Origin of the sequence: Variovorax sp. YR216 (assembly GCF_900107745.1) — a bacterium.
GTDB lineage: Bacteria > Pseudomonadota > Gammaproteobacteria > Burkholderiales > Burkholderiaceae_C > Variovorax.
In genome coordinates, this window is record NZ_FNRO01000005.1 from 171,504 (window position 1) to 229,174 (window position 57,671).

Consider the following 57,671-nt stretch of genomic DNA (forward strand, 5'->3'; position numbering starts at 1 on the left):
CTGGACGTTCTCGCGCGCCTCGCCCTTGGTGAAGATGCGCTCCTCGATCTTCTCCAGTTCGACCTCGAACGCATCGATGACCGGGAAGTAGCGGTCGACCACCGCGTCCATCAGCGCATAGAGAACGAAGCCGGGGCCGTTCTTCAGCAGTTCCGGCTCGCGCTCGCAGCGGGCGCGGACTTCGGTGAAGCCGTGCTCGCTGCGGTTGCGCACCGACACCACGTAGTTCTGGCCGACGAAGACGTCGACCTCGCCGATGCCGAGTGTCGGCTGCCCGTCGCTCCCGCGCTCCAGCAGGTGCATGACCACGAAAAGCGAATCGCCGTATTCCTCCACCTTCGGCCGCTGGTGGCCGTGCTGCGCGTCCTCGACCGCGAGCGGGTGCAGCGCGAATTCCTGCCGCACCTCTTCCAGCTCTTCAGGCGTCGCGTCGTGCAATGCCACCCACACGAAGCAGCCCGGGAGCTGGAGGTATTCGCTGATGCTCGAGACTGGAATGTCGGCCAGCTTGTTGCCGTTTTCGTAGACCACGCAGTTGACGAGCATGCGGTTCACCCCGGGAGACAAAGACGACCCATCTTGCCATGGGCCGCCTTGGCCGGCAGGCGATCAGAGCTGGCTCATGCCGCCGTCCACGATGATTTCGGTGCCGACGATGAAGGCCGACTCCGGCGCCGCGAGGTGCAGCACGGTCGATGCGAGCTCTTCCGGCGTGCCGAAGCGGCCGAGCGGGACTTGCGCCTGAATCTGCGCGGTGACGGCTTCCAGCGCGTTCGCATCGAAGCCGAGCTTGGCGTGCAGCGGCGTGCGGATCGGCCCCGGGCTCACGACATTGACCCGCGCGCCGCGCGGCAACAGCTCGGCCGACAGCGTCTTCGCCAGCGAGACGACCGCCGCCTTGCTCGCCGCATAGACCGCGCTGCTGGGCATTCCGATGTGGGCGTTGATCGAGCCGTTGATCACGATCGACGCACCCTGCGCGAGCACCGGTGTCAGGGCCTGCACCTGGAAGAACACGCCCTTGACGTTGATGTCGAAGGTTTCGTCCCAGAGAGCTTCGGTCACATCGGACAGCCCTGCGAACTTCGCGATGCCGGCATTGAGGAATGCCGCGTCGAGCTTCAGGCCGCGGCCCGAGATCGCAGTGGCCAGTTCCTTCGCGGCGCCGGGCGCAGCGGCGTCGTTGCGCACGGCGACGGCGCGCGGGCCGAGCTCGGCTTGTGCCTTGTCGAGCGCGGCAGCATCGCGCCCGGTGATGACGACGCGCGCGCCTTCCGCGATGAAGGCCTTGGCTGCGGCGAGGCCGATGCCGCTCGTGCCGCCGGTGACGAGGACTGTCTTGTCTTGAAAGCGTTCCATGATGTTTTCCATTCGGTTCCGTTGGGTTGCGGTGCAATCACCGTGGATGAATGGTCGGCTTCCGGGCGGTTTTTGACGTACCGGCTTCGCGATGGACATGTTCGAAAAGATCGAACGTTTTCGCCCGACATGCCATCATCGCGCCGAACTCGCCGGAGGGATCCGAACATGCTGTCCAACGATGAACTCGCGCTGCTGGAGGCGATCCGCGAGAGCGGGAGTCTTTCGCGCGCGGCCGCACGGCTGGGCAAGGCGCCCTCGACCGTCTCCCATGCAGCCCGTCAGCTCGAGGAGAAATTCGACGCGCTGCTGTTCGACCGTCGGCGCTACCGCCTGCAACTCACCCCCGCGGGGCAGTTGCTCGCGCACGAAGCGGCCCGACTGGCGCTCGACGTCTCGCGGCTGTCGCAGCGCGTACGGCAGGTCGCCAGCGGCTGGGAAGACCGGCTCTGGATCGTGACCGACGAGGTCATCGAGTTCGAGACGCTACTGCCGGTCATCGCCGCCTTCGATGCGCTCGATTCCGGCGTGCCGCTGCGCGTGACACACGAAGTACTCCGTGGCACCTGGGAAGCCCTGCGCGACGGCCGTGCCGATCTGCTGGTCGGCGCGACCAACGAGCCGCCGTCCTACCAGGGCGTGCGCTGGTTCGAGCTCGGCGTCATGGAATGGGTCTTCGCGGTGTCGCCCCGTCATCCGCTCGCCAAGGCGAAGGAGCCGCTCGGCCGAGACTTGACCGCGAGCCACCGCGCGGTCGTCGTGGCCGACTCCTCGCGCAGCACCGCCGGCAGCGCGTACGGCGTCCAGGGTGGGCAGGCCACGCTGGCAGTCCCGACGATGCGCGCCAAGATCCTCGCTCAGCGCGAAGGCCTGGGCGTCGGCTGGGTGCCGAGGCAACGCGCCGCTTCGCTGCTCGCGCGCGGCGAACTGGTGGAGAAGAAGACCGCCAATCCGCGCGAGCCCAACACGCTCTATGTCGCCTGGCGCGGCGAGCAGGAGGGTCAGGAGGGCCGCGCGCTCCAGTGGTGGCTCGACCAGCTCAGGCAGCCCCGGCTTGCGAAGCGGCTGGTGCAGGGCCTGGACCCGTTCGCGCGCTGAGCCGCGTGGTCAGGACTTCGTTGCGTCCAGCTTGCGCTGCATCGTCTGCAGCCACGGCCCGATGACGTCCACCGGCAGCGGAAACACGATGGTCGAGTTCTTGTCGGCGGCAATCACGGTGAGCGTCTCGAGATAACGCAGTTGCAGCGCCTGGGGCTGCCGCCCCAGGATCTCGGCCGCCTCGGCGAGCTTGACGGAGGCCTGCAGCTCGCCTTCGGCATGGATCACCTTGGCGCGCCGTTCGCGCTCCGCTTCCGCCTGCCGCGCGATCGCGCGGACCATGGTCTCGTTGAGGTCGACATGCTTGATCTCGACATTCGTGACCTTGATGCCCCACTGGAAGGTCTGCGCCTCCAGCGTCTTCTGGATGTCGAGGTTGAGCCGTTCGCGCTCCGCGAGCAGGCCGTCGAGGTCGTGCTTGCCGAGCACGGCGCGCAGCGTGGTCTGCGCGAGCTGGCTGGTGGCTTCGAAATACTTCTCGACCTGGATGATCGCCTTCTCGGGATCGATCACGCGGAAGTAGAGCACCGCGTTCACCTTCACCGAGACGTTGTCGCGCGTGATGAGGTCCTGGCTCGGGATGTCGAGCACCATCACGCGAAGCCCCACGCGCACCATCTGCTGGATTCCGGGGATGAGGATCACGAGCCCCGGCCCCTTGACCTTCCAGAAGCGGCCGAGCTGGAACACCACGCCGCGTTCGTACTCGCGCAGGATGCGCAGGGACGCGGCGGCCAGCATCGCCAGCAGCACGACGAAGAAGGCGACGAGCACGAGGCTGAAGTTGATGAACATGGTGGTTGCCCCGCTTCAGGCCCCGGCGGGGCTTTGCTGACTCTCCTCGTCGGTCACGTGCAGGGCGAGGCCCTGGACCTGCGTGACGCGGATGCGCCGTCCGGGCCGCAGGGCCTCGGAGCCACGCACCTTCCAGTAGTCGCCCTGGATCTGCGCCCAGCCTTCGCCGTCGGCAAACTCGACCAACTCGCCGGTCGCGCCGACCAGTGTCGAGACGCCGACCGCCAGCGGCCGTCGTCGCGACTTGGCCGCGACGCCGCCGACGATGAGGATGAAAGCGGCCGATCCCACCGCCAGCAGCCCGATGAGCCACAGCGGCACGCCGAAGCCCGGCGCCTCGTTGTCGATCAGCAGCACCGCACCGATGCAGAAGGCCACGACGCCGCCGACGCCGAGCACGCCGAAGGTCGGCAGGAAGGCCTCGGCAATCAGGAACGCCACGCCGAGAAAGATGAGCCCCAGCCCCGCGTAGTTGACCGGCAGCATCTGCAGCCCGAAGAGCGCGAGCATCAGGCTGATCGCACCCGCCACGCCGGGCAGCACGAAGCCCGGGTTCGAGAACTCGAACAGCAGGCCGTAGACGCCGATCATCAGGAGGATGAGCGCCAGGCTCGGCTCGGTGATCACCGATAGCAGCCGGGTGCGCCAGTCCGCATCGACGACCAGCAACTCGGCGCGCTGCGTGGCGAGCTTCACCTTGCCGTTGATGGTGCGCACCTCGCGCCCGTTGGCCTGCATGAGCAGGTCGGACACATCGCGCGCCACGAAGTCGATGACGTTCTTCTCCTTCGCCTCCTGCGCTGACAGGCTCACGGATTCGCGCACTGCCTTTTCTCCCCACTCCGCGTTGCGCTCGCGCAGTTGCGCGAGGCTGCGGATGTAGGCGGAGGCATCGGCAAGGCGCTTGGCGGTCATCGCGTCGCCTTCGGGCTCGCCCTTGCCCGACGACTCGGGCTTGGCGGCCGGCGCGGCCGGATTGGGCATGCTGATCGCGACCGGCGTCGCCGCGCCGAGATTGGAGGCGGGCGCCATGGCCGCGATGTGGCTCGCGTAGAGGATGTAGGTGCCGGCGCTCGCGGCGCGCGCCCCGTTGGGCGCGACGAAGGTCGCCACCGGCACCGGCGACGCGAGGATGTCCTTGATGATGCTGCGCATCGAGGCATCGAGCCCGCCGGGCGTGTCGATCTGGATCACTGCGAGGCGCGCGTCCGCCTTGTCCGCCTGCTTGAGTCCGCGCCGTATGTAGTCGACAGATGCGGGGCCGATGGCGCCGTCGAGCTCCATCAGGACCACCGTTCCGGGCTTCGCGGCGGCGGCCGGTGCAGCGGGCACGGCTTGGGCATTCGCCGCTCCTGCCGCGAAGGCGGAGAGGACCAGTCCCGTCAACCATGCTCTGGCGGACCTCATTGTTTCATTCTAGGGAGCCACGGGGGTGCTGTCACATCGCGCCGCAGCAGAGCGTGCGAAACAAACACCCTGAGCGCGGGATGCGTATGCCCGGCACCGCGTTGACACCCGCAAGGCACCGGATTTGAATTCAGCGCGGATGATTCATCCCGGGAGCATCGACATGCGCAAGACAGCTTTGGCAGCAGCGGTGTGCGTCGCCCTTTTGAGCCTGCCCGCCTGGCCCGCGGGCGGCGGAGGTGGGGGTGGCGGCGGAGGCGGAGGTGGTGGCGACAGCGTCGAAACGAAGCCCGTCGACCCCAACTACGCTGCAGCCCAGGCCGCCATCAAGGCCGAGCAGTGGAAGGAAGCCATCGGTCGCCTCACCCTGGTGATCCAGGCCGACCCGAACAATGCCGATGCGTGGAACCTGCTTGGCTTCTCGTACCGGCACATCGGCGACATGGACAACTCCTTCAAGCACTACGAACGCGCCCTGCAGATCAACCCGAAGCACCGGGACGCCCACGAGTACATCGGCGAGGCCTACCTGCAGGTGCGCCGCCTGGCGGATGCCGAGGCGCACCTCAAGGCGCTCAACAAGCTCTGCTGGCTGCCCTGCGAGCAATACACCGAGCTCAAGGAAAAGATTGCGGACTACAAGAAGAAATGACCCCCCAGCCTCGCCCACTTCGTGTGGCTCGGACACCCCCCTGCCGGGGGGCACAGCCAGCGGCCCGGCGAAGCCGGTTCCGCGGCTGTCCACGAACGGGCGGGCGCTGCGCGCCGCCCTAAACTGGTTTCTCGGGGCCGGCGCAGCAGGCCCGTTGGTGAAGCACCGCGGAACCGGCTCCGCCGGGCCGCTGGTGCTGCCCCCGGTCGGGGGTGGAGAGCGACACGCAGTGCGCGAGCCTGGGGGCGAGCTCAATCAATGCTGATGTTCGCGGTCTTGGCGACTTCGGCCCACTTCACGCGATTGGCGTGAACCGTCTGCTTGAACTGCGCCGGCGACTCGATGCGGATCGTGTTGCCCTGGCTTTCGAACTTCTCGCGGATCTCCGGCTGCTCGAGCACCGACTGGATCGCCGCGTTGAGCTTCTCGACGATGCGCGGATCGGTGCCCTTGGGCGCGAAGACGCCGAACCAGATCGAGCTGTCGAAGCCCTGGGTGCCAGGAATGCCGCTCGACGCGATGGTCGGCACTTCCTTGACCGCCGCCACCGGCGTCGCGGTCGTCACGCCCAGCAGGCGCACCTTGCCCGCCTTGTACTGCGGCAGCACCGTCTGGACCTGGTTCATGATGCAGCAGGTCTCGCCGCGCACGACCGAGGTGATCGCTTCCGGGCCGCCCTTGTAGGGCACGTGCACCATGTCGAGCCCGAGGCGCGAATTGAACTCCGCGAAGGCCATGTGCGTGCCGGCGCCGTTGCCGGTGGACGCGTAGTTGTACTTGCCGGGGTTCGCCTTCACCACGTCGACGAATTCCTTGAGCGTCTTCACGTTGATCACGTCCGAGTTGATCGTGAGCACGTTCGACACGTCGAGCACCGGAGCGACCGGCACGAAGTCGGCTTCCACGTCGAAGGGCAGCTTCTTGTAGAGCGCCGCATTGCTCCCGTGCGTGGCCGCGGTGCCGAAGGAGAGCGTGTAGCCGTCGGGCTTGGCGTGCGCGACATATTCGCTGGCGATGTTGCCGGCCGCCCCGGCCCGGTAGTCGATCACCACCGGCTGTCCGAGCTTGCGCTGCAGTGGCTCCTGGATCGTGCGCGCGACCACGTCGACGCCCGAGCCAGCCGGGAAGCCCATGATCAGCATGATCGGCTGATGCGGCCAGTCGGCCTGCGCGAAGGCGGCTGGCGCCACCGAGGAAATCGCCAGCGCGGCGAGTGCGAGGAAGCGGCGGGCGCGGCCGGAAGAGGGAGCGGTCATGGGCGTTCTTTCGATCGAGGCATCAGCGCGCGATTGTGGCGCGTCGCTCATTGGAATACCTTCGTGCTTCGCACTGCGGTGCGAGCCCCCTTCGGAACGGCCGGGCGGCGGCTCATGCCCGATCCGATCGGAGCTTATGCCCCCGGAGGCGGTCCGGCGCGCGCCGGCGGGCTTCTCCCGATAATCCCGGGATCATGGTACGTCCCACCCAATTGATTCATCCGCAGCGCGAACCGGCGCGCCCGTATCCCGCTGCGACCGTGCTCCTGCTGCGCGACACACCCGAAGGCGTCGAAGTGCTCATGACCCGCCGATCGGCCAGCGCCAGCTTCGCGCCGGGCGCCTACGTCTTCCCGGGCGGGCGCATCGACGAGGGCGACGCGACCGCGCGTGCCATTGCCACGCGCCGCGGCACGCAAAGCGACGAGCAGCTCACGCAGGCCATCGCCGCGATCCGCGAGAGCTTCGAGGAACTGGGCGTGCTGCTGGCCCACCACCCGGACGGCCGGCCGGTGACTGCCGATGAATTCGCCACCATGGACCGCAGCACCGCCGCGACCACGGTCGCCTTCGCCGAACAGTGCGCGCAGCGCGGCCTGCGGCTGTCCACCGACCAGGTCTTCACGCTCGCGCACTGGATCACCGATCGCGACCTGCCCAAGCGCTTCGACGTGCCCTTCCTCGTGGCGCGCATGCCCGAGGGCCAGACGCCGACCGCCGACGAGGCCGAGCAGTTCGAGCCGTGCTGGGTGCGCCCCGCCGACGCGCTGGCACGGCACAAGGCCGGCACCTTCTTCATGATCTTCCCGACGCTGCGCACGCTGGAGCGGCTCGCCGCCTACCAGACGGTGGATGCGGTGCTCGACGCCTGCGCCAACCGCGAGGGCGGCGAAGGTCCGCTGTGGACCAGTTGCCCGCGCGCCGGCCTGCTTCGCGGGGAGGACGCGCGATTCATGGAACACGAATCGGCTTTCGGTGAACTCGCGCTGGTCAGCCCCGACGGCCAGATCGTTCACACGCTCGACTGGCAGAGCGACAAGCCCGTGCCGCTGCTGAAGAACGTGCAGCGCCTGACGGCACCCAACCCGGGCGCGATGACCGGCCCGGGCACCAACAGCTACATCGTGGGCGACGCGTCCACCGGCTACCTCGTGATCGACCCGGGCCCGAACGACGCCGGGCACATCGACCGACTCTGGCGCGCGACCGATGGCGACATCCGCGTGATCGTCTGTACGCATTCGCACGCTGATCATTCGCCCGGCGCTGCGCCGCTGAAGGCGCTGTGCAAGACGCCGCCGCCGATCCTCGGACTGGCGTCCGCATCCACTGCGCGCTCGTCCGCGCGATTCACGCCCGACCGCGAACTGGCGGATGGCGAACGGGTCGTACTCGGATCGGGAACGCACACGCACACCCTGCGCGCGGTCCACACGCCGGGCCACGCGGCCAACCACCTGTGTCTGGTGCTGGAGGAAGACGGCCTGCTCTTCTCCGGCGACCATGTGCTCAACGGCAGCACCACCGTCATCGATCCGCCGGACGGCAACATGAACGCCTACCTCGACTCGCTCGACAAGCTCGACGCTGCCTGCGAGCAGGGCGGCATCGACTTCATCCTGCCCGCGCACGGCTACGTGCTCGGGCATGCGCGCATCGCGCTCGCCAACCTGAAGGCGCACCGGCTCAAGCGCGAGGCCAGGATCGCCGCCGCAATGCGCAAGCTGCCCGAAGGCACGCCGGAAGACTGGCTGCCGCTCGCCTACGACGACGTGCCGCAGCGCATGTGGCCGGTGGCGGCCCGTTCGCTGGCGGCGCACGTCGAGCGCATCCGCCAGACCTCGCAGTCGTGAGGCACATGCAGTGACAGATTCGGAAGAAGGCATTCGTCTCGCCAAGCGCGTGGCGGCGCTCGCCGGTTGCTCGCGGCGCGAAGCCGAGCTGCTGATCGAGAACGGCGCAGTCCGCGTCGACGGCGAACCCGCCCTGCTGCCGCAGATGCGCGTGCTGCCGCACCAGCGTGTCGAGATCGAACCTGGCGCGCGGCCCGCGCCGGTGGTGCCGGTCACCCTGCTGCTGCACAAGCCCGCCGGCATGCCGACCGACAACGCGCATCGGCTGCTGGTGCCCGCGAACCACCACGACCCCGAACGCGCCGGCCTGCGCTTCCTGCCGCGTCACATCGCCGGACAGCGCTGCATGACGCCGCTGGAAACCGGCGCCAGCGGGCTGATCGTCTTCACGCAGGAATGGCGCATCGAACGCCGATTGCACGAGGATGCCGCGATCATCGAGCACGAAATCATGGTGGATGTGGAAGGCGCGGTCGGCCCAGAGAGCCTCGTGCACTTCGACCGCTCGCCCGCGCGCGTCAGCGTCGGTCAGCGCGGCGAAGGCCACACCGGCCTGCGCTTCGCGATCAAGGGCCCGCACCCCGGCCAGATCGCCAACCTGTGCACCCAGGCCGGGCTGCGCATCCAGTCGATGAAGCGCATCCGCATCGGGCGCATTCCTCTGGCGGGGCTGTTGCCGCAGCAGTGGCGCTACCTGCTCCCTCACGAACGTTTCTGAATATTCTGAGTTTGGACGCACTTTCGGCTCCATAGAATGGTCAAAAAACCTCAGGGGGAAACCATTGGCCGAAGCAGCGTCAACTGCGGCCGCGCGCGCGCCGTCCGTCAGCGATGGGCGTGTGGAGCACGTCGATCCAGGCTCGATCGAGCCTCTGCGTCGGGCTTCAGCATCTGCGCAGCCGAACCTTCAGCACGAAGCGGAGCAATGCATCGCCGCGTTGAGGGTCGCATTGGCCCGGACCACGCCGGGCAATCCTGCGATCCAGGGTTGGCGCTCCTATTCGCAATGCGACGAAGACGGGATCATCCGCGAGTGTCTCCGTCGTATCGCGAGCGCTACTCCGCTTTCGCGCACATTCATCGAAGTCGGCTGTGCCGACGGCCTCGAAAACAATACGCACCAACTGGCGCTGGAAGGGCTTGCCGGTTGCTGGATCGATGGTGACGCAGCGAAGATCAAGTTCATCGAGTCACAGCTCGGAAGCCTCCAGACTCCGATGCTGCAGGTCCTCCATGCATTCCTGACGCTCGATTCCATCGACAACGTCGTCCAGGATGCCAGAGCCTTCCTTGGCACCGATGACGTCGATTTCCTTTCGCTGGACATTGACGGCAACGACACACATTTGATGCGGGCTGCGCTGCAATGGGTGCGTCCCAAGCTGCTGTGCGTCGAATACAACGCCAAGTTTCCACCGCCGTGCCGACTCGAAATGGACTACGACGCCGACCACCGCTGGTCGGGCGACGACTATTTCGGAGCATCCCTCCAGTCCTGGGTGGATTGCCTGGAGGGGTATCAGTTGGTCAGCTGCGGCCTCAGCGGAGCCAATGCCTTTTTTGTCCGGCGAGATCTCGCCCATTGCTTTCCAACCCATGAGGCGCAAGCGCTGTATCAGCCCCCGCGATATTGGCTCGTCGGGCATGGAGGCGGACACCGCAGCAGCCTCCGCTGGCTGAAGAGCGCAGTGATGCGGCAATGCCTCGAACGTCCCTGGATCATCGAAGCCCGCGCGCCGAATCTCCCGCACTTCCAATTCGAGATCCACCGCAAGCTGGACCAATACATCTCCGGCGACCTGGCACGCGACCATGTCTGGGAGCCGTTCGAGACCGAGGTCTTTCGCCGACTCTGCAGTCCCGGTGATTTTCTGCTGGACATCGGCGCCAACATTGGCTGGTACTCGGTCGTCGCCTCGAAGCTGATCGGCGAGCGCGGACGTCTCATGTGCTTCGAACCGGACCCGCTCAACCATACGCTGCTTCGCCGCAACCTCGGTCGTAACGCGGCGGTTCCTCTTGCCGAACTACGCTCCGAAGCGGTCGGCGAAACCAATGGAACCGCACGGCTTTATCTTTCGGATACGAATCTCGGCGACCATCGGGTCTTCGACGACGGCACATCGCGCTCGTTCCTCGATGTCCCTATCGGCAATCTCGACACCATTCTCGGTGGAGAACAGCGTCTTCCTGACATCGTCAAGTCGGACACGCAAGGCTCGGAAGCGCGGATGCTCGCAGGTGCGCGCCACCTCCTCGATGCCGGCTGGCGGCCCGTGATGCTGCTCGAGTTCTGGCCTTTCGGCCTTCAGCATGCCGGCGATGAACCCAGGGCGGTTCCGGATCGACTCGAGCAGTTGGGCTATCTGATGTACGAGGTCTCGGAAGCCAATCCGAGATTGGTCACGCTCACCCGTTGTCGACTGCAGGCGCGACTTTCCTCCGACATCGATCCGGCGTCCGGCGGATTCATCAACATCCTCGCGATTCCCGGCAACAGCCCCCGCCACGTGCGGATCGCCGACCTCATCGACTGATCGAACCTCGAGAGACCGGCCGCCTACTGGTCTCCCGCAAGCGCCACGTCGCCGACAGCACGTGCGGGCTCTGCACCCATTCGACTATCCGTTGCGCCACCACGGGCGCCGCATTGCAACCTAGGGAGAAACGGCACATGCCAACAGCCTCGTCATACCATTCAACGACAGCCCGCCTCGAACCGCCGGTCGCGCGCCCGCAAGCGGTTTCGGGAGCACAGCCATGAGCGACATCACTGCACAAGGCTTGAAGCCTCGCCTGCGACGCGCGATACGCCGCGTCGGTCGTTGGCCGTTCGTGGGTCGGTTCGCCCGAATCGGCGTGGCCATCATCCGGGGCCCGCAACTACTTGATGCCTGCGCGCAGTTGACGCAGGCGCACGTACACCTCGCCGACGCACAGGCGCAGTTGTACGAGCGGCAAGCGCAATTGTTCGTGGACAACGAGCGCTTTGCGGCCTTTTTCCATCATGAGTTCCCCAAGATTCTCGAAGCGCTGTCCGATATCAATCACCGGCAATCCAGGAGCGCCGCGGAGCAGGAATCCCTCGCGCAATCTGTTCCCGTGGCACTGCGCGCCATTCGACGAGACATCCATGAAGTCAACGCGAAACAGGACCAGAAAACCTCCGAGTTGTCGAACGCGGCCAGCTATCTGTTCGGGCGGGTGGAGTTCGTTCGACGCGAACTGCTGTATGAGGTCCGCTATGGCGCCTCGGCGCAACACCGCGCAGGCGAAAAGCTCGAAGCAACCACCCAGATACTGGCCCCGGAAAAGCTGAAGGACGCGAGGAGAAAGGGCCTCAGGCTCAATCTTGGCTGCGGGCATGTTCCGCTCGATGGCTACCTCAATGTCGATCGGCGCGCACTCCCAGGCGTGGATCTCGTTGCGGAAATCGACAACCTGCCATTCCAGGACGGGGAAATTTCGGAAATCCACTCCGCCCATGTCCTCGAGCACTTTCCACAAGAACAACTACGTCGATCGCTGTTGCCCTATTGGCAGGGTCTGCTGCGGACTGGTGGAACGCTGCGCGCCGTGGTGCCGGACGCAGAGGCGATGATGGACCACTATTCGCGCGGCGAATATCCATACCAGTCGCTTCGAGAAGTCACTTTTGGTGGCCAAGACTATGAGGGCGACTTCCACTTCAACATGTTCACCCCTGCGTCGCTGACCGAACTGTTGGAAGAAGCGGGATTCAAGAATGTGCGCGTGGTTGAACGCGGTCGCCGGAACGGCGAATGCTACGAATTCGAGATCGTGGCCACGAAACAGGCGGATTCGCCATGAATTCACCGAGCATCGCGTCATCCCCGCACCGTCCCTCCATATCGATCGTCATCAACACCCTGAACCGAGCCTCCAACCTGCAGGCCACCTTGGAGAGCTTTCGCTGGCTCCGCTATGCCGGGGCGTTCGAAGTCATCGTTGTCAACGGACCCTCGACCGACAATTCGGAGGAAGTCATCGAGCGATGGAGCGGGTCGATACGCGCTGCGCGCTGCCCCGTCGCCAACCTGTCCGTGTCCAGAAACATAGGAATCTGCATGGCGCGCGGGCAGATCGTCGCGTTCATCGACGATGACGCCATACCCGAACCGGAGTGGCTCGAACAGTTGGCGTCGGCCTACGACAACCCGATGGTCGGCGCGGCCGGTGGCTTCGTGTTCGACCATACCGGCTACTCGTTCCAGTATCGGTACTGCCTGGTGGACCGGTTCGGCAATGCCGACCTGACGCCTTCGGGCGCAATGCCTGACCTCTGCTTTCCCAAGAGCTACCGCTTTCCGCATCTGCTCGGCGCCAACTCTTCGTTCCGAACCGAAGCCCTCATTGAAATCGGCGGGTTCGACGAGGAGTATGAGTATTTCCTCGACGAGACGGACGTCTGCCTGCGCATGGTGGATGCGGGCTATCTGATCGCACAGTTGCCCAACGCCTATGTTCACCACAAATTTGCCCCCAGCAGTCTGAGAGGCGCCAACCGTGTTGCGCGCAATCGCTACCCGATCATCAAGAACAAGGTCTATTTCTCGCTCAAGCATGGGCGGGAGTTCCATTCAATGGAACGGGTGCTCAAGGAGCAAGCCGACTTCATCCAGCACCAACGCGACGAAATGACGTGGGCCGCGTCCAATGGGCTGATATCGCAAGGCGAACACGAAGCCTTTCAGACGGACATCGATCGTGCGCTCACCGTGGGCCTGCAGCGAGGCATGGAAGGCGCCAAGCCCGACATGATGCTCACGGCCGCGAAGCGTCAGCAATGGGCGGGGGATTTCCGTCGGTTCCATCCCCTGCGCGAGACGGACTCGTCGACCCTCGTCCTGATTTCCAAGGACTTTCCACCGGGCCACGGGGGCGGGATCGCGACTTTTACCAAGGATCTCGCCGAGGCCTACGCCGCGCGCGGCAACATCGTTCACGTCATCACGCAAAGCCCGGACGTCAATCGCGTCGATTTCGAAAACGGCGTCTGGATCCATCGCCTCGTTCCGAGACAAATGGAGCGCCCACCGGCTGCGGTCGCGCTGCAACTGCCACAACACATCTGGGATTGGTCAGCGGTGGCGCACGAGGAGACAGCCCGTATCGCAAGCCACCGCCGCGTTGATGTCGTGGAAGCGCCGATCTGGGATTGCGAAGGAATTGCCTTCCTGCTGGATCGTCGCTGGGCGCTCACGACCAGCCTTCAGACGACACTCCATTTCTGGCTCGAATCCCACCCCGAGCACAGAAATGACGCAACTTGGATGGCCGCCTTCGGAACGCCCATGCTCCGTGCGGAGCGAGCGTTGATGCTTGGGTCGGATGCCGTGCGATCCATCAGCGACGCCATCCGGTCCGCCATCGAGGCGGCGTATGACATGCGCTTTCAGCCCGACACACTCAAGGTGCTCCCCTTGGGCCTTGCACGTCAGACACCCAGCGCAGAATCACCGACGGATGGCGTCTGTACGGTGCTTTTCGTAGGCCGTCTCGAACACCGGAAGGGCATCGATGTGCTCCTGCGGGCAATCCCACGAGTCCTGGAACGCGCGCCCGATGTGCGATTCCGGATCCTCGGCGACAACACGATCACGGAACCGGACGGCTACAACCCTTCGCAAGAGTTCGAGAAGAGTGACGAGGGCCGGCGATGGAAGGAAAAGGTCGCCTTCGAAGGCCGGGTGACTGACAAGCAATTGCGCAGCGCCTACGCCGGCTGCGACATCTTCGTCGCCCCGAGTCGGTTCGAATCCTTCGGATTGGTGTTCCTCGAAGCGATGCGCGAGTCAAAGCCCGTCATTGGATGCGCCATCGGCGGCATGCCGGAGATCATCCGACACCAGCAAACCGGACTCTTGATCAAGCCCGGAGATGCGGACGAACTGGTCGCGGCGTTGCTCGAACTCATCCGCTCACCGGAGTCCAGAAATCGACTCGGGCAGGCCGGACGTCGCGTCTTCGAGGAGCGATTCACCGCCGCGCGAATGGCAGAGGTCAGTGTCGATCTGTACCGGTTGGCGCAAGCAAACTTCCGGAAATCCGGCGAATGAGGATCTCGTACATCAACAGCGTGTGTGTCCGTCATGACGCCATCTCCAATGCCATTCGCGACGAACTCGGCTTCCTGAATGACGCGGGCTGCAGGGACGTACATCTCTATGCGCAGGCCTGCGACTATTCCGAGCTGCCGCACACCCGCGTCGACCGGGTCTCAGACATCGCGCTGAGTCCGCATTTTCAAGCGAGTGACATCGTCGTCTTCCATTTCGGCGTGTACTACCCGCTGTTCGACCTGCTTCCGGCCAGCCCCAAGAACTCGAAACGGATTGTCGTTTTCCACAACATCACACCGAAGGAGTTCGTTCCTTCCCGTGACCACTGGCTGATCGAGAAGTCCTTCGTCCAGTTGGACAACATCCGGTGGGCGGATCGCGTGGTCTGCGACAGCACCAGCAATCTGCGCGTTCTCGAAGATCGCGGCATCACGACGGACGCGGTGGTGGTGCCGCTGGCACTCCACTCAGCGCTGGCCGCGCCCGAGACCAAACCCAGCTTCGGCGACGACCAGATCCGCATCGCGTTCGTCGGCCGCTTCACTCGCGCCAAGGGACCTCATGATCTTCTTGTCGCCATCGAGCGCGTCCTGTCACAAGAACAAAGTGATTCTGCTTTGCCAAGACGGGTCCGTCTCGATCTCGTCGGCAATCTTCAGTTCTCGGACCCATCGCTGCTTGTTCAGCTGGATCACGACATCAGTCGGCTACGCGCATCCATCCCGCAACTCGAAATCCATTTGCAGGGAAATGCGTCGGATCACGTCAAGCATTCGATCCTCGGGTCCGCGGACATCTTCGTGCTGCCCACCTACCATGAGGGTTTCTGCGTTCCCATCATTGAGGCCATCGCGAGCGGCTGCAGCGTCATCGCCTACGGAAACTCGAATGTTCCGGCCATCTGCGGCGGTCTGGCTCGACTGGTGCAGACGGCTGACATCGACGCATTGGCCGGCGCTGTGGCATCCGGCATGGCGCAGGTTCGCGCGCATGACTGGCGTCAGGGCGAAGCATCGGGGTATCGCCGGTATCTGCACAACGCGAGAACGCACGTGGCGCAGTTCGCGCCAGTGGTTGTGGCGCGCCGATTCCTAGATGCCCTGTCGTTGGCATGAGACCGGATCGAAAAATAGTGTGAAGCACGCCTATAAGCCGGATTCTGTGCATCGGCGCTCTTTCGAGACGCCGATGTGACCGCCATTACTCTGGGCCGCCTGTCACCAGACGGCTCGGTGCCACCTACCCGCCAGCTCTGCGGAACCACATCGACGCTGGCCTACTTGGTGTTGCTGCGCGCAGAGATTGCCCGTTTCACCCGACCGGAGTTGCCCCCGCTCGACTCGTCTCTGTTGCTCTGATCCTCACCTCGCGGTGGAGAGCCGTTAGCTCCTGCGCTGTCCTGTGCAGTCCGGACGTTCCTCCAGTGCGCTCTTTCGAGACATGCACCAGCGGCGGTCCGGCGTGCTTCACACGGGGATTATCGCCACAATGGCGCTCCCGTTCACTCATCGCTCAAGCCCGGGGCAAGCAACCATGAAAGCAGAAAACATCCTGCAGACCATCGGCAACACGCCGCACATCCGCGTCCAGCGCCTGTTCGGCAACGCGACCCAGCAGGTCTGGATCAAGTCCGAGCGTGCCAACCCTGGCGGCTCGATCAAGGACCGCATCGCCCTGTCGATGGTCGAAGATGCCGAGCGCTCGGGCGCGCTCAGGCCCGGCGGCACGATCGTCGAGCCGACCTCGGGCAACACCGGCATCGGCCTGGCGATGGTCGCGGCGGTCAAGGGCTACAAGCTCATCCTCGTGATGCCCGACAGCATGTCGGTCGAGCGCCGCCGCCTCATGCTCGCCTACGGCGCGACCTTCGACCTCACACCGCGCGAAAAGGGCATGAAAGGCTCCATCGCCCGCGCCGAGGAGATCGTCGCCGGCACGCCCGGCGCCTGGATGCCGCAGCAGTTCAACAACCCGGCCAACGTGGCGGTGCACGAGCGCACCACGGCCGAGGAGATCGCGGCCGACTTCCCCGAGGGCGTCGACGTGCTGATCACCGGCGTCGGCACCGGCGGCCACATCACCGGCTGCGCGCGGATCCTCAAGAAGAAGTGGCCGAAGCTCAAGGTCTTCGCGGTCGAGCCGGTCGCCTCGCCGGTGATCTCTGGCGGCCAGCCCTCGCCGCACCCGATCCAGGGCATCGGCGCGGGATTCATTCCGAAGAACCTCGACACCTCGCTGCTCGACGGCGTGATTCAGGTCGATGCCGAACCGGCGCGCGAGATGGCGCGGCGCTGCGCACGCGAGGAAGGCATCCTGGTCGGCATCTCGTCGGGCGCCACGCTGACCGCGATCGCGCAGAAGCTGCCCTCACTGGCGCCGGATGCGGTGGTCCTGGGTTTCAACTACGACACCGGCGAGCGCTACCTCTCTGTGGACGGCTTCCTTCCAGCATAAGAAACGGGCTCGCCGCGGGAGCGAGCCTTATGATTCGCACCCTGCTTGATAACCACAAGCCCACGACATGCTGCGAATTTCTGAAATCAAACTGCCGCTCGACCATGACGAAGCGGCCCTCTCTCACGCCGTCAACGCCCTGCTGGGCACGCCGCCCGGCGCGGTGAGCGCGATCAAGGTCTACAAGCGCAGCTTCGATGCGCGCAAGGTGCAACTGCTGCAGGTCTATATCCTCGATGTGGCCTTCGCGGACCCGGCGCTCGAAGCGCAGTTGCTCGCCCGGTTCGCCGAGAACCCCCGCGTGGCGCCGACGCCCGACATGGCGTGGCACCCGCCCGCCCAGGCCCCCGCCGGGCTCGCACTGCGTCCGGTGGTGGTCGGCTTCGGCCCCTGCGGCATCTTCGCCGCGCTCGCGCTTGCGCAGATGGGCTTCAAGCCGATCGTGCTGGAGCGCGGCAAGACGGTGCGCGAGCGCACGAAGGACACCTGGGGCCTCTGGCGCAAGGGCGTGCTGAACCCCGAGTCGAACGTGCAGTTCGGCGAAGGCGGCGCCGGCACCTTTTCCGACGGCAAGCTCTACAGCCAGATCAAGGACCCGCGCTTCCTCGGCCGCAAGGTGATGGAGGAGTTCGTCAAGGCCGGCGCGCCGCCGGAGATCCTCTACGTCGCGCATCCGCACATCGGCACCTTCAAGCTGGTGAAGGTGGTCGAGAACATCCGCGAGCAGATCATCGAACTCGGCGGCGAGATCCGCTTCGAACAGCGCGTGACCGACGTGCTGGTCGAGGACGGACCGGACGGCAAACACTTGCGCGGCCTGACGGTGCTCGACCAGCGCACCGGCCAGACCAGCGAACTGCGCGCCGACCAGGTGGTGATGGCGCTCGGCCACAGCTCCCGCGACACCTTCGCGATGCTGCACGAGCGCGGCGTCGACATCGAGGCCAAGCCCTTCTCGATCGGCTTTCGCGTGGAGCATCCGCAGGGCCTGATCGACCGTGCGCGCTGGGGCCGACATGCCGGGCATCCGCTGCTGGGCGCGGCCGACTACAAGCTGGTGCATCACGCGAGCAACGGGCGATCGGTCTACAGCTTCTGCATGTGCCCCGGCGGCACCGTCGTCGCGGCGACGAGCGAGCCGGGCCGTGTCGTGACCAACGGCATGAGCCAGTACTCGCGCAACGAGCGCAATGCCAACGCCGGCATCGTGGTGGGCATCGAGCCGAGCGACTACCCGGGCTGGGAAGACGGCCGTACCGGTTCGCCGCTCGCGGGCATCGAGTTGCAGCGGTCGCTGGAATCGAACGCCTACGTGCTCGGCGGCAGCAACTACCGCGCGCCGGGGCAGCTGGTGGGCGACTTCATTGCGGGCAAGCCGTCGACTGCGCTCGGCAGCGTCGAGCCGTCCTACAAGCCGGGCGTGACGCTCGGCGATCTGCACGCCGCACTGCCCACCTACGCGATCGAAGCGATGCGCGAAGCCTTCCCGGCCTTCGGCCGCAAGATCAAGGACTTCGACCTGCACGACGCGGTGCTGACCGGCGTCGAGACGCGCACCTCGTCGCCGATCCGGATCGGGCGCGGCGACGACTTCCAGAGCCTCAACCTGCGTGGCCTCTACCCGGCCGGTGAAGGCGCGGGGTATGCGGGCGGGATTCTGTCGGCGGGCGTCGACGGTCTGAAGGTGGCCGAAGCGGTGGCGCGGACCATCGCCGCGCAAGCCGCCTGAACGAAAAAAGCCGCCCGAAGGCGGCTTTGGCTTTGTCGAGCGGGCCCTTTGATCAGGCCTGCTGCGAAGCTTGCAGCGCAGCAATGCGCTGTTCGATCGGCGGGTGCGTCGCGAACAGGCTGCCCAGCTTGCCGGTGATACCCATCGCCTCGACCGACTTCGGCAGCTCGCCCGCAGGCAGGCCACCGAGGCGGGCCAGTGCGTTCACCATCGGCTGCTTGCGGCCCATGAGCTGCGCGGAGCCTGCGTCGGCACGGAACTCCCGCTGGCGCGAGAACCAGGCGACGACGATCGCGGCGGCGAAGCCGAGCACGATGTCCAGCACGATCGTGGTCACGAAGTAGCCGATGCCGGGACCCGAGGAACGGTCGTCGCCGCGGCGCAGGAAGCTGTCGACCGCATAGCCGATCACGCGCGAGAGGAACACGACGAAGGTGTTCATCACGCCCTGGATCAGCGTCATCGTGACCATGTCGCCGTTGGCGACGTGCGCGATTTCGTGGCCGATCACGGCCTCGACTTCCTCGCGGGTCATGTTCTGCAGCAGGCCGGTGGAGACCGCGACCAGCGACGAATTCTTGAACGCACCGGTGGCGAAGGCATTGGGCTCGCCTTCGAAGATGCCGACCTCCGGCATGCCGATGCCGGCCTTGTCGGCAAACTTCTTGACCGTCTGAACGATCCAGGCCTCATCGGGCGACTGCGGATCGTTGATGATGCGAACGCCCGCCGACCACTTGGCCATCGGCTTGCTGATCAGGAGCGAGATGATCGCGCCGCCGAAGCCCATGACGAGCGCAAAGCCCAGCAGCGCGCCAAGGTTCAGCCCATTGGCGGTGAGGAAGCGATTGACGCCAAGCAGGCTCGCGACGATGCCGAGCACCGCCACGACCAGGACGTTGGTCAGCACAAACAGAAGGATGCGTTTCAAGTTGATTTCTCCGTGAGGCAAACGTGGCACAGATGGGGGCCGGACCGGCCCGCTTCAAGCTGCGCCGCCGTCGCAGGGACTGGGGGTTGGACTTCGTTCTGCGTCCCTGCGTGGACGAAAGACTTCCGAATCATCATAGAAGGAAAAGTTCTCGTTTTGAACGCACCAGCCTGGCACACCGAGCACCGGCAACGGGGTGAAAGGCTTGGTCGCCAGATGCGCAGGGTGGAGCGAAGCGGCAATGGTCGCATCGTCCAAAGCGCCCGATGTCATTTCCCCCGGCGCGATGAGGACATGGGCGGTTGCCGCCTTGCGCGGCACGGTCAGCTTCTCGAGCAAGGCATGGCCGAAGACGAGCAATCGCGCCTCGCGCCACAACGGTCGATGCGTGACGAAAAGGCCTCGCCAATCGCGGGCGCGCAAGACATCCCACAGCGGCTTGGGCGCATCGAGCACGGCGCCGTTCTCGTCGAACAGCGTCAGCGCATCGCGCAGCGGCCCGCGCGTGGCGCCGATTCCGTCACGCGCGATCTCGGCGGCCTGCAGTTCGTTGAGTCGCCGCTTGCTTTCGGGATAGTGCAGCCAGACCAACCCATTGAAGAAGTCGTGCAGGTTGTCGCGCGTGGGGACGCACGCGGTTCGATGGATGAAGGCTTCGTAGGCCTCGCCCGGCGGCGCGCTGTCCCCGGGCACGAACCGCAGCGGGCCCGAAGCCAGCGCGATGGATGCCGATTCACCCGAGAGCGCTTCGCTGACGCTGGTACCCTGCGCCACCTTCGCAGCGACGTTCGACACGCGCGCAGCGTAGGTCGCCATCCAGGGCGCGCTCGTATCGAAGCCCCAGACGTCGGCGGATGCGCTCACGACCGCATGGGGCCGACGTACTGCACCTTGTTGGGCGTCTTCTCGGGTGTCAGCAGGAACAGCTCGGGATGCTTCTTGAACAGCTTCGGCGAGCTCGCGCTCTTGCCCAGGAGCTTGGCGGCGCGCAGCCGTTCGGCAGCCAGATTGAGTTCGACCTTGTTGCCCGTCGCCAATTCGACCACCGCGTCGAGGATGCGAACCACCTCGTCGGGCAGATCCGGAACACTTGGCGCGGGTGGCGGAGCGACCTTGGCCCGTCGGGTGCGCTTGGCCGGCACGGCCTTCTTCGGAACCTGGTGATGCAGGAGATCGACGAAGCTGTCGTAGATCGCCACGGTGTCATCGCCCGTCTTGCCCTGCTGGCCGATGCCGCAGACACGGCAGCCCTTCTCGCGCAGCCTGATCACCAGCGGCGCGAAGTCCGAATCCGACGACACCAGCACCACCACATCCGGCCGCTCGGCGATCACGAGGTCCATGGCATCGACCGCCATCGCGATGTCGGTGCTGTTCTTGCCGGCGGAGATGTTGACCATCGGCCGCACCGAGAGGCGCTTGAAGAGACCGTGCTGCTTGAGCGCCGTCTCCACGTTGCAGTACGCCCGCCGCACATGGATGCTGCCGTATTCGGCCTTCGTGAGTTGCACGGCCTGCTCGATCACGTCAGCCGATACGTTGTCGGCGTCGATCAGCAGGGCCACGCACAGCGGGGCGTTCACACCATTCTCCAGCCGACGGTTTCACCGCCGCGCAGCGGCTTCAGCGTTGCATCGCCGTAGGGCACGGTCTCGGGCACGGTCCAGTTTTCGCGGCGCAGGGTGACGGTGCCCTTGTTGCGCGGCAGGCCGTAGAAGTCCGCACCATGAAAGCTCGCGAATCCTTCGAGCTTGTCGAGCGCGCCGGCCTTGTCGAAGGCTTCGGCGTACAGCTCCAGCGCGGTGAGGCCGGTGTAGCAGCCCGCGCAGCCGAGCGCATGCTCCTTGAGGTGCGCGGGATGCGGCGCGCTGTCGGTGCCGAGGAAAAAGCGATCACTGCCGCTGGTGGCCGCTTCGACCAGCGCGACGCGATGCGTCTCGCGCTTGAGCACCGGCAGGCAGTAGTAGTGCGGCCGGATGCCGCCGGTGAAGATCGCGTTGCGGTTGTAGAGCAGATGGTGCGCGGTGATCGTCGCGGCGGTGAAGCGGCTCGCGTCGCGCACGTAGTGCGCGCCTTCCATCGTCGTGAGGTGTTCGAACACCACCTTGAGTTCGGGAAAGTCGCGGCGCAGCGGAATCATGACGCGGTCGATGAACACCGCTTCGCGGTCGAAGAGGTCGACCGCCGGATCGGTCACCTCGCCGTGCACCAGCAGCAGCAAGCCGTGCTTCTGCATCGCTTCGAGCGTCGCGTAGGTCTTGCGGATGTCGGTGACGCCGGCATCGCTGTTGGTCGTCGCGCCGGCGGGGTAGAGCTTGAGGGCACGCACGCCGGCGTCGGCAGCGCGCTGGATCTCGTCGGGCGGCAGGTTGTCGGTGAGGTAGAGCGACATCACCGGCTCGAAATCCGTGCCGGCAGGCACCGCGGCGCGGATGCGCTCGCGGTACGCCACGGCCTGCTCGGCGGTGGTCACCGGCGGACGCAGGTTCGGCATGATCAGCGCGCGGCCGAACTGGCGTGCGGAATGCGGGACCACGGCTTCGAGCGCGGCGCCATCGCGCACATGCAGGTGCCAGTCGTCGGGGCGGGTGATGGTGAGGGTGTCGACGGGGCTGTTCATGGGGCCGGATTGTCCCATCGCGCCGCCCCGGCGCCTGGAAACAAATGTTCAGTCGTTCGACGCGAAGACGCGGCTCAGCACCGAGCGACGCCGGGGCGCGGGCGCGGCCGTGATCTGCGCCGCCTTGAACTGCGCGTAGGCGGCGCGCTCCGCGTGCAGCACGGCTTCGAGCGCTTCGAGGCTGGGACGGTCGTACGCCCACATGCCGCTGACCGCGAAGTGCGCTTCCTTGCCGCGAAGCGGCTTCGGCGCGACCTGGACGTTCCGCGCGCCGATGCTCTGCAGCAGGTCCGCGCGGGCTTGCGCCAGATAGGCCTGCCGGCCCTCGAAGCCGTCGATGTCGCGGCCCAGCATGATCTCGATGCCACTGATCGCCTCGTAGGTGGTGGCCACGAAGTTGACCACTTCCGCGATGACGAGCTTCGCGATGCGTCTGGCCAGGAAGTCCGCCTGATTGGTCGCCTCGAAATCGCCCAGCAGGATCTCGTCGCCTGTAGCCGCAAGCACGACCGTTCGTACGATTCCCACGCTGGCAGCACCGTCCAGCACCTCGATCGGCGTGCCGAGCACGTACGCATCCGACCCAGGGCTCCTCATCGTCAGGTTTTCGAAGCTCATGCCTGCGATGCTACTGGAGAGGCGCCTCGGACCCTGGCGAGGATGAAATCGATGAAGGTGCGCGTGGCCCGCGTGTGCTGCCGGTTGGGCATGTAGAGCATGTACATCTGCGTGCCGAAGATGCTGAGCCGCCAGTCGTCGAGCGTGGTCAGCACATCGCCGCGCCGCACGTCGTCGTTCATGAGGTAGTCGGGCACGAGGCCGATGCCGAGCCCCGCAAGGATCGCTTGCCGCAGGAAAAGGAAGTTCTCCGAGATCAGCGTCGGCTCCAGCACCACTTCGCGTCGTTCCTCGCCCTGGTAGGCCGCGACGCGCAGCTGGCGCCCGATGACCGCGGCAGTGACCACCGGCGCGGACTGCAGTTCGTCGAGTTGCATCGGCAAGCCGTGCTGCGCCGCGTATTCGCGCGACGCGCAAGCGACGTAGCGCACCGGGCCGAGATCGCGCGCGACGAGGTTCTGTGGCGGCTCCGGGATCACGCGGATCGCGATGTCGACTTCGTCGCGCAGCAGGTCCTCGATGCGGTTCTCGAACAGCACGTCGAGCACGATGCCCGGGTACTGGCGCTTGAAGTCGATCAGCCATTCGGACATCACGATCTGCCCGTAGCCGCTCGGCACGCTCAGGCGGACCCGGCCGAGCAGGCTCTGCCCGAGGGTGGTGACCGACTCGCGTGCCGCCGCGAGCTCGCTCTGGATGGCAAGACCGTGCTGGTACAGCCGCAGCCCGATCTCGGTCGGCTCCGCGCGGCGCGTGGTGCGGCGCACGAGCTGGGCGCCCACCGAACGCTCCAGCTGGTTCAGGTGGTAGCTCACGTTCGCACGGGTCATCTTGAGCCGGCGCGCGGCCTCGCTGAGGTTGCCGGCGTCCAGGATTTCGACGAGGAGAGTGAGCGATTGCAGATCCATGCAAGCCCGATTCTGTCAAAAATTCTTTGACAGTCTGTCAATCGCGAATGCAATTGTCAAAGGCGCCCGCGAGCCCAAGAATCCGAGGTTCACCCTCAAGGAACCGTTCTGGTTCGCGCCCTCGGAGACACACTGCATGGCTTCCCCCGCTTCTTCCACGCCCTCATCCACGTCTTCTCCCGTCAGCTTCCGCCGCGATGGCGATGTGTTCGTCGTCACCATCGACAACCCGCCGGTCAACGCGCTCGGCGTCGACGTCCGCCGCGGCCTCGTCGCCGCGATCGAAGCCGCAGAGGCCGATGTCAACGCGGCCGCAGTGCTGATCGTGGGCGCGGGCCGCAACTTCATCGCCGGAGCCGACATCCGCGAATTCGGCAAGACGCCGCAGCCGCCGTCGCTGCCCGAGGTCTGCAAGCGCATCGAGGACTGCAACAAGCCGGTGGTGGCCGCGATCCACGGCGCGGCGCTCGGCGGCGGGCTGGAGATCGCCCTTTCCGCCCACTACCGCCTCGCGGTGCCCTCGGCCAAGCTGGGCCTGCCCGAAGTGGCTCTCGGCCTGATCCCCGGCTCCGGCGGCACGCAGCGCACGCCGCGCCTGATCGGCGTGAAGCCCGCGATCGAGCTGATGCTGAGCGGCCGCCATGCGGGCGCCAAGGAAGCCCTCTCGCTCGGCCTGATCGACCGCGCAGGCGTTGGCGCCGATGCCTTCGCAGAAGGCCTCGCCTACGCGAAGGAACTCATCGCCGCCAAGGCCCCCGTGCGCCGCACGCGCGACGCGCAGGCACTGGCCGATGCCACCGCGAGCCGCGCCGCGCTCGACGCCGCACGCGCCGACACCGCGAAGAAGAGCCGCGGCCTGTTCTCGCCGATGAAAATCGTCGAAGCGGTCGAGGCCGCGCTGACCCTGCCCTTCGATGAAGGCATGGCGCTGGAGCGCAAGCTGTTCCTGCAATGCATCGACAGTCCGCAGCGCGCCGGACTCATCCATGCGTTCTTCGCCGAACGCGAAGTGCTGAAAGCACCCGAGACCAAGGCCGCCAAGCCGCGCCCGCTCGATTCGGCCGGCATCGTCGGCGGCGGCACCATGGGCGCGGGCATCGCGGTGTCGATGCTCGACGCGGGCATCCCGGTCACCATGATCGAGCGCGACGACACGCAGCTCGCGCGCGGCCGCGCCAATGTGGAGAAGGTCTACGACGGCCTGATCCAGAAGGGCCGCATGACGCCCGAAGCCAAGGCCGCCGTGATGGCGCGCTTCACCGGCTCGACCTCGTACGACGCACTGGCGAAGGTCGACATCGTGGTCGAAGCAGTGTTCGAGGAGATGGGCGTCAAGAAGGCCGTCTTCGCCGAGCTCGATCGCGTGTGCAAACCCGGCGCCGTGATCGCCACCAATACCTCGTACCTCGACATCGACGAGATCGCCGCGAGCATCTCGCGCCCGCAGGACGTGGTGGGCCTGCACTTCTTCTCGCCGGCCAACATCATGAAGCTGCTGGAGATCGTGGTGCCCGCGAAGGTCAGCGCCGACGTGGTCGCCACCGGCTTCGAGCTCGCGAAGAAGCTCAAGAAGGTGCCGGTGCGCGCCGGCGTGTGCGACGGCTTCATCGGCAACCGCATCCTCGCGGTCTATCGCCAGGCGGCCGACCACATGATGGAAGACGGCGCCTCGCCCTACCAGATCGACCAGGCGGTGCGCGACTTCGGCTACCCGATGGGGCCGTTCCAGGTGTCCGATCTCGCCGGCGGCGACATCGGCTGGGCCACGCGCAAGCGCAAGGCCGCGACGCGGGATCCGAAGGCGCGCTACGTGCAAGTGGCCGACCGCATCTGCGAGCGCGGCTGGTTCGGCCAGAAGACGCAGCGCGGCTACTACCTGTACCCCGAAGGCGCGCGCACCGGCCAGCCCGACCCCGAGGTCCTCGCGATCATCGATGCCGAACGCGAGCGCGCGGGCATCACGCCACGCAGCTTCACTGACGAGGAAATCATGCGCCGCTACATGGCCGCGATGATCAACGAAGGCGCGAACGTGGTGCACCAGCGCATCGCGCTGCGCCCGCTCGACGTGGACGTGACCTTCCTCTACGGCTACGGCTTCCCGCGCCATCGCGGCGGCCCGATGAAGTACGCCGACACGGTGGGCCTGGCCAAGGTGCTCGCCGACATCCGTGAATTCGAGAAGCAGGACCCGCTGTTCTGGAAGCCCTCGCCGCTGCTGGTCGAGCTGGTCGAACGCGGCGCCGATTTCGCAAGCCTCAATCAATCCGAGTAATCACAGGTCCCAGGAGACATTCCCATGCGCGAAGCCGTCATCGTTTCCACCGCCCGCACACCGCTCACCAAGGCGCATCGCGGCGAATTCAACATCACGCCCGGCCCCACGCTGGCCGCCTTCGCAGTCAAGGCCGCGGTGGAGCGCTCGGGCCTCGACCCGGCGCTGATCGAGGACGCGATCCTCGGCTGCGGCTACCCCGAAGGCACCACCGGCCGCAACATCGCGCGCCAGGCGATCATCCGCGCCGGCCTGCCGATCTCGATCGCCGGCACCACCGTGAACCGCTTCTGCGCCTCGGGCCTGCAGGCGATCGCGATCGCCGCCGGCCGCATCGTGGTGGACGGCGCCCCGGCCATGATCGCGGGCGGTGTCGAGAGCATCTCGCAGATCCGCACCCGCAGCGCCACCGACAGCGGCGACAGTGGCATGGACCCGTGGATCGTCGAGCACAAGCCCGCGCTCTACATGGCAATGATCGAGACCGCCGACATCGTCGCCCAGCGCTACGGCATCAGCCGCGAGGCGCAGGACCGCTTCTCCGCCGAGAGCCAGCGCAGGACCGAAGAGGCGCAGATCGCCGGCCGCTACAAGGACGAGATCGTCTCGTGCACCACCACCATGGCGGTGACCGACAAGGAGACCAAGGAAGTCACCTACCGCGAGGTCACCGCCACCGAAGACAACTGCAACCGCCGCGGCACCACCTACGACGCGCTCGCGAAGCTCAAGCCGGTGATGGGCGAAGACAAGTTCATCACCGCCGGCAACGCCTCGCAACTGTCCGATGGCGCCTCGGCCTGCGTGCTGATGGAAGCGAAGGAAGCCGAGCGCGCCAACCTCAAGCCGCTGGGCGCTTTCCGTGGCTTGGCGGTCGCCGGTTGCGAGCCCGACGAGATGGGCATCGGCCCGGTCTTCGCGGTGCCGAAGCTGCTCGCGCGCCACGGCCTGAAGGTTCAGGACATCGACCTGTGGGAACTCAACGAGGCCTTTGCTTCGCAGTCGATCTACTGCCAGGACAAGCTGGGCATTCCGTCGGAACGCCTCAACGTCAACGGCGGCGCGATCTCCATCGGCCACCCCTTCGGCATGACCGGCGCGCGCCTCGCGGGCCATGTGCTGATCGAAGGCAAGCGCCGCGGCGCGAAGTACGCGGTGGTCACGATGTGCATCGCCGGCGGCATGGGCGCTGCGGGCCTTTTTGAAATCTATTGAGGAGTCCGCCGTGGACCTGAACTTCACACCCGCGGAAGAAGCCTTCCGCGACGAGGTGCGCGCCTTCCTGGCCGCGAAGCTGCCCCAGCGCCTGTCCGACAAGGTCGCGACCGGCAAGCACCTGACCAAGGCCGACATGCAGGAATGGCACGCCATCCTCAACGAGCGCGGTTGGCTCGCCAACCACTGGCCGAAGCAGTACGGCGGCCCGGGCTGGACCGCCGTCGAGAAGTTCATCTTCGAGAACGAATGCGCCCTCGCCCACGCGCCGCGCATCGTGCCCTTCGGTGTGAACATGCTCGGTCCGGTGCTCATCAAGTACGGCAACGAGGCGCAGAAGCAGCACTGGCTGCCGCGCATCCTCGACGGCAGCGACTGGTGGTGCCAGGGCTATTCGGAACCGGGCGCGGGCTCGGACCTCGCATCGGTCAAGACCTCCGCCGTGCGCGGACGCGACGCGCAGGGCGACCACTACATCGTCAACGGCCAGAAGACCTGGACCACGCTGGGCCAGCATGCGGACATGATCTTCTGCCTGGTGCGCACCAACAAGGACGCCAAGAAGCAGGAAGGCATCAGCTTCCTCCTGATCGACATGAAGTCGCCGGGCGTGGATGTGCGCCCGATCATCACGCTCGACGGCGAGCATGAAGTCAACGAGGTGTTCTTCTCCGATGTGCGCGTGCCGGCCGAGAACCTCGTCGGCGAGGAAGACAAGGGCTGGACCTGCGCCAAGTACCTGCTGACCTACGAGCGCACCAACATCGCGGGCGTGGGCTTCTCGGTTGCGGCGATGGAGCAGCTCAAGGTCATCGCCGCGAAGCAGAAGAAGAACGGCCGACCGCTCGCCGAAGACCCGGCCTTCGCGGCGCGGATGGCGAAAGTCGAGATCGACCTGGAGAACATGAAGACGACCAACCTGCGCGTGATCGCGGCGGTGGCTGGCGGCGGCGTGCCCGGCGCGGAAAGCTCGATGCTCAAGATCCGCGGCACCGAGATCCGGCAGGAGATCTCGTCGCTCACGCGGCGCGCGATGGGCGCGCAGGCGCGGCCCTTCGTCGCCGAGGCGCTGGCGGAAGGCTTTGCCGGCGAGGCGTTCAGCCCCGCGCCGGCTGCGGCGGCACGCTACTTCAACAACCGCAAGCTGTCGATCTTCGGCGGCTCGAACGAGATTCAAAAGAACATCATCTCCAAGATGATCCTGGGCTTGTGAGCATCGGAGGCCGATATGAATTTTGAACACACCGAAGACCGGCGCATGCTCGCCGACAGCCTGAACCGCTTCATCGCGGAGCAGTACGGATTCGAATCGCGCAATCGCATCGCGCAATCGAAGGAAGGATTCAGCCAGCAGATCTGGCAACAGTTCGCGGAGCTGGGCGTGATCGGTGCCCTGTTCAGCGAGGCCGATGGCGGCTTCGGCGGTGCGGGCTTCGACGTCGCGGTGGTCTTCGAGGCACTGGGGCGCGGGCTCGTGGTGGAGCCACTGCTGGGTGCCGTGATGGCCGGCGAGGCGATCTCTGTCGCGGGCAACGCCGCACAGAAGGCGAAGCTCGCGGACATCATGAGCGGCGCCACCATCGCCGCCTTCGCAAATGACGAACCCGAATCGCACTACGAGCTGTCGCGCGTGCAGACGCGCGCCGAACGCAGCGGCGACGGCTGGGTGCTCGATGGCGCGAAGGCTGTGGTGCAGCAAGGCGAACAGGCCAACCTCTTCGTGGTCTCCGCGCGCACTTCGGGCGGCATGGATGACGAAGCAGGCATCTCGCTGTTCCTCGTGCCGGCGAACACCCCGGGACTCAAGGTGCGCGGCTGCCCCGCGATCGACGGCGGCCGTGTGGCGGAGCTGACGTTCGACAACACGAAGGTCGGCGCGGATGCATTGCTCGGCGCCGAAGGCAAGGGCTTCGAAGCGCTCGAACGCGCCGTCGGACGCGGCGTGCTCGCGCTGTGCGCCGAAGCGCTCGGCGCGATGGAATCGGCCAAGGACGCCACGCTGGAGTACCTGCGCACCCGCAAGCAGTTCGGCGTGTTCATCGGCAGCTTCCAGGCGCTCCAGCACCGCATGGCCGACCTGCTGCTGGAAATCGAGCAGGCACGCTCGGCCGTCATCAACGCGGCGGCGGCGATGGATTCGGACCGCGTCACGCGCGAGCGCGCGCTGTCGGCCGCGAAGTTCAGCATCGGCCGCATCGGCACGCTGGTCGCGCAGGAGAGCATCCAGATGCACGGCGGCATCGGCATGACCTGGGAGCTGCCGCTCGCGCACTTCGCCAAGCGGCTGGTGATGATCGACCACCAGCTCGGCGACGAAGACCACCACCTGCAGCGCTTCATCGAGCTCGGCCGGGAACTGGCGCAATGACCATCGGATCGACCGAAGCGCAGGGAAGCGCCGAATCGGCTCCCGGCATCGATGCCTTCCTGGCCAAGCAGAAGCCCGACTTCACCGGGCTGAAGAGAAAGTCATGAGCGCGAACGGCGAACCTCGTCTGCCTTTGTCCGGCGTGCGCGTGCTGGACCTGTCGCGCGTGCTGGCCGGCCCAATGTGCGCGCAGGCGCTCGGCGACCTGGGCGCCGAAGTCATCAAGATCGAGCACCCCGCCCGGGGCGACGACACGCGCGACTGGGGCATCCGGGTCGGCTCGCGCAACACCGCCTACTTCAACAGCGCGAACCGCAACAAGCAGTCGCTGGGCGTGGACCTGCAAAAGCCCGAGGGCCAGCGCATCGTGCGCGAGCTCGCGAAGAAGAGCGACGTGGTGATCCAGAACTTCAAGTTCGGCGGCATCGCGAAGATGGGCCTGGACTATGAATCGCTGAAGGCCGTCAATCCGAGCATCGTGTACTGCTCGATCACCGGCTACCGCAGCGATGGCCCCGAGGCGACCCGCCCCGGCTACGACCTCGTGGTGCAGGGCGAGGCGGGCCTGATGGCGCTCAACGGCGAGGAAGGCCAGGGGCCGCTGAAGTTCGGAGTGGCGGCCGTGGACATGTTCACCGGCATGTATTCCGCGCAGGCCATCCTCGCGGCGCTGTTCGATCGCCAGCGCACCGGCCAGGGCCGGCATGTGGAGATGGCGCTGTACGACTGCGGCCTGATGATCACCGCCTACTACGGCATGGAGGCGCTGCTGATGGGCAACGACCCGCCCAAGTACGGCAATGCGCATCCGTCCATCGTGCCCTACGGCGTGTTCGACGCGGCCGATGGTCCGCTGGTCGTCACCGTGGGCAACAACGCGCAGTTCCAGCGCTTCTGCACCGACGTGCTCGACCGGCCCGACCTCGCGACCGACGAGCGCTTCGCGACCAACATCGGCCGCTCGCAGAACCGCCACGCGCTGCTGCCGGAGCTGCGCACCGAACTCGGCCGCAGGCCGCGCGAGCTGCTGTTGACGCGCCTGACCGCGGCAGGTATTCCGTGCGGCGAGGTGCTGGGCCTGCTGGAAGCGCTGCAGTCGCCGCGTTCCGCCGAAGCGGGCCTCGTGGCCGAGCTGCCCAATCCCGAGACCGGCCGCGTGCAGGTGCTCGCGCCGCCGTACCGCATCGACGGCCAGCGGCTGCCCGTGCGCGCCGCGCCGCCCCTGCTCGCGCAGGATACCAATCAAGTGCTCGGCGGCCTGCTGGGCATGGATGCCGGGACCATCGCCGCGCTGCGGCGAGACGGGGTCTTGTAGGAGCTCTCCCCAGGCTCGCGCACTTCGTGGCCCCGGGGAATTGAACTGAACTGGAAAACCGATGAAATTCGCAAACTTCACTCGCCGAGGCGCTCTGGGCATGGCTTTCGCCACGCTGGCCGTTCTCTCCGCTGTTCCCGCCATGGCACAGGAGTGGCCCTCGAAGCCGATCAAGTTGATCGTGCCCTTCCCGCCAGGCGGCCCGACCGACACCGCCTCGCGCGTGGTCGGCCAGAAGCTGGCCGAGCGGCTCAAGCAACCCGTGGTGGTGGAAAACCGCGCCGGTGCTTCCGGCACCATCGCGGCGCAGTTCGTCGCCAAGAGCGCGCCCGATGGCTACACGCTGATGATGCTCGCCACGCCCACGCTGCTGGCACCGCATCTGTACAAGGCCGCGGGCTATGACATGCTGAAGGACTTCGCGCCAATCGCCACCGTGTACGACCTGCCGATCGTGGTGGTGGTGAACCCCACGGTGCTGCCCGACGTGAAGACGCTGCCCGACCTGATCGCGAAGGCGAAGACCGATGGCGGCAAGCTCAACTACACGAGTTCGGGCCCGGGCAGTTTCGGCCACCTGACGATGGAGATGCTCAAGAGCCTCGGCGGCTTCGACATGCAGCACATCGCCTACAAGGGCGGCACGCCGGCCGTGACCGACCTGCTGGGCGGCCAGGTGCCGGTGATGTATGCGGACCTCGTGGCCGCGCTGCCGCACATCCAGGCCGGCAAGCTGCGCGCGATTGCCGTGGGCTCACCGCAGCGCATCGTCCAGTTGCCGAACGTGAAGACCATCGCGGAGCAGGGCTTCAAGGGCTTCGACGCCGTCTCCTGGGGCGGCCTGCTGGCACCCGCGGGCACGCCCAAGCCGATCGTGGATCGCATCAGCACCGAGGTGAAGCAGATCCTCGCCGACAAGGAGGTCCAGGAGCGCCTGGTGAAGGCAGGTGCGGCGGCCGCGTTCGGTGACCCGACGCAGATGGCGAGCCGCATCCGCACCGATTTCGACAAGTGGGGCAAGGTAATCCGCGATAAGCAGATCGCCGTCAACTAGCCGAAGCAAGGAGTGAGGTCATGAAGATTCACCTGCAGCGCTACATCGCGCTCGGCCATCCCTGAGAGAGCCTCGTCATGAGCACGAACCATCCGCCCATCGCGGCGCCCTTCACTGCATCGTTTCCGATCCGCAGCGTGGCCGACATCCGCAGGCTGGAGGAAACGCCGCTTGGCGAAGCGCTCACGGTGCGCAGCACCTACGAGATCTTCCGCAACTCGGCAGCCGCCTTCGGCGACAAGACCGCGCTGACCTTCCTGCGCACCGGCAATCCGGACGACGCGCCGATCCGCTGGTCGTATGCGCAGCTGATGAACGGCATCCACCAGACCGCGAACCTGCTGCACCGGCTCGGCGTCGGGCCGGACGATGCGGTCGCGATCCTGCTGCCGGGCTGTCTCGAATACCACCTCGCGCTGTGGGGCGGCGCAGCGGCCGGCATTGCGCAACCGCTCAATCCGCTCCTGACGGACGAGAAGCTGGTCTCGCTGATGAAGGCGGGCCGCGCGAAGGTGCTGATCGCCTACGGCAACGATGTCGAGTCCGGCATGTGGTCGAAGGCGATGCGCCTGCGCGAACAGGTGCCCTCGCTCACCACTGTGCTTCGCGTCGCGCCGCACGACGAGGCGCCGGGCAGCACTGGCCCGCTGCCCGCTGGCGTGCAGGACTTCCTCGTGGAGCGCGCGAAGGAACCTGACGATCGACTGGTGAGCGGACGCGACATCCAGGCCAGCGACATCGCCGCGTACTTCCACACCGGCGGCACCACCGGCGCGCCCAAGCTCGCGCGGCACAGCCACGGCGCGCAAGTCTTTACCGCGTGGGCCAGCATCAAGCTCACCGGCCAGAGCGCCAAGGACACCTCGATCAACGGCTACCCGCTGTTCCATGTCGCGGGCGTGCTGCCGGCTTCGCTGGCGCTGCTGTCGGCGGGCGTGGAAATGATCATCCCGACGCCATCGCTGCTTCGCAACAAGGAGGTGCTGGCGAACTACTGGCGGCTGGTCGAGAAGTACCGGGCGACTTCGCTCTCGGCGGTGCCCACGGTGCTCGCGGCCCTGGCCAACGTGCCGCTGGCCGGCGCGGACATCTCGTCGATCAACTACTGCCGCACCGGCGCGGCGGTGCTGCCGCCCGAACTGGCGGCGCGATTCGAGCGGCTCTTCGGCCTGCATGTGCACGAGAGCCTCGGCATGACCGAGATGGCGGGCATTTCCACCATCACGCCGCCGGGCGTGAACGGACCCGCGGGCTGCGTCGGCTTCCGGCTTCCCTACTCGCAGATGCGCATCGTGGCACTCGACCAGAACGGCAACGCGAGCGATCGCGACCTGCCGGCCGGCGAGCAGGGCATGGTGCTTTTCAAGTCGCCCAATGTGTTCTCGGGCTTCGTCGATCCGGCCGACACCGCGAAGGCGTTCACCGCCGACGGCTGGCTCGCGACCGGCGACCTGGGCTGGCTGGACGAAGAAGGGCGGCTCAATCTCTCGGGCCGTTCCAAGGACCTGATCATCCGCAGCGGCCACAACATCGATCCCAAGGTGATCGAGGATGCGCTCGGCGCGCATCCCGCGGTGCAGCTGTGCGCCGCGGTGGGCGCGCCCGACGCCTATGCGGGTGAACTGCCGGTGATCTTCGCGACGCTCGTGCCCGGCGCATCGGCGACCGAGGCGGAGCTGCTCGCCTTCACCGGCGAACGCGTCGATGAAGCGCCCGCCAAGCCCAAGTCGGTGATCGTGATCGAGCACATGCCGATGACCAACGTCGGCAAGATCTACAAGCCCCAGTTGCGCGCGATGGCCGCGCGCAGGGTGGCGGCGGCGATCGTCGACGAAGCCTGTGCGTCACTCGGCCTCGGCGATGCGGCGCGGCCGCAGGTCGAGGCGGATGGCGAAAGCGCGCTCAAGGTCGTCGTCAATACAGCGGCCGTCGGCGCCCAGGCCGCGCCATTGCACGCGCAACTGCAGCAGGTGCTGGGACGCCTGCCTTTCAAGACGCAGGTGGTCCTGCAATAGCTGCGTCAAACAATCTTCCGGAGACAAGCCATGAACAGATCGATTTCCAGCCGCCGCGCGTGGCTGCGGGCAGCAGCGTGCACGGTCGCGCTGTGCGGCAGCCTCGCGTCCGTCCACGCGCAGACCTACCCGACCAAGCCGATCAAGCTGGTCGTGCCCTTTCCGGCCGGCGGCGCGACCGATGTGCTCGCCCGCGTGATCGGCGAGAAGATGGCGGCCAGCATGGGCCAGCCGGTCATCGTCGACAACAGGGCCGGCGCGGCCGGCATCATCGGCACCGACGCGGTCGCCAAGGCCGCGCCCGACGGCTACACCATCGTGCTGTCGCTGAGCAATTCACTGCTGACCAACCAGTTCCTCTACGAGAAGCTGCCCTACGACCCGCAGCGCGACCTGACGATGGTCTACCAGATCGCGGCAGCGCCGCTGGTGCTGGTGGTGCACCCGAGCGTGCCGGTCAAGACCGCCCCCGAACTGCTCAAGTACGTCAGTGCGAACAAGGGCAAGGTCGCCTATGGCTCGTACGGCATCGGCGCCTATCCGCACCTGGCCGGCGCGCACATGAGCCTGACCCAGCAGGCCGACATGAACCACGTGGCCTACAAGGGCGAGGCGCCGATGATCACGGACCTGATCAGCGGCCAGATCCAGATGGCCTTCGCGAGCGCGCTGGTGGCCAAGCCGCACATCGAGGCCGGCAAGCTCAGGGCCATCGGCGTGAGCGGCGAGCGTCGCATGAGCGTGCTGCCGAACGTGCCCACGCTGGCCGAGCAGGGCCTGAAGGACGAGGCCTACCGCGTCACCGGCTGGCTCGCGATCGCGGTGCCGGCCAAGACGCCCCAGCCGATCGTGCAGCGCATCGCGGATGAGGTGCGCAAGGCGACGCAGCAGCCCGACGTGCAGACGCGCATCGCGGCCATGGGGTTCGAGGTGAAGGACAGCTCGCCCGAAGCCTTTGCCGCCGCCTACAAGCAGGAGCGCCCGGTGTGGGAGCGCCTCATCAAGCAATCGGGCGCGAAGCTCGAATGAGTTTTTCAATTGAAGGAGTGATGCCGTGAAGATTCTTGTCCCCGTCAAGCGGGTCGTCGACTACAACGTGAAGGTGCGCGTGAAGAGCGACGGCACCGGTGTGGACATTGCCAACGTCAAGATGAGCATGAACCCCTTCGACGAGATTGCCGTCGAAGAGGCGGTGCGCCTGAAGGAAAAGGGCGTGGCGACCGAAATCATCGCCGTGTCCTGCGGTGATGCGAAGTGCCAGGAGACGCTGCGCACCGCCATGGCGATTGGCGCCGATCGCGGCATCCTCGTTGAATCGTCCGAGGAGTTGCAGCCGCTGGCCGTTGCCAAGCTGCTCAAGGCGCTGGTCGACAAGGAACAACCCTCGCTCGTCATCCTCGGCAAGCAGGCGATCGACGACGACAACAACCAGACCGGCCAGATGCTGGCGGCGCTGGCCGACCTGCCGCAAGCCACCTTCGCCTCGAAGGTCGAAGTTGCCGGCGACAAGGTGAGCGTCACCCGCGAAGTCGATGGCGGCCTGGAGACCCTGTCTCTCTCGCTGCCCGCCGTCATCACCAGCGACCTGCGCCTGAACGAGCCGCGCTACGTGACGCTGCCCAACATCATGAAGGCCAAGAAGAAGCAGCTCGATACCGTCAAGCCCGAGGACCTCGGCGTGGACGTGAAGCCGCGCCTGAAGACGCTGAAGGTCGCAGAGCCTCCCAAGCGCGGCGCCGGCATCAAGGTGCCCGATGTCGCCACGCTGGTGGACAAGCTGAAGAACGAAGCCAAGGTGATCTGAGGAAGACTGTCATGACCGTACTTGTTATTGCCGAACACGACCACGCCACGCTCAAGCCGGCGACCCTCAATACCGTGACCGCCGGGATCGCCTGCGGTGGCGATGTGCATGTCCTCGTGGCTGGTGCCAATGCTGCGGAAGCCGGCAAGGCGGCAGCGCAGGTTGCAGGCGTTGCCAAGGTGATCGTCGCGGACAGCCCCTCGTTGGCCGAGAACCTCGCCGAGAACGTGGCCGCGCAGGTCCTCGCGATCGCGAAGAATTACAGCCACATCCTGTTCCCCGCTACCGCCAACGGCAAGAACGTGGCTCCGCGCGTGGCCGCCAAGCTGGATGTGGCCCAGATCAGCGACATCACCAAGGTAGACAGCGCCGACACCTTCGAGCGTCCGATCTATGCCGGCAACGCCATTGCGACCGTGCAGAGCAGTGATGCGATCAAGGTCATCACGGTGCGCACGACCGGCTTCGACGCCGCAGCCGCCACCGGCGGCAGCGCCGCGGTCGATAGCGCCGAAGGTGTCGCCGACAGTGGCAAATCGAGCTTCGTGGGTCGCGAAGTCACCAAGAGCGAGCGTCCCGAACTGACGGCCGCCAAGATCATCGTCTCCGGAGGCCGGGCTCTCGGCAGCGCCGAGAAGTTCACCGAAGTGATGGCACCTCTGGCCGACAAGCTCGGTGCAGCGCTCGGCGCCAGCCGCGCCGCCGTCGACGCAGGCTATGCCCCGAACGACTGGCAAGTGGGCCAGACGGGCAAGATCGTGGCGCCGCAGCTGTACATCGCCGCCGGCATCTCCGGCGCGATCCAGCACCTGGCGGGCATGAAGGACTCCAAGGTGATCGTCGCGATCAACAAGGACGAAGAAGCCCCGATCTTCTCGGTGGCCGACTACGGCCTCGTGGCCGATCTGTTCACGGCCGTGCCCGAGCTCGTGAAGGCACTCTGACCGCGCCGCGAAAGGAAGCACCATGAAGACCCGCGTCACCGAACTGCTCGGCATCCGCTACCCGATCATCCAGGGCGGCATGCAATGGGTGGGACTGGCGGAGCTGGCCTCGGCGGTCTCCAACGCCGGCGGCCTCGGCATCCTGACGGCCCTGACGCTGCAGACGCCCGACGACCTGCGCCGCGAGATCGAGCGCACGCGCACGATGACCGACAAGCCGTTCGGCGTGAACCTCACGATCCTGCCCGCGATGAAGCCGCCGCCGTATGCCGAATACGTGCAGGCCATCATCGACAGCGGCGTGAAGATCGTCGAGACGGCCGGCAACAGCCCGCGGGACTTCATCGCGCAATTCAAGGCGCACGGCATCAAGATCGTCCACAAGTGCACCTCGGTGCGACATGCGCTGTCGGCGGAGCGCAACGGGGTCGATGCGGTCTCGGTCGACGGCTTCGAATGCGCGGGCCACCCGGGTGAGGACGATGTGCCCGGCCTCGTACTGCTGCCGATCGCGGCACGGGCGCTGAGCATCCCCATCATCGCCTCGGGCGGCATCGCCGACGGGCGCGGCATGGCGGCGGCGCTGTCGCTGGGCGCCGAAGGCGTCAACATGGGCACCCGCTTCTGCGTGACGCAGGAGGCGCCGATCCACTACAACATCAAGCAGGCGCTGGTCGCGGCCTCCGAGCGCGACACCAAGCTGATGTTCCGCACCATGAAGAACACCGCGCGCGTGTTCCGGAACGCGATCTCCGAGGAAGTGGTCGCGACCGAGAACCGCCCCGGCGGCTGCCAGTTCGAGGACATCCGCCCCTTGGTCGCCGGTGTGCGCGGCCGCGCGGCGCTGGCGTCCGGCGAGGTCAACGGCGGCGTCGTCTCGGCGGGCCAGTGCATCGGTCTGATCGACGACGTGCCGACCTGCGCAGAGCTGCTCGAGCGCATGGTGCGGGAGTGCCGGGAGCACCTGGACCGGGCGCGCGCCTACTTCGACTGACCGGGTTCGCGGGCGCCGGCCATCGGGGGCCGGCTGGGGAAATCCCCCGATGGATGAGAGGTCATCGATCGTTACGATCGATCACTGTTTCCCTGTCGAGGTGTACGGATCGCGTCCGGCGACCGCCCGGCGACACGGCGTATCCCTCACCAGCCCGATGACCATCCCCAACGAGTCCGGCCCCGTGCTGGACGCCGCCAGCCCCCTCCCCCCTGAAATCGAAGCCGCCGACGAAAAGACGCGCGTCCCGCTCGCCATCGAGGACTGGGCGACGGTGGTCATCATGGGCCTCCTGGCGTGCATCACATTCGCCAACGTCCTGGTGCGCTACTTCACCGACTCCTCCTTCGCGTGGACCGAGGAGTTCTCGGTGTTCCTCATGATCCTGCTCGCGCTCGTGGCCGGCTCGGCCGCCGTGGCGCGCGACCGCCACATCCGCATCGAGTACTTCGCAGAGGGCGGCTCGATGGTGCGCCGCAAACGCCTCGCGCAGTTCGGCGCGGCGATGGTGGCGCTGCTGTTCTTCCTGATCGCGGCGCTGAGCGTGCGCGTGGTGTGGGACGACTACCGCTTCGAAGAAACCTCCCCGGGCATCGGCGTGCCGCAGTGGTGGTATTCGATCTGGCTGCCGATCGTCTCGCTGGCGATCGCCTTGCGTGCCGTGGGACTGTTCATCCGCCGCGGCCGCAAGACGATCAACGCGAACGACGGAAGTGCCACCCCATGATCCCGACGCTCCTCTTCGCCGCCTTCATCGTGATGATGCTGGTCGGCGTGCCGATCGGCGCGGCCCTGGGCCTCGCGGGCGCGGCTTGCATCGCTTTGGCGAATGGCGATACGCAATGGTTCGGCCTGCTCGCGGTGCCGCAGAACTTCTATGCCGGCCTTGGCAAGTACCCATTGCTCGCGATCCCGATGTTCGTGCTCGTGGGCTCGATCTTCGATCGCTCCGGCGTGGCGTTGCGGCTGGTCAATTTCGCGATCGCGATCGTCGGACGCGGGCCCGGCATGCTGCCGCTGGTGGCGATCGTGGTCGCGATGTTCCTCGGCGGCATCTCGGGTTCGGGCCCGGCCAATGCGGCGGCGGTCGGCGCGGTGATGATCGCGGCGATGTCTCGCGCGGGCTATCCCGATGCCTATTCCGCCAGCGTGGTCGGCGCTGCGGCGGCAACGGACATCCTGATCCCGCCTTCGGTCGCCTTCATCGTGTATTCGGTGCTGGTGCCGGGCGCATCGGTGCCGGCGCTGTTCGCGGCCGGCATGATTCCGGGCATCCTGGCGGGCGTCGCGCTGATCGTTCCGGCCGTGTGGCTCGCGCGCAAGCACAAGATGGGCGCGCTCGAATCGAGCCTGCCGCGTCCGCCGTTCTGGAAGAGCTTCCGCGAAGCGACCTGGGGGCTCGCCGCGCCGGTGCTGATCCTCGGCGGCATGCGCGCCGGCCTCTTCACGCCGACCGAGGCGGCCGTGGTCGCGGTGTTCTACGGCCTCTTCGTCGGCATGGCGATCCACCGCACGATCCAGCTTCGCGACCTCTTCGCGATCCTGCGCGAATCGGGCGAGCTGTCGGCGGTGATCCTGCTGGTGGTGTCGCTCGCGGGCATCTTCGCGTATTCGCTGTCGACGCTGGGCGTGATCGATCCGGTCACGCGCGCGATCGTCAACTCGGGCCTGGGCGAATACGGCGTGCTGTCGCTGCTGATCCTGCTGCTCATCACCGTCGGCATGTTCCTCGATGGCGTGTCGATCTTCCTGATCTTCGTGCCGCTCTTGTGGCCGATCGTGCAGCACTACAAGTGGGACCCGGTGTGGTTCGGCGTGATCCTCACGCTCAAGGTCGCGCTCGGCCAGTTCACCCCGCCGCTGGCCGTGAACCTGATGGTGTCGTGCCGCATCGCCAACGTCCGCATGGAAGAGACCGTGCGCTGGGTCGGCTGGATGCTGTTCGCGATGTTCCTCGTGATGGTCGCCGTGATCATCTGGCCGGAGCTGGCGCTTTGGTTACCAAGGACATTGGGGTATTGAATGGTTGATCACCCCCTGAGCCTAGTTGGCGGTGCGGCGCTGCGGGCGCCTCTACGCCGCCGAAGCGCGCAGCTTCAGGCGGAAAAAGGGCCGCGCATGTTTGAGCGAAGCGAGTTTGCGCGGACCCCGCCTGAAGCGAGCACTGCAGGGGAGCCCGAAGGGCCGGCGTAGTGAAGCCCGCAGCGCCGAACCGCCAACCAGGCGGCCCATCCAACGACCACAGAACTACAGCAATCAACCCCAAGGAGACCCAACCCATGAAATTCCGTCGCTCCCTCGTCGGCCTCCTGGCCGTCGCCGCCGCCCTGGGCGGTTTCTCGGTCAGCGCCACCGCCCAGAACTACAAGGCCGAATACAAGATGTCGCTCGTGCTCGGCCCCCCGACCCCATGGGGTGAGGCAGGCCGCATCTGGGCCGACCTCGTCAAGGAGCGCACCCAGGGTCGCATCAACATCAAGCTCTACCCCGGCGTCTCGCTGATCCAGGGCGACCAGACCCGCGAATTCAGCGCACTGCGCCAGGGCGTCATCGACATGGCCGTCGGCTCCACCATCAACTGGTCGCCGCAGGTCAAGCAGCTGAACCTGTTCTCGATGCCCTTCCTGATGCCCGACTACGCCGCCGTCGACACCCTCACGCAAGGCGCCGTCGGCAAGGAAATGTTCGCAACGCTCGAGAAGGCCGGCGTCGTACCGCTCGCGTGGGGTGAAAACGGCTTCCGCGAGATCACCAACTCCAAGAAGCCCATCAAGTCGCCTGAAGACCTGAAGGGCATGAAGATCCGCGTCGTCGGCTCGCCGATCTTCTCCGACACCTTCAGCGCCCTCGGCGCCAACCCGACCCAGATGAGCTGGGCCGATGCACAGCCCGCACTCGCCAGCGGCGCGGTCGACGGCCAGGAGAACCCTCTCTTCCTCTTCACCGTGCTCAAGATGCACACCGTCGGCCAGAAGTTCGTCACCACCTGGGGCTACGTCTGCGACCCGCTCGTGTTCGTGGTCAACAAGGAAGTCTGGTCCTCGTGGACGCCGGCCGACCAGGCCATCGTGCGCCAGGCCGCGATCGATGCCGGCAAGCAGAACATCGCGCTCGCCCGCAAGGGGCTCGTCGAGGCTGGCAAGCCGGTGCTCAAGGACATCGCCGCCATGGGCGTGACCGTGACCGACCTGACGCCGGCCGAGCGCGAGGCCTTCGTCAAGGCCACCCGCCCGGTCTACAACAAGTGGAAGTCCACGGTGGGCAACGACCTCGTGACCAAGGCCGAACAAGCCATTGCGGCGCGGGCGAAATAGCACGCACGCGCACAGTGAAAAGCCCCGCGATGCGGGGCTTTTTCATGGGCTTCGGTCCACGATCACTGCGGCTTCGCCAAGCCCAGCTTCTCGATCAGCACCTTCTCGCGCGTGAATGTCGTCTGCGCGAACCTCGTGTAGTCGGCCGAACTCATGTAGATCGGCAGCATGTCGTAACGGCCGAGCGCGGCGACGTAGCTTTGTTCCTCCATCGCCTGCTTGAATGCGTCGTGCAGCTTCTTCACGATCTCCGGCGGCGTGCCCTTTGGCGCACCAATGCCGAACGGCGAGTTCTGCACCACGTCGATCCCGAGTTCCTTGAGCGTCGGCGCATCGGGGAACTTGGCGAGCCGCTTGTCGCCCCAGGTGTTGAGCACCCTGAGCTTGCCCGATTCGACCAGCGGCGCGAAGCCGGTCGAATCCGCGATCGCCATCAGGTGCCCCCCGAGCACCGCCTGCGCGAGATCGGCGCTGCCCTTGTACGGCACATGCTGCAACTGGATGCCGAGCTGCTGCGCGATCAGCTCGGTAGTCAGGTGCGGGCTCGTCAGTGTGCCGGTCGAGCCGTAGGTGAGCGTGCCCGGATTGGCCTTCGCGTAGGCGACGAAGTCGTTCCAGTTCTTGAATGGGCTGTCCGCCGGCACCGCAATGCCGAACGCGTAGCCCGTGAGGTTGATGACGTAGTTGATGTCCTTGACCGGATCCCACGTGATCCTGGTGGTGTAGGGCAGCCGGAACACGCCGAGCGGGATCTGCGCGATGGTGTAGCCATCAGGCGCAGCGGTCTGCAGCGCCTGCGCGGGCAGCGTGCCACCGGCACCGGGCTTGTTGTCGATCACGATCGGCTGGCCGATGATCTTCGATGCGTTGTCGGCCAGCTGCCGCATCGTGATGTCGGTGGGCCCGCCGGCCGGGAACGCGATGACGAGCTTGATCGGCCGGCTCGGAAAACTCTGCGCGTAGGCGCCGGTGGTTGCTGCGACGCCGAGCAGGGCCGCGCACAGGAGGTGTCGACGAATCATGTTGTTGCTCCCAAGGTAAGGCCCGCATTTGGCCGCCGGGATATTCGCCGGGCAACCGGGTAAGCCCCCGGTCAGCCTGCCTGCTGCATGAATCCGTCGAGCACGTTGACCGCATTGGCGCCGACCTCGGCCACCGCATAGCCGCCTTCGAAGACGAAGACGGTCGGCAGCCCCGTCCGCGCGAGGTCCTCGCCGATGCGCAGGTAGTCGGGCGTGGCGAGCGTGAAGCCCGCGATCGGGTCGCCTTCGAAGGTGTCGAGGCCGAGCGAAACGACGACCGCGCCCGCCTTGAATTCGGCGATGCCGCGCAACGCTTCCTTCAGCGCCTCGCGCCAGCGCTCGAAACCCGTGCCTCGCGGCAACGGAAGGTTGCGATTGAAGCCCAGCCCCCCGCCCGCGCCGCGCTCGTCGGCATAGCCGAGGTAGTACGGGTATTCGGTGTGCGGATCGCCGTGGATGCTGGTGAACTGCACATCGGCGCGGTCGTAGAAGATGGCCTGCGTCCCGTTGCCGTGGTGGTAGTCGATGTCGAGCACCGCCACGCGTTCCACGCCCGCATCGCGCAGCGCCTGTGCGGCAATCGCCGCGTTGTTGAGAAAGCAGTAGCCGCCGAAGAAGTCCGCCCCTGCGTGATGCCCCGGCGGCCGCGTGAGCGCAAAGGCGGCGCGCCTGCCCTGCAGCACACGCGAGACGGCAGTCAACGCGCAGCAGGCGCCCGCGCGCGCCGCGCGCCATGTGCCAGACGTCAGCGGCGTGCCGGCGTCGTACGAGAACAGGCCCATGCGCGCCGCGAAGCTCGCGGGCAGCACGTCGGAGCGGAAGGTGCGGATCGGCCAGTACGAAGGCAGTGCATCGCGCTCCGCGTTGGCCGGGTCCAGCGCAACCCACTGGTCCCATGCGTTGGCAAGGAAGTCGAGATAGCGCTGTGAATGAACACGCGCGAATACGGATTCGTCGAATTCGGCGGGCGACTCGATCGGTCCGAGGTTGCGCTCCTGCAATTCGCGCAGGACGTAGTCCGCGCGGGCCGGGACCTCGAAGCACGGCACGAGCTGGCCGCGGAACATCTCCACCTTGCCGTGATGCACGGTGTGGAGGTGATTGAAGACGGTGAGCATCGCGCTAAGCCTCCCGCCGCAGCCCTTCGGAAGCGGCGTCCTGAACAGGCAGCGGCACGACCACATGGGCCGAACGCGCCGCCCGGGCCAGCACGGGCGCCAGCGCCACCCCCGTGTGCGTCCGAAGCGCCACGACTTCTTCCGGCGGCGCAGCCGCCACGATGCGTCCTCCGGCGCTACCACCTTCGGGCCCAAGATCGACCAGCCAATCCGCCTCGGCAATCACATCGAGATCGTGCTCGATCACCACCACGCTGTGCCCGCCGTTCACCAGCCGATGCAGCACATGGATGAGCTTCTCGACATCCGCCATGTGCAACCCCACCGTCGGCTCGTCGAGCACGTACAGCGTGTGCGGCGTCTTGTTGCCGCGACGCGTGACATCGTCACGCACCTTGCTCAGCTCCGTCACGAGCTTGATGCGCTGCGCCTCGCCGCCCGACAAGGTCGGTGAAGGCTGCCCCAGCGTCAGATACCCCAGCCCCACGTCCTTCAGCAACTGCAGCGGATGACTGATGTTCGGCATCGAGGCGAAGAACTCCACCGCCTCGTCCACCTCCATCTGCAGCACGTCGCCGATGCTCTTGCCGCGCCAGCTCACCGCCAGCGTCTCGGGGTTGAAGCGCGCGCCATGGCACACCTCGCAAGGCACCTTCACGTCGGGCAGGAAGCTCATCTCGATGGTTCGTACACCCGCGCCATCGCAACCGGGGCAGCGCCCCTCGCCGGTGTTGAAGCTGAAGCGGGCCGGACCATAGCCGCGCGCCTTCGCCTCCAGCGTGTCCGCGAACAGCTTTCGGATCGTGTCCCAGAAACCGATGTAGGTGGCCGGGCAACTGCGCGGCGTCTTGCCGATCGGCGTCTGGTCGACTTCGAGCACGCGGTCGATCGTCTCGTAGCCTTCGACCGCGCTGCACCCGGCCCATGCCGGACGCTTGCCCGCCGCATCCGCATCGCGCCCCGCCTTCGTCATGCGTTGCACCACCACGGCATGCACATTGGCCAGCAAGACATCGCGCGCCAGCGTCGACTTGCCCGAGCCGCTCACGCCCGTCACCGCGACCAGGCGCTTGAGCGGCAGCGACACCGTCACATCCTGGAGGTTGTGCATATCCGCGCCGCGCACCATCAGCCAGTCCGGCGCACCGGGCGCGGGCGCAGGCACCGGACGCCGCGCCTGCAACGGATGCTTGATTGCATCGCGCAGGTAGCGGCCCGTCTGTGACTCGCCGGCGGCCTGGATGTCGGCCACCGTGCCCTCCGCGACCAGCCGCCCGCCGCGCTTGCCCGCGCTCGGGCCGATGTCGATGATGTGGTCGGCGCGGCGGATCGTGTCCTCGTCGTGCTCCACCACCACCAGCGTGTTGCCCTTGTCGCCCAGCTTGTGCAGCGCGTCGAGCAGGATCTGGTTGTCGCGCGCATGCAGGCCGATCGTCGGCTCGTCGAGCACGTAGCAGACGCCCTGCAGGTTGCTGCCGAGCTGCGCCGCGAGACGGATGCGCTGCGCCTCGCCGCCGCTCAACGTCGGTGCGCCGCGATCGAGCGTCAGGTAGCCCAGGCCCACCTCTTCGAGGAATTCGAGTCGGCTCTTGATCTCCGGCACCAGGTCGCGCGCGATCTCTGCCTCGCGCCCCACGAGCTGCAGGCCCTCGAACCACACGCGGATGTCGCTCACGCTCATGCGCGCCAGTTGCGTGATGCCGATGCCGCCGTTGCCCGATGCATCCGAAGCGCCGAAGAGCACCGCACGCGCCGTCGCATTGAGCCGTGTGCCCTCGCAGGTCGGGCACACCACGTCACCCACGTCCTCGGCTTCCGGCTCTGCGAAGGTCTGCTCGCGCCCCTTCTGGTCGTCGGCCATCACCGAGTCGTCGTAGACCTTGCGCTGCTCCTTGGTGAGCTTGACGCCCGTGCCCACGCAATCGGGGCACCAGCCGTGCTTGCTGTTGTACGAGAACAGGCGCGGATCGAGCTCCGCATAGCTGGTGCTGCACACCGGGCAGGCGCGCAGCGTCGAAAACACATGCGCACGCCCGATGCCACGGGTCGGCGCGCCGGCCATCATCGCGCCACGCAGGCCGGTCAGCTCGCTCAGCACATGCACCACGCCTTTGCCGTGCTCCAGCGCACGCGTGAGCGCCTGCCGGAGTTCGGTCTCCTGCGACGGCAGCACATCGAGGCTCGCCACCGGCAGCTCGATGTTGTGCTCCTTGAAGCGGTCGATGCGCGGGAAGCCCGTGGTCGGCAGGAACTCGCCATCCACCCGCAGATGCGTGTAGCCGCGCGGCCGCGCCCAGTCGGCCAGCTCGGTGTAGACGCCCTTGCGGTTGGTCACCAGCGGCGCGAGCAGGCCGATGTGCTGGCCCTTGAAGTTCTTCAGCAACTGCGCCGCGATGCTGTCCGGTGTCTGCGGCTGAACCGCCGCGCCGTCGTGGATGCAGTGCTGCACGCCGAGCTTGACGTACAGCAGCCGCAGGAAATGCCACACCTCGGTCGTCGTGCCCACCGTGCTCTTGCGACCGCCGCGCGACAGACGCTGCTCGATCGCCACGGTCGGCGGAATGCCGTACACCGCGTCGACTTCGGGCCGGCCCGCCGGCTGCACGATGCTGCGCGCATAGGCGTTGAGCGATTCGAGATACCGTCGCTGCCCTTCGTTGAACAGGATGTCGAAGGCCAGCGTCGACTTGCCCGATCCGCTCACGCCGGTCACCACGCTGAACTTGCCGCGTGGAATGTCGACCGACAGGTGCTTGAGGTTGTGCTCGCGCGCATTCACGATCTGGATCGCATCGCGGCCCGGCGCCGGCTGCGCATGCGCCGCGTAGTCGCGCGCCGCGCGCTCGGCCACCTTGAAGGCACCCGGGCCGATCGCGAGTTCGTAGTCGGCCAGCGCCTCGCCGGTGAGCGAGGCGCGGTTCTCGCGCACCTGCTCGGGCGTACCAACCGCCACGATCTGCCCACCGCCCTCGCCGCCTTCGGGGCCGAGATCGATGATCCAGTCGCTCGCGCGGATCACGTCCAGGTTGTGCTCGATCACCACCAGCGAATGCCCCGCGTCGAGCAGCTTGCGCAGCGCTCGCATCAGGCGCGCGATGTCGTCGAAGTGCAGGCCGGTGGTCGGCTCGTCGAAAAGAAACAGCGTGCCCTTGCGCGCCAGCGGCTGCTTGCTCGCGCTGCCGCTCTTCGCGGCCTCCGCGAGGAAGCCCGCGAGCTTGAGCCGCTGCGCCTCGCCGCCGCTGAGTGTCGGCACCGGCTGGCCGAGCTTCACGTAGTCGAGGCCGACGTCGACGATCGGCTGCAGCATGCGCAGCACTTCGCGATCACTATCGAACGCGGCGGCCGCCTCGGCCACGGTGAGTTCGAGCACATCGGCGACGTTCATCGCGCGTCCCTTGCGCTCGATCGTGACTTCGAGGATCTCCGGCCGGTAGCGCTTGCCATCGCAATCCGGGCAGCGCAGGTACACATCGGAGAGGAACTGCATCTCCACATGCTCGAAGCCCGAGCCGCCGCAGGTCGGGCAGCGCCCGTCGCCGCTGTTGAAGCTGAACTTCGACGAGGTGTAGCCGCGCTGCCGCGAGAGCGCCGCGGTCGCGAAGATCTCGCGGATCGCATCCCAGGCGCCCACATAGCTCGCAGGATTGGACCGCGCGGTCTTGCCGATCGGCGACTGGTCGACGAACACCACGTCGCTCAGATGATCGGCGCCCAGCAGACGGTCATGCGCGCCCGGCGATTCGGTCGCGCGGCCGAAGTGCCGCATCAACGCGGGCGCGAGCACGTCCTGCACCAGCGTCGACTTGCCCGATCCGCTCACGCCCGTGATGCACACGAGGCGCGACAGCGGGATCTCCACTGTCACGTCCTTCAGGTTGTGCTCGCGCGCGCCTTCGAGGATGAGGCGCGGCGTGTTCTCGCTCACCATGCGGCGGAAACCCATGCCGATCTGCTTGCGGCCGCCGAGGTACTGGCCGGTGAGCGTGTCGGCGTCGCGCAGCGCGTTGGTCGTGCCGTCGAACACCACGCGCCCGCCGCGCACGCCGGGGCCGGGGCCCATGTCGATCACGCGGTCGGCCGCGAGCATCACGGCCGGATCGTGCTCCACCACCACCAGCGTGTTGCCGGCGTCGCGCAAGCGCAGCATCGCTTCGGTGATGCGGTTCATGTCGCGCGGATGCAGCCCGATGCTGGGCTCGTCGAGCACGAAGAGCGTGTTGACCAGCGAGGTGCCGAGCGCGGTCGTGAGGTTGATGCGCTGCACCTCGCCGCCGCTCAGCGTGCGGCTCTGGCGGTCGAGCGTCAGATAGCCGATGCCCACGTCGTGCAGGTAGCGCAGCCGCGTCGTGATTTCCTCGAACAGCAGCTTGAGCGCCTGTACCTCGCCTTCGCTCGCATTGCTGTGGTTGCCGTGGCTTTCCATGCCATCGAAGAAGCGGCGCAGGCGCTCGATCGGCAGCAGCATCAGGTCGTGCAGGCACAGGCCCGGCAGGGATTCGAGCTGCGCGCGCGACCACTTCGCGCCCTTGGGCATGAAGCGCTTGACCGGTTCGAGCACCGCGTCGGCATCTTCCTTGCCGCCGATGCGCCACAGCAGGCTTTCGAGCTTGAGCCGCGCACCCGCGCAGGTCGGGCATGGCGTGTAGCTGCGGTACTTGGACAAGAGCACGCGGATGTGCATCTTGTACGCCTTGCTCTCCAGGTAGCCGAAGAAGCGGCGGATGCCGTACCACTGCTTGCTCCAGTTGCCTTCCTTGTAGTTGGGCGTGCCTTCGATGACCCACTGCTTCTGCTCGTCGGTGAGCTTGTTCCAGGGCGTGTCGCGCGGAATGCCGGCGGCTTCCGCGTGGCGCATCAGGTCGTCCTGCGCTTCTTTCCATGCGGGCGTCTGGATCGTCTTGATCGCGCCGGCGCGCAGCGTGAGCTTGTCGTTCGGGATCACGAGGCCGAGATCGACCCCGATCACGCGGCCGAAACCCCGGCACGTCTCGCAGGCCCCCACCGCCGAGTTGAAGGAGAACATCGACGGAATCGGGTCCGAATAGCGAATGTCGCTTTCGGGGCAATGCAGGCCGGTGGAGAACTTCCAGATTTCGGGCGCGGCACTTTCTTCCGCAGGCAACGCGTAGACCGTGAGCCGGCCGCTGCCACGCTTGAGCGCCACCTCGATCGCCTCGATGGCGCGCGCGCGCTCCGCATTCGACATGCGGAAGCGGTCGGCCACCACATCGAGCACCTTGCGCGGGCCGGTGGGCGTGGCCACTTCGCGCTCGGCCTGGATGCGTGTGAAGCCGCTCGCGGAAAGCCATTGCGTGACCTCCTCCGCGGAGGTGCTCGCCGGCAATTCGACCGGAAAGGTCAGGACCACGCGCGGATCGCCCGCCGCCGCTGCGCGCGACACCATCTCGGCATAGATCGAATCCGGCGAGTCGTGACGCACCGGCAGCGCGGTCTCGCGATCGAACAACTGCGCCGCACGCGCAAACAGCAGCTTCAGGTGGTCGTTGAGTTCCGTCATCGTGCCGACGGTCGAACGCGACGAGCGCACCGGGTTCGTCTGGTCGATCGCGATCGCGGGCGGCACGCCTTCCACCTTGTCGACCGCCGGCTTGTCCATGCGGTCGAGGAACTGCCGCGCGTAGGCCGAGAAGGTCTCGACGTAGCGCCGCTGGCCTTCGGCGTAGAGGGTGTCGAACACCAGGCTCGACTTGCCCGAGCCGCTCGGGCCGGTGACCACCGTCATCTCGCCGGTGCGGATGTCGAGATCGAGGTTCTGGAGGTTGTGCTGACGTGCGCCGCGAATGCGGATGGAACCCTGTGTCATGAATGCCTTGCGGAATGGGGCAGACATTCTAGGAATTCGGACGCACCTTCGCTTGCGGCCGCCCAACACGATGGCCGGGCGAATCGCTTACACACCGACACACATCCGCCGGCGCCGCAAGCGGCCCACAATCCGGCTCAAATCCGACATCCCGCCAGCTCATGACATTCCTCGTCGACGAAGAAATCACGTTCCGCAAGCTGGAGATCCTGCTGGCCTTCATGGAGACCGGCAATCTCGCGCGCACGGCCGAGAAGCTCGACATCAGCACGGTCAGCGTCCATCGCGCGCTGCACTCGCTGGAGACCGGCGCGCGCTGTGCGCTGTTCCGGCTCGAAGGCCGCAACCTGCTGCCCACGGATGCCGCCAGGACACTGGCCGACGTGGCGCGCGAGGTGGTGCACACGATGTCCGAAGGCATCCGCGCCACGCGCGAGGTGGCGGGCTACTCGGCCGACCGCATCCGCATCGGATCGCTCTTTTCGCTGACCAGCCGGACGGTACCGAAGGTGATCATGGGCATGAAGCTGCGCAAGCCCGATCTGCACACCGAACTGGTGCTGGGCTCCAACGCCGACCTGCTGCAGAAGCTGCGCGACGGCGCGGTCGACGCGGTGCTGATGGCCGTCCCCGACGAGGCGCAGGATGTCGAATCGGAGCCGCTCTTCGAGGACGACATCTTCTTCGCCGCGCCCACTGGCTCGCGCTACGCGGAGATGGCCGAAGTCGACCTCGGCGCGTGCAGGCACGAGCGCTTCGTGAGCCTGTCGGAAGGCTTCGTGACCTACAGCGGCTTCATGGAATCGTTCCGCATCGCGGACTTCGCGCCGGACGTCGTGATGCGCACGGGCGACATCTTCTCGCTGATGAACCTCGTGAGCGGCGGTGTCGGCTACACGCTGCTGCCGGGTCGTGTGCGCGGGGCGCTGCCGCACAACGTGCGGCTGGTGCCGCTGCAGCCGAAGTACCTGGTGCGCCAGACCATCGCGGTGAACTTCCTGCGCACCCGCGAGCGCGATCCCAACCTGCTCGCGCTGCTGGCGCTGTGCCGAAGCTCGAAGGCCGATCTCGCCTAAGGTGTCGCCCGAGGGTTAACCCGCGACCGTTTCACGCACCGTAAGCATCGCCGCCCCCCGTTAATTGATCGCGCGGGGGGCCGCCGATACCGTACGTCTCCAGAACGCCGCGCTTTCCGCGCGGCGCATCACAAAGGAGACGCACATGATCATTTTCGGAACCGCCCTGCTGGCCGTATGCCATCTGCTGGGCATCTTCCTCGGGGATCTGCTGGGGCAGGCGCTGGGCGTGAAGACCAACGTCGGCGGCGTCGGCATCGCCATGCTGCTGCTGATCTTCGCGCGGCTCTACATGCAGAAGCGCGACTTCCTGCCGAAGCTGACCGAGCTCGGCGTCGAGTACTGGGGCGCGATGTACATCCCCGTCGTGGTCGCCATGGCGGCGCAACAGGACATGGTCTCGGCGCTGCGCGGCGGCCCGGTCGCGGTGCTCTCGGCCATCGCCGCCGTCGCGGTGTGTGCCTGCGTGATCGCAGCGATCAATCGGTCCGAACGGCCCCACGTCGAAACCGAAAGCGCACCGACGCTGCACGACAACCCCCTGCTGACTGAAGCGGAGTAACCAACATGATCGAAATCCTCGAAAAAGCCGCCATCCACAATGGCCTCGTGACCGCCTTCGCGGTGGTCGGCCTGATCATCCTGCTGTCGGGCCAGATCTCGCGCCGGCTGACCTTCGGCCGCGTGCATGGCTCCGCCATCGCGATCGTGATCGGCCTGGCGCTCGCCTACTGGGGCGGCACGCAGACCGGCGGCCACAAGGGGCTGGCCGACATGTCGCTGTTCGGCGGCATCGGATTGATGGGCGGCGCGATGCTGCGCGACTTCGCGATCGTCGCCACCGCGTTCGAGGTGCAGGCCACCGAGGCGCGCAAGGCCGGGCTGATCGGCGTGGTGTCGCTGGTGCTCGGCACCGTGCTGCCCTTCATCGTCGGCGCGGGCATCGCCTGGAGCTTCGGCTATTCGGACGCGGTGAGCATGACCACCATCGGCGCGGGCGCCGTCACCTACATCGTCGGCCCCGTCACGGGCGCGGCCATCGGCGCGACGCCGGACGTGATGGCGCTGAGCATCGCGACGGGGCTGGTCAAGGCCATCCTCGTGATGGTGGGCACGCCGATCGCCGCGCGCTTTCTGGCACTGAAGACGCCGCGCTCGGCGATGGTGTTCGGCGGGCTCGCCGGCACCGTGAGCGGCGTGTCCGCCGGTCTCGCCGCCACCGACCGCAAGCTGGTGCCCTACGGCGCACTGGTCGCGACCTTTCACACCGGCCTCGGCTGCCTGATGGGTCCGTCGGTGCTGTTTTTTGCCACCAAGGCATTGGTGGGTTGAGGAATCTCCATGGACCGAATGAACTGGAACACCAAGGCCGAGAACCGCGCGGCGCGACTTGCGCGAGCGGCCAACGCGCTCGGCACCGACCTGGCGGGCAAGCACGTCGCCACCGAAGCGATCGGCAAGCTGCTCGAAGCCGTGCTGGAGCCGGGCGACCGGGTCTGCCTCGAAGGCAACAACCAGAAGCAGGCCGATTTCCTGGCGCGCGCGCTGGTGCAGGTCGATCCGGCGAAGGTGCACGGCCTGCACATGGTGCAGTCGGTGCTCGCGCTGCCCGAGCACCTCGATGTGTTCGAGAACGGCGTCGCCGCGCGGCTGGACTTCAGCTTCTCGGGCCCGCAGGGCGCACGGCTGGCCAAGCTGGTGTCGGGCGGGCGCATCGAGATCGGCGCCATCCACACCTACCTCGAACTCTTCGCGCGCTACTTCGTCGACCTCACGCCGAAGGTGGCGCTGGTGACCGCGCATGCGGCCGATGCCGAAGGCAACCTCTACACCGGCCCCAACACCGAGGACACGCCGGTCATCGCGGAGGCCACGGCCTTCTCGGGCGGCATCCTGATCGCGCAGGTGAACGAGCTGGTCGACGGCAAGACCACCACACTGCCGCGCGTGGACATTCCGGCCGACTGGGTCTCCTTCGTCGTCAAGGCGCCGCGTCCCAACTTCATCGAACCGCTGTTCACGCGTGACCCGGCGCAGATCAGCGAGATCCAGGTGCTGATGGCGATGATGGCGATCAAGGGCATCTACGCCGAGTACGGCGTGCAGCGCCTGAACCACGGCATCGGCTTCGACACCGCCGCCATCGAGCTGCTGCTGCCGACCTATGCGGAGTCGCTCGGCCTCAAGGGAAAGATCTGCAAGCACTGGGCGCTGAACCCGCATCCGGCGCTGATCCCCGCCATCGAGGCGGGCTGGGTGGAATCAGTGCATTCCTTCGGCTCGGAGCTGGGCATGGAGGACTACATCCGCGCGCGCTCCGACGTGTTCTTCACGGGGCCCGACGGCAGCCTGCGCAGCAACCGCGCGCTGTGCCAGGCGGCAGGCCACTATGCGTGCGACCTGTTCATCGGCTCGACGCTGCAGATCGACCTGGACGGCAACAGCTCGACCGCGACGCTGGGCCGCATCGCCGGCTTCGGCGGCGCGCCCAACATGGGCGCCGATGCGCGCGGGCGGCGCCATGCGAGCCCGGCGTGGCTCAAGGCGGGCCGCGAGGCGCGCAACGGTCGTAGCGGCGCGGCCGGCACGCCGCGCGGACAGAAGCTCGTGGTGCAGATGGTCGAGACCTTCCGCGAGCACATGCAGCCTGCCTTCGTCGACAGGCTCGATGCCTGGACCCTGCAGGAGCAGGCCGGCATGGAACTGCCGCCGATCATGATCTACGGCGACGACGTCACGCACATCCTCACCGAGGAAGGCATTGCCAACCTGCTGCTGTGCCGCACCGATGCGGAGCGCGAGCAGGCGATCCGCGGCGTGGCCGGCTACACCGCCATCGGGCTCGGCCGCGATCGCCGCGCTGTCGAAAACCTGCGCGACCGCGGCGTGATCCGCCGCCCGGAAGACCTCGGCATCGATCCGCGCGAGGCCACGCGCAACCTGCTGGCGGCGCGGAGCATGCGCGATCTGGTGCGCGCATCGGGCGGTCTCTATCAGCCCCCCAAGCGATTCAGAAACTGGTGATCGGAGAACGACCATGACCATTCCCGCAGGGCTCGAAGCCCTCGATTTCTCCTTCGCCGGCATCCGGCCGGCCGGCACCTTCGCGCCGGTGCTGGTCGGCGTCGTCGGCTCGGGCAACCTGGAGGTGCTGCTCGAAGCAGCCGGCGGCGACGGCTGCAGCGTGCGCGTCGAGACCTCGGCGCGCGGCTTCGGCCCGATCTGGGAAGCCGTGCTCGGCGACTTCCACGAACGGCATCCGCTGGCCGGCGTAAGCATCTCCATTAACGACATGGGTGCGACACCCGCCGTCGTCAGCCTGCGGCTCGACCAGGCCGTGGCCGAACTGCCGAAAGCGGCACAAGGAGGACAGCCATGATCAGCTACGCCGAATGCTCGGCGCGCGAACGGCTCGCGCAGGTGCTCGATGCGGGGAGCTTCCATGAATGGCTGCCGCCGTCCGAACGGCTCACCAGCCCGCATCTCGCGCAGCTCGGCGTGCCTTCTTCCTTCGACGACGGCGTGGCCATCGGCCGCGCGAAGCTCGGCGGCGTGGAGGTGTTCGTCGCCGCGCAGGAAGGCGCCTTCATGGGCGGCGGTGTCGGCGAAGTGCATGGCGCCAAGCTGGTCGGCCTGCTGCGCCGCGCGCTGCGCGACCGGCCGGCGGCGGTGCTGCTGCTGGCCGAATCGGGCGGCGTTCGGCTGCACGAGGCCAACGCCGGGCTGATCGCGGTGTCGGAGGTGATGCGCGCCGTGCTCGACGTGCGCGCGGCCGGCGTGCCGGTCATCACGCTGATCGGCGGCGCCAACGGCTGCTTCGGCGGGATGGGCATCGTCGCGCGCTGCACCGACCACATCGTGATGAGCGACGTGGGGCGGCTCGCCATGTCCGGCCCCGAGGTGATCGAGGCCTCGCACGGCGTGGAGGAATTCGACTCGCGCGACCGTGCACTGGTGTGGCGCACCACCGGCGGCAAGCATCGCTGGCTCATCGGCGATTGCGACGTGCTGGTGGAAGACGACGTGGCTGCGTTCAGGCAGGCCGCGCTCGACGCGATCGGCGCGTCGAGGCCGGTGACGCTCGACGCGCTCGAACAAGAACACGCGCTGCTTGCTGCGCGCCTGCGCATGCTGCCGACCGCGGACGAAGCGGGCGACGACGCCATCGCGCTGTGGACCCGCCTGGGCATCCCCGACGCCGCGCGCGTGCCCGAACTCGACGTGGCCGCCGTGCGTGCGCTGCGCCCGGAATGAGACGCTCAGGAGCAAGACGATGGACTGGAACCTTCTCGCCACCCGCCTCTTCGGCGCCGCTCACGGCATCACCGCAGAGGACGATTTCCTGCACGGCACCGTGCACTTCGACGGCCGGCCGATCACGGTGGTCGGCACCACGAACCACGCGCCCATCGGCGTGCGGGTGGCTCTGGCACAGGCGCGCGTGGTGCTGGACACCATCGCGCAGCACCCGGAGCGGCCGATCCTGCTGCTCATCGACACGCAGGGCCAGCAATTGCGCCGGCGCGACGAACTGCTCGGCATCAACCGCGCGATGGCGCACCTCGGCGCAAGCATCGATCTCGCGCGGCGCCGCGGACACCGCGTGATCGGGCTGGTGTACGACCAGGCGCTGTCCGGCGGCTTCATCACCTCGGGCCTGATCGCGGACGCGTGCTATGCGCTCCCCGAAGCCGAGATCCGCGTGATGCGAATCCCCGCGATGGCGCGCGTGACGAAGCTGCCCGAGGACATGCTCGTCGCGTTGTCGCAGTCGAATCCGGTGTTCGCGCCCGGTGTTGCGAACTACGTCGCGATGGGCGGCGTGCGCGCGCTGTGGGAGGGCGACCTGGCCGCCGCGCTGCGCGACGCGCTCGCGCACACGCCGAGGGACGACCGGCGCGCCGTCGATGGTGCCGAGCGCGGCGGCCGCCGGCTGGCCGCCGCTGTCGCGCAGCGCGTGCTGGACGCGGCCTGAGGCTCGCCATGATGCCGCTGCGCCGTCACCGGCTGGCCTTTCTTTCGGACATGGGCTGGGCCGACGTCCGCGCCCGTGCGTGGGACGCCCAGGCACAGGCCTGCATCGACCACTGGGCCGCGCATCGCCTGCCGCTGGTCGTCACGCGCCAGCCGCAAGCGGATTCGGGCGAAGGCCGGATCGCGCTCGGCCTGCCGGCGCCACTGCAATGGGATCGGCGCCGCCTCGCGATCCACGTGCCCCGCAGCGCGCTGGCCTGGTTCGACGAGTTCCCGCGCGCGGAAGATGCCGCGAGCCTGCTGCCGCGCATTCCGCGCGCCGCCTGGCGCACGCTGGGGCGCCAGCTCGCGGCCTGCCATGCCTCGGCGCGCGTCTACGGCGCCTACGGCTGGCAGTTGCTGACCGGACTCCCCTGCGTCCGCGAAAGCTCCGACATCGATGTGTGGATTGGCGTGCGCGACGCCGAGCAGGCGGACGCCGTCGCCCACCACCTCGAAGCCTTCGCGCCCCGACATCCGCGACTCGACGGCGAACTGGTCTTCGAGGACGGTACGGCCGTCGCATGGCGCGAGTGGCAGGCATGGCGCGCAGGCCGTGCGCGCCACCTGCTCGTGAAACGCCTGCACGGCGCGTCGATGGCGGATGCGTCCTTCGTGCGCCGGCATGCGCCGGCGCTGGAGATGGCGGCATGAGCCGCCCGGCCGCTCCGAAGGCGAATTCCGAAGCGCTGCTGCGCGAAGGTTACCCAATGAGCGCCGCCCGGCCGCCCGAAGGCGCTCGCACCGCAGCGCGGAGCGCGGAGGTTTCCGAATGACTGCACTCGCCATGTCGCACGGCGCGCATCGCGCGACGCATGCGCTGCGCCTCACCGTCGCCGACATCGGGCGCGCCGCGACGCTCGCATTGCACGACGAGCTCGAACTCGCACCCAAGCCAGGCCTCGTGTCGTTCATCGACAGCGGCAGCCACGCCGACATGGACGCGCACACCTTCATGCGCAGCCTGTTCGCACTGCGTCACTACTTCGTGCAAATCGCGGCACTGGGCGAAGCGCACGCGCCCTTCGAAGCGCTGGAGCACTGCGGCATCGCCGCCGAACAACGGATGCTCGCGGCCACCGGTGGCATCAACACGCATCGCGGCGCAATCTTCACGCTCGGCCTGCTTTGCGCATCGGCGGGTGCGCTCGTGCGCGAAGGACAACCGCTGTCGCCGCACGCGTTGCGCACCGCTCTGCGCCGGCACTGGGGCGATGCGCTCCATACGCGCAGCCGCCGCGTATCGATGTTGCCCGGCGGCGTCGCTGCGCGCCGATACGGACTGCGCAGCGCGTCGGAAGAAGCCGCGCTCGGATTCCCGGTGCTGTTCGACATCGCCGTACCGGCACTCGCCGCGGCAACCCGTTGCGGACTGGACTCGCAGCGTGCTCGGCTCGACACGCTGTTCGCCATCATGGCGTCGCTCGACGACAGCAACCTCGCGCATCGAGGCGGCCTCGCGGGCTTGCACCACGCACGGCATGCCGCGCGCGGCTATCTCGAACGCGGTGGCGCGGCGACCGACAAGCACTTTGAAGCCGCATGGGCCATCCATCGCGATTTCGTCGCGCGCCGCCTGTCGCCCGGGGGCGCGGCCGACACGCTCGCGGCCGCCTGCTGGATGCGGCGCATCTGCACACGGCTGGCATGAGCGCCGCCCCGCCGCCCGAGGGCGCTCGCACCGCAGTGCGAAGCACGGAGGTCATCCAATGAGCTACGCGCTGATCTTCTCGGGCCAGGGCATGCAGCATCCCGACATGCTGGCGTGGCTGGCCGAGGGCGAACTCCTGCGACACGTTCAACGCGATCTGGGCCACGATTGGCGCGAGCGCCTGCGCGATCCCGATTGGGCGGGCCGCAACGCCAATGCCCAACTGCTCCTCACCGCGCTTGGACTCGCTGCGTGGACGGCGCTTGCCCCGCATCATCCTGCGCCGGCGGTCGTCGCGGGCTACAGCGTCGGCGAAGTGGCGGCCTTCGCGGCGGCCGGCGTCTACGACGCGCCGACCGCCATCGACCTGGTGCGGCACCGCGCCGAGCTGATGGACCGCGATGCCGAACGCTGCGACTGCGGCCTGATCGCGGTGAGCGGCCTCGGCGCCGAAGCGCTCGACGCGCTGTGCGCGGACTTCGGCCTCGCGGTGGCCATCCGCAACGGCGCGGTCAACGTCGTGCTCGGCGGCCCTGCGGCAGCGCTCGCGCCGGCCGCCGAAGCGGCGCAACGCCTCGGCGGCCACGTCACGAGGCTCAACGTCCACGTCGCATCGCACACGCGATGGATGACCGACGCGGCGCGCTCGTTCGAAGCCTTGCTCGCTCCGCGCTCGTTCGGGTCGCCACGAGTCCCCTTGCTCAGCAACGTCGGCGGCCGCGTTCGCGATGCCGATCAGGCCAAGGCCGCACTCGCGCGCCAGATCGACCACACCGTCCACTGGGACGAATGCATGGAGAGCATTGCGGCGCGACGCGTGCGATGCGTGCTCGAAATCGGTCCCGGGCAGGCGCTGGCCCGCATGTGGAACGAGCGGCAAGCGGACATCCCCGCCCGCTCGGCGGA

The 57,671-nt window shown here is 67.1% G+C and carries 48 protein-coding genes and 1 other RNA gene (2 of these 49 cut by a window edge); 34 read left to right on the top strand and 15 right to left on the bottom strand.

Annotated elements, in window-relative coordinates; translation table 11 throughout:
* Nucleotides 1-546: the 5' portion of a magnesium/cobalt transporter CorA gene (gene corA, locus BLW05_RS16880; protein WP_093164336.1), read on the bottom strand. Its footprint begins 429 nt before the window's first position; 546 of the gene's 975 nt are visible here — the first part of the coding sequence; it begins with the start codon at nucleotides 544-546; its stop codon lies off the left edge, out of view.
* Nucleotides 547-609: 63 nt separating this feature from the next.
* A complete protein-coding gene (locus tag BLW05_RS16885) occupies nucleotides 610-1,359 on the bottom strand; it encodes an SDR family oxidoreductase (protein ID WP_093164577.1) in 750 nt (249 codons plus the stop codon).
* 168 nt (nucleotides 1,360-1,527) lie between these two features.
* On the opposite strand from BLW05_RS16885, the gene BLW05_RS16890 reads away from it, so the two are divergent.
* Nucleotides 1,528-2,457 (top strand): LysR family transcriptional regulator, encoded by a 930-nt coding sequence (locus tag BLW05_RS16890; RefSeq protein WP_093164338.1) that lies wholly within the window; start codon nucleotides 1,528-1,530, stop codon nucleotides 2,455-2,457.
* Between the two features lie 9 nt (nucleotides 2,458-2,466).
* Here BLW05_RS16890 and BLW05_RS16895 read toward each other — a convergent pair whose 3' ends face one another.
* Together BLW05_RS16895 and BLW05_RS16900 are read right to left on the bottom strand one after the other, a co-directional pair.
* Nucleotides 2,467-3,252 (bottom strand): slipin family protein, encoded by a 786-nt coding sequence (locus BLW05_RS16895; protein ID WP_093164340.1) that lies wholly within the window; start codon nucleotides 3,250-3,252, stop codon nucleotides 2,467-2,469.
* A 15-nt stretch (nucleotides 3,253-3,267) separates the two neighbouring features.
* Nucleotides 3,268-4,659 (bottom strand): NfeD family protein, encoded by a 1,392-nt coding sequence (locus BLW05_RS16900; protein WP_093164342.1) that lies wholly within the window; start codon nucleotides 4,657-4,659, stop codon nucleotides 3,268-3,270.
* A 163-nt stretch (nucleotides 4,660-4,822) separates the two neighbouring features.
* Here BLW05_RS16900 and BLW05_RS16905 point away from each other — a divergent pair, with 163 nt between their 5' ends.
* Nucleotides 4,823-5,311, top strand: coding sequence for a tetratricopeptide repeat protein (locus tag BLW05_RS16905; protein WP_177142686.1), 489 nt, complete (start codon nucleotides 4,823-4,825; stop codon nucleotides 5,309-5,311).
* Between the two features lie 251 nt (nucleotides 5,312-5,562).
* Here the strand turns inward: BLW05_RS16905 and BLW05_RS16910 are convergent, their stop codons facing one another.
* Nucleotides 5,563-6,567, bottom strand: a complete 1,005-nt coding sequence (locus BLW05_RS16910) for a Bug family tripartite tricarboxylate transporter substrate binding protein (protein ID WP_093164579.1) — start codon at nucleotides 6,565-6,567, stop codon at nucleotides 5,563-5,565.
* 194 nt (nucleotides 6,568-6,761) lie between these two features.
* Between BLW05_RS16910 and BLW05_RS16915 the strand changes: the two genes are divergently transcribed.
* From BLW05_RS16915 to BLW05_RS16940, 6 genes are all read left to right on the top strand, one after another.
* Nucleotides 6,762-8,420, top strand: coding sequence for an MBL fold metallo-hydrolase (locus BLW05_RS16915; protein WP_093164346.1), 1,659 nt, complete (start codon nucleotides 6,762-6,764; stop codon nucleotides 8,418-8,420).
* Nucleotides 8,421-8,430: 10 nt separating this feature from the next.
* Nucleotides 8,431-9,138, top strand: coding sequence for an RNA pseudouridine synthase (locus BLW05_RS16920; RefSeq protein ID WP_093164349.1), 708 nt, complete (start codon nucleotides 8,431-8,433; stop codon nucleotides 9,136-9,138).
* 64 nt (nucleotides 9,139-9,202) lie between these two features.
* The gene (locus BLW05_RS16925) at nucleotides 9,203-10,957 is read left to right on the top strand and encodes an FkbM family methyltransferase (RefSeq protein WP_143044843.1); all 1,755 of its coding nucleotides are present in this window, start codon (nucleotides 9,203-9,205) and stop codon (nucleotides 10,955-10,957) included.
* A gap of 223 nt (nucleotides 10,958-11,180) precedes the next feature.
* On the top strand, nucleotides 11,181-12,251 hold the full coding sequence (locus tag BLW05_RS16930; RefSeq protein ID WP_093164353.1) for a class I SAM-dependent methyltransferase: 1,071 nt from the start codon (nucleotides 11,181-11,183) through the stop codon (nucleotides 12,249-12,251).
* Complete coding sequence (locus tag BLW05_RS16935) at nucleotides 12,248-14,500, top strand: glycosyltransferase (protein WP_177142687.1); 2,253 nt, start codon at nucleotides 12,248-12,250, stop codon at nucleotides 14,498-14,500. The genes BLW05_RS16930 and BLW05_RS16935 overlap by 4 nt, the downstream gene beginning before the upstream one ends.
* Entirely contained in the window at nucleotides 14,497-15,618 is a 1,122-nt protein-coding gene (locus BLW05_RS16940) for a glycosyltransferase family 4 protein (RefSeq protein ID WP_093164357.1), read from the top strand. The genes BLW05_RS16935 and BLW05_RS16940 overlap by 4 nt, the downstream gene beginning before the upstream one ends.
* Nucleotides 15,619-15,635: 17 nt before the next feature.
* On the opposite strand, the gene rnpB is transcribed toward BLW05_RS16940, so the two are convergent.
* Nucleotides 15,636-15,971, bottom strand: an RNA gene (gene rnpB, locus BLW05_RS16945) — RNase P RNA component class A.
* A 65-nt stretch (nucleotides 15,972-16,036) separates the two neighbouring features.
* On the opposite strand from rnpB, the gene cysK reads away from it, so the two are divergent.
* Nucleotides 16,037-16,957, top strand: coding sequence for a cysteine synthase A (gene cysK / locus BLW05_RS16950; RefSeq protein ID WP_093164359.1), 921 nt, complete (start codon nucleotides 16,037-16,039; stop codon nucleotides 16,955-16,957).
* A 67-nt stretch (nucleotides 16,958-17,024) separates the two neighbouring features.
* Nucleotides 17,025-18,686, top strand: coding sequence for an NAD(P)/FAD-dependent oxidoreductase (locus tag BLW05_RS16955; RefSeq protein ID WP_093164361.1), 1,662 nt, complete (start codon nucleotides 17,025-17,027; stop codon nucleotides 18,684-18,686).
* A 52-nt stretch (nucleotides 18,687-18,738) separates the two neighbouring features.
* On the opposite strand, the gene htpX is transcribed toward BLW05_RS16955, so the two are convergent.
* From htpX to BLW05_RS16985, 6 genes are read right to left on the bottom strand one after another with little or no spacing between them, the layout of a single operon-like run.
* Nucleotides 18,739-19,617: a protease HtpX gene (gene htpX / locus BLW05_RS16960; RefSeq protein WP_093164363.1), complete on the bottom strand. Its 879-nt coding sequence runs from the start codon at nucleotides 19,615-19,617 to the stop codon at nucleotides 18,739-18,741.
* 54 nt (nucleotides 19,618-19,671) lie between these two features.
* On the bottom strand, nucleotides 19,672-20,433 hold the full coding sequence (locus BLW05_RS16965) for a DUF3025 domain-containing protein (RefSeq protein ID WP_093164581.1): 762 nt from the start codon (nucleotides 20,431-20,433) through the stop codon (nucleotides 19,672-19,674).
* Between the two features lie 44 nt (nucleotides 20,434-20,477).
* Entirely contained in the window at nucleotides 20,478-21,200 is a 723-nt protein-coding gene (locus BLW05_RS16970) for an NYN domain-containing protein (RefSeq protein WP_093164365.1), read from the bottom strand.
* Entirely contained in the window at nucleotides 21,197-22,237 is a 1,041-nt protein-coding gene (gene pyrC / locus BLW05_RS16975) for a dihydroorotase (RefSeq protein ID WP_093164367.1), read from the bottom strand. The genes BLW05_RS16970 and pyrC overlap by 4 nt, the downstream gene beginning before the upstream one ends.
* 48 nt (nucleotides 22,238-22,285) lie before the next feature.
* Entirely contained in the window at nucleotides 22,286-22,855 is a 570-nt protein-coding gene (locus BLW05_RS16980) for a hypothetical protein (RefSeq protein WP_093164369.1), read from the bottom strand.
* Nucleotides 22,852-23,763, bottom strand: coding sequence for a LysR family transcriptional regulator (locus BLW05_RS16985; protein WP_093164371.1), 912 nt, complete (start codon nucleotides 23,761-23,763; stop codon nucleotides 22,852-22,854). Before BLW05_RS16985 ends, BLW05_RS16980 begins: the two co-directional genes overlap by 4 nt.
* A gap of 136 nt (nucleotides 23,764-23,899) precedes the next feature.
* On the opposite strand from BLW05_RS16985, the gene BLW05_RS16990 reads away from it, so the two are divergent.
* From BLW05_RS16990 to BLW05_RS17055, 14 genes are all read left to right on the top strand, one after another.
* Nucleotides 23,900-26,038, top strand: a complete 2,139-nt coding sequence (locus BLW05_RS16990; protein ID WP_093164373.1) for a 3-hydroxyacyl-CoA dehydrogenase NAD-binding domain-containing protein — start codon at nucleotides 23,900-23,902, stop codon at nucleotides 26,036-26,038.
* Between the two features lie 24 nt (nucleotides 26,039-26,062).
* Nucleotides 26,063-27,253 (top strand): acetyl-CoA C-acyltransferase, encoded by a 1,191-nt coding sequence (locus BLW05_RS16995; protein ID WP_093164375.1) that lies wholly within the window; start codon nucleotides 26,063-26,065, stop codon nucleotides 27,251-27,253.
* A gap of 10 nt (nucleotides 27,254-27,263) precedes the next feature.
* Nucleotides 27,264-28,466: an acyl-CoA dehydrogenase family protein gene (locus BLW05_RS17000; protein ID WP_093164377.1), complete on the top strand. Its 1,203-nt coding sequence runs from the start codon at nucleotides 27,264-27,266 to the stop codon at nucleotides 28,464-28,466.
* A 15-nt stretch (nucleotides 28,467-28,481) separates the two neighbouring features.
* The gene (locus BLW05_RS17005) at nucleotides 28,482-29,621 is read left to right on the top strand and encodes an acyl-CoA dehydrogenase family protein (RefSeq protein ID WP_093164379.1); all 1,140 of its coding nucleotides are present in this window, start codon (nucleotides 28,482-28,484) and stop codon (nucleotides 29,619-29,621) included.
* 103 nt (nucleotides 29,622-29,724) lie between these two features.
* A complete protein-coding gene (locus tag BLW05_RS17010) occupies nucleotides 29,725-30,936 on the top strand; it encodes a CaiB/BaiF CoA transferase family protein (protein WP_093164381.1) in 1,212 nt (403 codons plus the stop codon).
* 61 nt (nucleotides 30,937-30,997) lie between these two features.
* Nucleotides 30,998-31,990 carry a Bug family tripartite tricarboxylate transporter substrate binding protein gene (locus tag BLW05_RS17015; protein WP_093164383.1) on the top strand — a complete coding sequence of 331 codons (993 nt, stop codon included), beginning with the start codon at nucleotides 30,998-31,000 and terminating at the stop codon, nucleotides 31,988-31,990.
* A gap of 77 nt (nucleotides 31,991-32,067) precedes the next feature.
* Nucleotides 32,068-34,005, top strand: a complete 1,938-nt coding sequence (locus BLW05_RS17020; RefSeq protein WP_093164385.1) for an acyl-CoA synthetase — start codon at nucleotides 32,068-32,070, stop codon at nucleotides 34,003-34,005.
* A gap of 30 nt (nucleotides 34,006-34,035) precedes the next feature.
* On the top strand, nucleotides 34,036-35,034 hold the full coding sequence (locus BLW05_RS17025; RefSeq protein WP_093164387.1) for a Bug family tripartite tricarboxylate transporter substrate binding protein: 999 nt from the start codon (nucleotides 34,036-34,038) through the stop codon (nucleotides 35,032-35,034).
* A gap of 25 nt (nucleotides 35,035-35,059) precedes the next feature.
* Complete coding sequence (locus tag BLW05_RS17030) at nucleotides 35,060-35,809, top strand: electron transfer flavoprotein subunit beta/FixA family protein (RefSeq protein ID WP_093164389.1); 750 nt, start codon at nucleotides 35,060-35,062, stop codon at nucleotides 35,807-35,809.
* Nucleotides 35,810-35,820: 11 nt separating this feature from the next.
* The gene (locus BLW05_RS17035; protein WP_093164391.1) at nucleotides 35,821-36,753 is read left to right on the top strand and encodes an electron transfer flavoprotein subunit alpha/FixB family protein; all 933 of its coding nucleotides are present in this window, start codon (nucleotides 35,821-35,823) and stop codon (nucleotides 36,751-36,753) included.
* Nucleotides 36,754-36,775: 22 nt separating this feature from the next.
* Nucleotides 36,776-37,747 carry an NAD(P)H-dependent flavin oxidoreductase gene (locus tag BLW05_RS17040; RefSeq protein WP_093164393.1) on the top strand — a complete coding sequence of 324 codons (972 nt, stop codon included), beginning with the start codon at nucleotides 36,776-36,778 and terminating at the stop codon, nucleotides 37,745-37,747.
* A 157-nt stretch (nucleotides 37,748-37,904) separates the two neighbouring features.
* Nucleotides 37,905-38,474, top strand: a complete 570-nt coding sequence (locus BLW05_RS17045) for a TRAP transporter small permease (protein WP_093164395.1) — start codon at nucleotides 37,905-37,907, stop codon at nucleotides 38,472-38,474.
* Complete coding sequence (locus tag BLW05_RS17050; RefSeq protein ID WP_093164397.1) at nucleotides 38,471-39,769, top strand: TRAP transporter large permease; 1,299 nt, start codon at nucleotides 38,471-38,473, stop codon at nucleotides 39,767-39,769. The genes BLW05_RS17045 and BLW05_RS17050 overlap by 4 nt, the downstream gene beginning before the upstream one ends.
* Nucleotides 39,770-40,026: 257 nt before the next feature.
* A complete protein-coding gene (locus tag BLW05_RS17055) occupies nucleotides 40,027-41,061 on the top strand; it encodes a DctP family TRAP transporter solute-binding subunit (protein WP_093164399.1) in 1,035 nt (344 codons plus the stop codon).
* Nucleotides 41,062-41,123: 62 nt separating this feature from the next.
* On the opposite strand, the gene BLW05_RS17060 is transcribed toward BLW05_RS17055, so the two are convergent.
* The 3 genes from BLW05_RS17060 to uvrA form a co-directional block, all read right to left on the bottom strand.
* The gene (locus BLW05_RS17060) at nucleotides 41,124-42,083 is read right to left on the bottom strand and encodes a Bug family tripartite tricarboxylate transporter substrate binding protein (protein WP_093164401.1); all 960 of its coding nucleotides are present in this window, start codon (nucleotides 42,081-42,083) and stop codon (nucleotides 41,124-41,126) included.
* Between the two features lie 71 nt (nucleotides 42,084-42,154).
* Complete coding sequence (locus BLW05_RS17065; protein ID WP_093164403.1) at nucleotides 42,155-43,201, bottom strand: histone deacetylase family protein; 1,047 nt, start codon at nucleotides 43,199-43,201, stop codon at nucleotides 42,155-42,157.
* A gap of 4 nt (nucleotides 43,202-43,205) precedes the next feature.
* Nucleotides 43,206-49,025 carry an excinuclease ABC subunit UvrA gene (gene uvrA, locus BLW05_RS17070; protein ID WP_256330353.1) on the bottom strand — a complete coding sequence of 1,940 codons (5,820 nt, stop codon included), beginning with the start codon at nucleotides 49,023-49,025 and terminating at the stop codon, nucleotides 43,206-43,208.
* Between the two features lie 161 nt (nucleotides 49,026-49,186).
* On the opposite strand from uvrA, the gene BLW05_RS17075 reads away from it, so the two are divergent.
* From BLW05_RS17075 to BLW05_RS17120, 10 genes are all read left to right on the top strand, one after another.
* The gene (locus tag BLW05_RS17075) at nucleotides 49,187-50,101 is read left to right on the top strand and encodes a LysR family transcriptional regulator (protein WP_093164405.1); all 915 of its coding nucleotides are present in this window, start codon (nucleotides 49,187-49,189) and stop codon (nucleotides 50,099-50,101) included.
* Nucleotides 50,102-50,246: 145 nt separating this feature from the next.
* Nucleotides 50,247-50,663, top strand: coding sequence for a malonate transporter subunit MadL (gene madL, locus BLW05_RS17080; protein ID WP_093164407.1), 417 nt, complete (start codon nucleotides 50,247-50,249; stop codon nucleotides 50,661-50,663).
* A 5-nt stretch (nucleotides 50,664-50,668) separates the two neighbouring features.
* Nucleotides 50,669-51,433, top strand: a complete 765-nt coding sequence (gene madM / locus BLW05_RS17085) for a malonate transporter subunit MadM (RefSeq protein WP_093164409.1) — start codon at nucleotides 50,669-50,671, stop codon at nucleotides 51,431-51,433.
* 9 nt (nucleotides 51,434-51,442) lie between these two features.
* On the top strand, nucleotides 51,443-53,125 hold the full coding sequence (gene mdcA / locus BLW05_RS17090) for a malonate decarboxylase subunit alpha (protein WP_093164410.1): 1,683 nt from the start codon (nucleotides 51,443-51,445) through the stop codon (nucleotides 53,123-53,125).
* A 13-nt stretch (nucleotides 53,126-53,138) separates the two neighbouring features.
* Nucleotides 53,139-53,480: a malonate decarboxylase acyl carrier protein gene (mdcC, locus tag BLW05_RS17095; RefSeq protein WP_093164412.1), complete on the top strand. Its 342-nt coding sequence runs from the start codon at nucleotides 53,139-53,141 to the stop codon at nucleotides 53,478-53,480.
* Nucleotides 53,477-54,355: a biotin-independent malonate decarboxylase subunit beta gene (locus BLW05_RS17100; RefSeq protein WP_093164414.1), complete on the top strand. Its 879-nt coding sequence runs from the start codon at nucleotides 53,477-53,479 to the stop codon at nucleotides 54,353-54,355. The genes mdcC and BLW05_RS17100 overlap by 4 nt, the downstream gene beginning before the upstream one ends.
* Before the next feature lie 19 nt (nucleotides 54,356-54,374).
* Nucleotides 54,375-55,076 (top strand): biotin-independent malonate decarboxylase subunit gamma, encoded by a 702-nt coding sequence (locus tag BLW05_RS17105; RefSeq protein ID WP_093164416.1) that lies wholly within the window; start codon nucleotides 54,375-54,377, stop codon nucleotides 55,074-55,076.
* An 8-nt stretch (nucleotides 55,077-55,084) separates the two neighbouring features.
* Entirely contained in the window at nucleotides 55,085-55,768 is a 684-nt protein-coding gene (gene mdcG / locus BLW05_RS17110) for a malonate decarboxylase holo-[acyl-carrier-protein] synthase (protein ID WP_093164418.1), read from the top strand.
* Nucleotides 55,769-55,901: 133 nt separating this feature from the next.
* Complete coding sequence (mdcB, locus tag BLW05_RS17115) at nucleotides 55,902-56,765, top strand: triphosphoribosyl-dephospho-CoA synthase MdcB (protein WP_218135186.1); 864 nt, start codon at nucleotides 55,902-55,904, stop codon at nucleotides 56,763-56,765.
* Nucleotides 56,766-56,823: 58 nt separating this feature from the next.
* Nucleotides 56,824-57,671: the 5' portion of an acyltransferase domain-containing protein gene (locus BLW05_RS17120; RefSeq protein ID WP_093164422.1), read on the top strand. Its footprint extends 55 nt past the window's final position; 848 of the gene's 903 nt are visible here — the first part of the coding sequence; its start codon is at nucleotides 56,824-56,826; the stop codon falls past the right edge of the window.

Excerpts from the sequence above, each read along its gene's own strand:
- BLW05_RS16955 (WP_093164361.1), top strand. The coding sequence starts at position 17,025 with ATGCTGCGAATTTCTGAAATCAAACTGCCGCTCGACCATGACGAAGCG.
- BLW05_RS17035 (WP_093164391.1), top strand. The coding sequence starts at position 35,821 with ATGACCGTACTTGTTATTGCCGAACACGACCACGCCACGCTCAAGCCG.
- BLW05_RS17065 (WP_093164403.1), bottom strand. The coding sequence starts at position 43,201 with ATGCTCACCGTCTTCAATCACCTCCACACCGTGCATCACGGCAAGGTG.
- BLW05_RS16890 (WP_093164338.1), top strand. The coding sequence starts at position 1,528 with ATGCTGTCCAACGATGAACTCGCGCTGCTGGAGGCGATCCGCGAGAGC.
- BLW05_RS17045 (WP_093164395.1), top strand. The coding sequence starts at position 37,905 with ATGACCATCCCCAACGAGTCCGGCCCCGTGCTGGACGCCGCCAGCCCC.
- uvrA (WP_256330353.1), bottom strand. The coding sequence starts at position 49,025 with ATGACACAGGGTTCCATCCGCATTCGCGGCGCACGTCAGCACAACCTC.
- BLW05_RS17005 (WP_093164379.1), top strand. The coding sequence starts at position 28,482 with ATGAATTTTGAACACACCGAAGACCGGCGCATGCTCGCCGACAGCCTG.
- BLW05_RS17025 (WP_093164387.1), top strand. The coding sequence starts at position 34,036 with ATGAACAGATCGATTTCCAGCCGCCGCGCGTGGCTGCGGGCAGCAGCG.
- mdcB (WP_218135186.1), top strand. The coding sequence starts at position 55,902 with ATGTCGCACGGCGCGCATCGCGCGACGCATGCGCTGCGCCTCACCGTC.
- BLW05_RS17105 (WP_093164416.1), top strand. The coding sequence starts at position 54,375 with ATGGACTGGAACCTTCTCGCCACCCGCCTCTTCGGCGCCGCTCACGGC.
- BLW05_RS16995 (WP_093164375.1), top strand. The coding sequence starts at position 26,063 with ATGCGCGAAGCCGTCATCGTTTCCACCGCCCGCACACCGCTCACCAAG.
- BLW05_RS16885 (WP_093164577.1), bottom strand. The coding sequence starts at position 1,359 with ATGGAACGCTTTCAAGACAAGACAGTCCTCGTCACCGGCGGCACGAGC.
- BLW05_RS17100 (WP_093164414.1), top strand. The coding sequence starts at position 53,477 with ATGATCAGCTACGCCGAATGCTCGGCGCGCGAACGGCTCGCGCAGGTG.
- BLW05_RS16990 (WP_093164373.1), top strand. The coding sequence starts at position 23,900 with ATGGCTTCCCCCGCTTCTTCCACGCCCTCATCCACGTCTTCTCCCGTC.
- BLW05_RS17075 (WP_093164405.1), top strand. The coding sequence starts at position 49,187 with ATGACATTCCTCGTCGACGAAGAAATCACGTTCCGCAAGCTGGAGATC.
- madL (WP_093164407.1), top strand. The coding sequence starts at position 50,247 with ATGATCATTTTCGGAACCGCCCTGCTGGCCGTATGCCATCTGCTGGGC.
- BLW05_RS16915 (WP_093164346.1), top strand. The coding sequence starts at position 6,762 with ATGGTACGTCCCACCCAATTGATTCATCCGCAGCGCGAACCGGCGCGC.
- BLW05_RS17040 (WP_093164393.1), top strand. The coding sequence starts at position 36,776 with ATGAAGACCCGCGTCACCGAACTGCTCGGCATCCGCTACCCGATCATC.
- BLW05_RS17020 (WP_093164385.1), top strand. The coding sequence starts at position 32,068 with ATGAGCACGAACCATCCGCCCATCGCGGCGCCCTTCACTGCATCGTTT.
- BLW05_RS17050 (WP_093164397.1), top strand. The coding sequence starts at position 38,471 with ATGATCCCGACGCTCCTCTTCGCCGCCTTCATCGTGATGATGCTGGTC.
- BLW05_RS16930 (WP_093164353.1), top strand. The coding sequence starts at position 11,181 with ATGAGCGACATCACTGCACAAGGCTTGAAGCCTCGCCTGCGACGCGCG.
- mdcC (WP_093164412.1), top strand. The coding sequence starts at position 53,139 with ATGACCATTCCCGCAGGGCTCGAAGCCCTCGATTTCTCCTTCGCCGGC.
- BLW05_RS16895 (WP_093164340.1), bottom strand. The coding sequence starts at position 3,252 with ATGTTCATCAACTTCAGCCTCGTGCTCGTCGCCTTCTTCGTCGTGCTG.
- BLW05_RS17060 (WP_093164401.1), bottom strand. The coding sequence starts at position 42,083 with ATGATTCGTCGACACCTCCTGTGCGCGGCCCTGCTCGGCGTCGCAGCA.
- BLW05_RS16935 (WP_177142687.1), top strand. The coding sequence starts at position 12,248 with ATGAATTCACCGAGCATCGCGTCATCCCCGCACCGTCCCTCCATATCG.
- BLW05_RS17010 (WP_093164381.1), top strand. The coding sequence starts at position 29,725 with ATGAGCGCGAACGGCGAACCTCGTCTGCCTTTGTCCGGCGTGCGCGTG.
- BLW05_RS16985 (WP_093164371.1), bottom strand. The coding sequence starts at position 23,763 with ATGGATCTGCAATCGCTCACTCTCCTCGTCGAAATCCTGGACGCCGGC.
- mdcG (WP_093164418.1), top strand. The coding sequence starts at position 55,085 with ATGATGCCGCTGCGCCGTCACCGGCTGGCCTTTCTTTCGGACATGGGC.
- BLW05_RS16980 (WP_093164369.1), bottom strand. The coding sequence starts at position 22,855 with ATGAGCTTCGAAAACCTGACGATGAGGAGCCCTGGGTCGGATGCGTAC.
- BLW05_RS17015 (WP_093164383.1), top strand. The coding sequence starts at position 30,998 with ATGAAATTCGCAAACTTCACTCGCCGAGGCGCTCTGGGCATGGCTTTC.
- BLW05_RS16905 (WP_177142686.1), top strand. The coding sequence starts at position 4,823 with ATGCGCAAGACAGCTTTGGCAGCAGCGGTGTGCGTCGCCCTTTTGAGC.
- BLW05_RS16965 (WP_093164581.1), bottom strand. The coding sequence starts at position 20,433 with ATGGCGACCTACGCTGCGCGCGTGTCGAACGTCGCTGCGAAGGTGGCG.
- BLW05_RS17055 (WP_093164399.1), top strand. The coding sequence starts at position 40,027 with ATGAAATTCCGTCGCTCCCTCGTCGGCCTCCTGGCCGTCGCCGCCGCC.
- BLW05_RS16940 (WP_093164357.1), top strand. The coding sequence starts at position 14,497 with ATGAGGATCTCGTACATCAACAGCGTGTGTGTCCGTCATGACGCCATC.
- BLW05_RS16900 (WP_093164342.1), bottom strand. The coding sequence starts at position 4,659 with ATGAGGTCCGCCAGAGCATGGTTGACGGGACTGGTCCTCTCCGCCTTC.
- madM (WP_093164409.1), top strand. The coding sequence starts at position 50,669 with ATGATCGAAATCCTCGAAAAAGCCGCCATCCACAATGGCCTCGTGACC.
- cysK (WP_093164359.1), top strand. The coding sequence starts at position 16,037 with ATGAAAGCAGAAAACATCCTGCAGACCATCGGCAACACGCCGCACATC.
- BLW05_RS16910 (WP_093164579.1), bottom strand. The coding sequence starts at position 6,567 with ATGACCGCTCCCTCTTCCGGCCGCGCCCGCCGCTTCCTCGCACTCGCC.
- pyrC (WP_093164367.1), bottom strand. The coding sequence starts at position 22,237 with ATGAACAGCCCCGTCGACACCCTCACCATCACCCGCCCCGACGACTGG.
- mdcA (WP_093164410.1), top strand. The coding sequence starts at position 51,443 with ATGGACCGAATGAACTGGAACACCAAGGCCGAGAACCGCGCGGCGCGA.